This window comes from Streptomyces sp. NPDC002076 (assembly GCF_053593835.1).
In genome coordinates this window covers 363,388-419,365 of record NZ_JBSFDI010000004.1, presented here as the reverse complement: position 1 = coordinate 419,365, position 55,978 = coordinate 363,388, and the positions used below count along the sequence as shown (strand labels likewise).

Annotated in this window: 56 protein-coding genes and 1 pseudogene (2 of these 57 running past the window's edge); 27 read left to right on the top strand and 30 right to left on the bottom strand. The window is 71.3% G+C overall.

From position 1 onward, the window contains the following. The 4 genes in view from cobJ to cobC are tightly spaced (at most 5 nt apart) and all read left to right on the top strand, a layout consistent with a single transcriptional unit that may run on beyond the window. Positions 1-949, top strand: partial view of a precorrin-3B C(17)-methyltransferase gene (gene cobJ, locus ACWCQS_RS11620; protein WP_451004238.1) — the 3' portion only. The gene continues 746 nt to the left of window position 1, outside the view; the window shows 949 of its 1,695 coding nt (coding positions 747-1,695); its start codon lies off the left edge, out of view; it ends in the stop codon at positions 947-949. 5 nt (positions 950-954) lie between these two features. Next, entirely contained in the window at positions 955-1,542 is a 588-nt protein-coding gene (locus ACWCQS_RS11615) for a precorrin-8X methylmutase (RefSeq protein ID WP_451004311.1), read from the top strand. Continuing rightward, positions 1,539-2,477, top strand: a complete 939-nt coding sequence (locus ACWCQS_RS11610) for a sirohydrochlorin chelatase (RefSeq protein ID WP_451004237.1) — start codon at positions 1,539-1,541, stop codon at positions 2,475-2,477. The genes ACWCQS_RS11615 and ACWCQS_RS11610 overlap by 4 nt, the downstream gene beginning before the upstream one ends. Further along, positions 2,467-3,528: an Rv2231c family pyridoxal phosphate-dependent protein CobC gene (cobC, locus tag ACWCQS_RS11605; protein ID WP_451004236.1), complete on the top strand. Its 1,062-nt coding sequence runs from the start codon at positions 2,467-2,469 to the stop codon at positions 3,526-3,528. The genes ACWCQS_RS11610 and cobC overlap by 11 nt, the downstream gene beginning before the upstream one ends. A 46-nt stretch (positions 3,529-3,574) precedes the next feature. On the opposite strand, the gene ACWCQS_RS11600 is transcribed toward cobC, so the two are convergent. The 6 genes from ACWCQS_RS11600 to ACWCQS_RS11575 form a co-directional block, all read right to left on the bottom strand. Beyond that, a complete protein-coding gene (locus ACWCQS_RS11600) occupies positions 3,575-3,778 on the bottom strand; it encodes an MmyB family transcriptional regulator (RefSeq protein WP_451004235.1) in 204 nt (67 codons plus the stop codon). A gap of 198 nt (positions 3,779-3,976) precedes the next feature. After that, positions 3,977-4,879 carry an SCO1860 family LAETG-anchored protein gene (locus ACWCQS_RS11595; protein ID WP_451004234.1) on the bottom strand — a complete coding sequence of 301 codons (903 nt, stop codon included), beginning with the start codon at positions 4,877-4,879 and terminating at the stop codon, positions 3,977-3,979. A gap of 168 nt (positions 4,880-5,047) precedes the next feature. Continuing rightward, on the bottom strand, positions 5,048-6,139 hold the full coding sequence (locus tag ACWCQS_RS11590; protein WP_451004233.1) for an amidohydrolase family protein: 1,092 nt from the start codon (positions 6,137-6,139) through the stop codon (positions 5,048-5,050). A gap of 18 nt (positions 6,140-6,157) precedes the next feature. Beyond that, a complete protein-coding gene (locus ACWCQS_RS11585) occupies positions 6,158-6,952 on the bottom strand; it encodes an amino acid ABC transporter ATP-binding protein (protein ID WP_451004232.1) in 795 nt (264 codons plus the stop codon). Then, positions 6,949-7,782, bottom strand: a complete 834-nt coding sequence (locus ACWCQS_RS11580; RefSeq protein WP_451004231.1) for an amino acid ABC transporter permease — start codon at positions 7,780-7,782, stop codon at positions 6,949-6,951. Before ACWCQS_RS11580 ends, ACWCQS_RS11585 begins: the two co-directional genes overlap by 4 nt. Continuing rightward, the gene (locus ACWCQS_RS11575) at positions 7,779-8,624 is read right to left on the bottom strand and encodes a basic amino acid ABC transporter substrate-binding protein (RefSeq protein WP_451004230.1); all 846 of its coding nucleotides are present in this window, start codon (positions 8,622-8,624) and stop codon (positions 7,779-7,781) included. The genes ACWCQS_RS11580 and ACWCQS_RS11575 overlap by 4 nt, the downstream gene beginning before the upstream one ends. A 121-nt stretch (positions 8,625-8,745) precedes the next feature. Between ACWCQS_RS11575 and ACWCQS_RS11570 the strand changes: the two are divergent. The 6 genes and pseudogenes from ACWCQS_RS11570 to thpD all read left to right on the top strand — a co-directional run. Further along, positions 8,746-9,324, top strand: a pseudogene (locus ACWCQS_RS11570) (aminotransferase class V-fold PLP-dependent enzyme); the annotation flags it as partial. A gap of 14 nt (positions 9,325-9,338) precedes the next feature. Further along, a complete protein-coding gene (locus tag ACWCQS_RS11565) occupies positions 9,339-9,815 on the top strand; it encodes a DinB family protein (protein WP_451004229.1) in 477 nt (158 codons plus the stop codon). Between the two features lie 255 nt (positions 9,816-10,070). Beyond that, positions 10,071-10,589: a diaminobutyrate acetyltransferase gene (gene ectA / locus ACWCQS_RS11560; protein ID WP_451004228.1), complete on the top strand. Its 519-nt coding sequence runs from the start codon at positions 10,071-10,073 to the stop codon at positions 10,587-10,589. Positions 10,590-10,602: 13 nt separating this feature from the next. Further along, a complete protein-coding gene (gene ectB, locus ACWCQS_RS11555; protein WP_450984904.1) occupies positions 10,603-11,874 on the top strand; it encodes a diaminobutyrate--2-oxoglutarate transaminase in 1,272 nt (423 codons plus the stop codon). 34 nt (positions 11,875-11,908) lie between these two features. Then, on the top strand, positions 11,909-12,313 hold the full coding sequence (locus ACWCQS_RS11550; protein ID WP_451004227.1) for an ectoine synthase: 405 nt from the start codon (positions 11,909-11,911) through the stop codon (positions 12,311-12,313). Between the two features lie 6 nt (positions 12,314-12,319). Then, entirely contained in the window at positions 12,320-13,213 is an 894-nt protein-coding gene (thpD, locus tag ACWCQS_RS11545; protein WP_450984903.1) for an ectoine hydroxylase, read from the top strand. A 229-nt stretch (positions 13,214-13,442) separates the two neighbouring features. On the opposite strand, the gene ACWCQS_RS11540 is transcribed toward thpD, so the two are convergent. From ACWCQS_RS11540 to ACWCQS_RS11520, 5 genes are all read right to left on the bottom strand, one after another. Further along, a complete protein-coding gene (locus tag ACWCQS_RS11540; RefSeq protein ID WP_451004226.1) occupies positions 13,443-14,504 on the bottom strand; it encodes an aminotransferase class V-fold PLP-dependent enzyme in 1,062 nt (353 codons plus the stop codon). Positions 14,505-14,599: 95 nt separating this feature from the next. Then, positions 14,600-15,328: a DsbA family oxidoreductase gene (locus ACWCQS_RS11535; protein ID WP_451004225.1), complete on the bottom strand. Its 729-nt coding sequence runs from the start codon at positions 15,326-15,328 to the stop codon at positions 14,600-14,602. A gap of 75 nt (positions 15,329-15,403) precedes the next feature. After that, positions 15,404-15,907: an N-acetyltransferase family protein gene (locus tag ACWCQS_RS11530; RefSeq protein ID WP_451004224.1), complete on the bottom strand. Its 504-nt coding sequence runs from the start codon at positions 15,905-15,907 to the stop codon at positions 15,404-15,406. Between the two features lie 62 nt (positions 15,908-15,969). Beyond that, on the bottom strand, positions 15,970-16,578 hold the full coding sequence (locus ACWCQS_RS11525) for a DUF1349 domain-containing protein (protein WP_451004223.1): 609 nt from the start codon (positions 16,576-16,578) through the stop codon (positions 15,970-15,972). Between the two features lie 192 nt (positions 16,579-16,770). Next, entirely contained in the window at positions 16,771-18,300 is a 1,530-nt protein-coding gene (locus ACWCQS_RS11520; RefSeq protein WP_451004222.1) for an aldehyde dehydrogenase (NADP(+)), read from the bottom strand. A 131-nt stretch (positions 18,301-18,431) separates the two neighbouring features. On the opposite strand from ACWCQS_RS11520, the gene ACWCQS_RS11515 reads away from it, so the two are divergent. The 6 genes from ACWCQS_RS11515 to ACWCQS_RS11490 all read left to right on the top strand — a co-directional run bounded on the left by ACWCQS_RS11515 (position 18,432) and on the right by ACWCQS_RS11490 (position 24,164). Beyond that, positions 18,432-19,202, top strand: coding sequence for an IclR family transcriptional regulator (locus ACWCQS_RS11515; RefSeq protein WP_365722126.1), 771 nt, complete (start codon positions 18,432-18,434; stop codon positions 19,200-19,202). 50 nt (positions 19,203-19,252) lie between these two features. Next, on the top strand, positions 19,253-19,723 hold the full coding sequence (locus tag ACWCQS_RS11510) for a GNAT family N-acetyltransferase (RefSeq protein WP_451004221.1): 471 nt from the start codon (positions 19,253-19,255) through the stop codon (positions 19,721-19,723). A 78-nt stretch (positions 19,724-19,801) separates the two neighbouring features. After that, the gene (locus ACWCQS_RS11505) at positions 19,802-20,740 is read left to right on the top strand and encodes a hypothetical protein (RefSeq protein WP_451004220.1); all 939 of its coding nucleotides are present in this window, start codon (positions 19,802-19,804) and stop codon (positions 20,738-20,740) included. Further along, a complete protein-coding gene (locus ACWCQS_RS11500; protein WP_451004219.1) occupies positions 20,737-21,978 on the top strand; it encodes a sensor histidine kinase in 1,242 nt (413 codons plus the stop codon). The genes ACWCQS_RS11505 and ACWCQS_RS11500 overlap by 4 nt, the downstream gene beginning before the upstream one ends. A gap of 17 nt (positions 21,979-21,995) precedes the next feature. Beyond that, positions 21,996-22,655 (top strand): response regulator, encoded by a 660-nt coding sequence (locus ACWCQS_RS11495; RefSeq protein ID WP_451004218.1) that lies wholly within the window; start codon positions 21,996-21,998, stop codon positions 22,653-22,655. A 54-nt stretch (positions 22,656-22,709) separates the two neighbouring features. After that, positions 22,710-24,164: a peptidoglycan D,D-transpeptidase FtsI family protein gene (locus ACWCQS_RS11490; protein ID WP_451004217.1), complete on the top strand. Its 1,455-nt coding sequence runs from the start codon at positions 22,710-22,712 to the stop codon at positions 24,162-24,164. 22 nt (positions 24,165-24,186) lie between these two features. Here the strand turns inward: ACWCQS_RS11490 and ACWCQS_RS11485 are convergent, their stop codons facing one another. Then, positions 24,187-25,584, bottom strand: coding sequence for an NCS2 family permease (locus ACWCQS_RS11485; RefSeq protein ID WP_451004216.1), 1,398 nt, complete (start codon positions 25,582-25,584; stop codon positions 24,187-24,189). A 233-nt stretch (positions 25,585-25,817) separates the two neighbouring features. Between ACWCQS_RS11485 and ACWCQS_RS11480 the strand changes: the two genes are divergently transcribed. Then, positions 25,818-26,138 carry a hypothetical protein gene (locus tag ACWCQS_RS11480; protein ID WP_451004215.1) on the top strand — a complete coding sequence of 107 codons (321 nt, stop codon included), beginning with the start codon at positions 25,818-25,820 and terminating at the stop codon, positions 26,136-26,138. Between the two features lie 123 nt (positions 26,139-26,261). Here ACWCQS_RS11480 and ACWCQS_RS11475 read toward each other — a convergent pair whose 3' ends face one another. Continuing rightward, positions 26,262-27,059 (bottom strand): HAD family acid phosphatase, encoded by a 798-nt coding sequence (locus ACWCQS_RS11475; protein ID WP_451004214.1) that lies wholly within the window; start codon positions 27,057-27,059, stop codon positions 26,262-26,264. Between the two features lie 137 nt (positions 27,060-27,196). Between ACWCQS_RS11475 and ACWCQS_RS11470 the strand changes: the two genes are divergently transcribed. Further along, the gene (locus tag ACWCQS_RS11470; RefSeq protein WP_451004213.1) at positions 27,197-27,499 is read left to right on the top strand and encodes a hypothetical protein; all 303 of its coding nucleotides are present in this window, start codon (positions 27,197-27,199) and stop codon (positions 27,497-27,499) included. Here the strand turns inward: ACWCQS_RS11470 and ACWCQS_RS11465 are convergent, their stop codons facing one another. From ACWCQS_RS11465 to ACWCQS_RS11430, 8 genes are all read right to left on the bottom strand, one after another. Next, positions 27,500-28,645 carry a right-handed parallel beta-helix repeat-containing protein gene (locus tag ACWCQS_RS11465; protein ID WP_451004212.1) on the bottom strand — a complete coding sequence of 382 codons (1,146 nt, stop codon included), beginning with the start codon at positions 28,643-28,645 and terminating at the stop codon, positions 27,500-27,502. 87 nt (positions 28,646-28,732) lie between these two features. Then, positions 28,733-30,466, bottom strand: coding sequence for an L-arabinonate dehydratase (gene araD, locus ACWCQS_RS11460; RefSeq protein ID WP_451004211.1), 1,734 nt, complete (start codon positions 30,464-30,466; stop codon positions 28,733-28,735). After that, positions 30,463-31,374, bottom strand: a complete 912-nt coding sequence (locus tag ACWCQS_RS11455) for a dihydrodipicolinate synthase family protein (RefSeq protein WP_451004210.1) — start codon at positions 31,372-31,374, stop codon at positions 30,463-30,465. Before ACWCQS_RS11455 ends, araD begins: the two co-directional genes overlap by 4 nt. Then, positions 31,371-32,018 (bottom strand): GntR family transcriptional regulator, encoded by a 648-nt coding sequence (locus ACWCQS_RS11450; protein ID WP_451004209.1) that lies wholly within the window; start codon positions 32,016-32,018, stop codon positions 31,371-31,373. The genes ACWCQS_RS11455 and ACWCQS_RS11450 overlap by 4 nt, the downstream gene beginning before the upstream one ends. A gap of 120 nt (positions 32,019-32,138) precedes the next feature. Then, positions 32,139-32,891, bottom strand: a complete 753-nt coding sequence (locus ACWCQS_RS11445) for an MBL fold metallo-hydrolase (protein ID WP_451004208.1) — start codon at positions 32,889-32,891, stop codon at positions 32,139-32,141. Between the two features lie 81 nt (positions 32,892-32,972). Continuing rightward, positions 32,973-33,347 (bottom strand): hypothetical protein, encoded by a 375-nt coding sequence (locus ACWCQS_RS11440; RefSeq protein WP_451004207.1) that lies wholly within the window; start codon positions 33,345-33,347, stop codon positions 32,973-32,975. A gap of 175 nt (positions 33,348-33,522) precedes the next feature. Further along, complete coding sequence (locus ACWCQS_RS11435) at positions 33,523-34,104, bottom strand: TIGR03086 family metal-binding protein (protein WP_451004206.1); 582 nt, start codon at positions 34,102-34,104, stop codon at positions 33,523-33,525. A gap of 3 nt (positions 34,105-34,107) precedes the next feature. After that, entirely contained in the window at positions 34,108-34,554 is a 447-nt protein-coding gene (locus ACWCQS_RS11430) for a DUF6010 family protein (protein WP_451004205.1), read from the bottom strand. A 143-nt stretch (positions 34,555-34,697) separates the two neighbouring features. Between ACWCQS_RS11430 and ACWCQS_RS11425 the strand changes: the two genes are divergently transcribed. Beyond that, the gene (locus ACWCQS_RS11425; protein ID WP_451004204.1) at positions 34,698-35,927 is read left to right on the top strand and encodes an MFS transporter; all 1,230 of its coding nucleotides are present in this window, start codon (positions 34,698-34,700) and stop codon (positions 35,925-35,927) included. On the opposite strand, the gene ACWCQS_RS11420 is transcribed toward ACWCQS_RS11425, so the two are convergent. After that, positions 35,864-37,027 carry a hypothetical protein gene (locus tag ACWCQS_RS11420; protein WP_451004203.1) on the bottom strand — a complete coding sequence of 388 codons (1,164 nt, stop codon included), beginning with the start codon at positions 37,025-37,027 and terminating at the stop codon, positions 35,864-35,866. The two genes, ACWCQS_RS11425 and ACWCQS_RS11420, sit on opposite strands and share 64 nt — an antisense overlap. 31 nt (positions 37,028-37,058) lie before the next feature. Beyond that, on the bottom strand, positions 37,059-38,000 hold the full coding sequence (locus ACWCQS_RS11415; RefSeq protein ID WP_451004202.1) for a 5-dehydro-4-deoxyglucarate dehydratase: 942 nt from the start codon (positions 37,998-38,000) through the stop codon (positions 37,059-37,061). A 213-nt stretch (positions 38,001-38,213) separates the two neighbouring features. Between ACWCQS_RS11415 and ACWCQS_RS11410 the strand changes: the two genes are divergently transcribed. From ACWCQS_RS11410 to ACWCQS_RS11380, 7 genes are all read left to right on the top strand, one after another. Then, positions 38,214-39,023, top strand: coding sequence for an NAD-dependent epimerase/dehydratase family protein (locus tag ACWCQS_RS11410; protein ID WP_451004201.1), 810 nt, complete (start codon positions 38,214-38,216; stop codon positions 39,021-39,023). Positions 39,024-40,029: 1,006 nt separating this feature from the next. Continuing rightward, a complete protein-coding gene (locus ACWCQS_RS11405; RefSeq protein WP_450984876.1) occupies positions 40,030-40,800 on the top strand; it encodes a DeoR/GlpR family DNA-binding transcription regulator in 771 nt (256 codons plus the stop codon). A 76-nt stretch (positions 40,801-40,876) separates the two neighbouring features. Further along, on the top strand, positions 40,877-42,241 hold the full coding sequence (locus ACWCQS_RS11400) for an ABC transporter substrate-binding protein (RefSeq protein WP_451004200.1): 1,365 nt from the start codon (positions 40,877-40,879) through the stop codon (positions 42,239-42,241). Beyond that, positions 42,238-43,173, top strand: coding sequence for a carbohydrate ABC transporter permease (locus ACWCQS_RS11395; protein ID WP_451004199.1), 936 nt, complete (start codon positions 42,238-42,240; stop codon positions 43,171-43,173). Before ACWCQS_RS11400 ends, ACWCQS_RS11395 begins: the two co-directional genes overlap by 4 nt. Beyond that, positions 43,170-43,997: a carbohydrate ABC transporter permease gene (locus ACWCQS_RS11390; RefSeq protein ID WP_451004198.1), complete on the top strand. Its 828-nt coding sequence runs from the start codon at positions 43,170-43,172 to the stop codon at positions 43,995-43,997. The genes ACWCQS_RS11395 and ACWCQS_RS11390 overlap by 4 nt, the downstream gene beginning before the upstream one ends. Continuing rightward, positions 43,994-44,983, top strand: a complete 990-nt coding sequence (locus ACWCQS_RS11385) for a zinc-dependent alcohol dehydrogenase family protein (protein WP_451004197.1) — start codon at positions 43,994-43,996, stop codon at positions 44,981-44,983. The genes ACWCQS_RS11390 and ACWCQS_RS11385 overlap by 4 nt, the downstream gene beginning before the upstream one ends. Before the next feature lie 70 nt (positions 44,984-45,053). Beyond that, positions 45,054-46,235, top strand: a complete 1,182-nt coding sequence (locus tag ACWCQS_RS11380) for a TerD family protein (protein WP_451004196.1) — start codon at positions 45,054-45,056, stop codon at positions 46,233-46,235. A gap of 81 nt (positions 46,236-46,316) precedes the next feature. Here the strand turns inward: ACWCQS_RS11380 and ACWCQS_RS11375 are convergent, their stop codons facing one another. From ACWCQS_RS11375 to ACWCQS_RS11355, 5 genes are all read right to left on the bottom strand, one after another. Further along, on the bottom strand, positions 46,317-46,883 hold the full coding sequence (locus ACWCQS_RS11375; protein ID WP_451004195.1) for a TetR/AcrR family transcriptional regulator: 567 nt from the start codon (positions 46,881-46,883) through the stop codon (positions 46,317-46,319). A gap of 61 nt (positions 46,884-46,944) precedes the next feature. Next, positions 46,945-47,508, bottom strand: coding sequence for a 2'-5' RNA ligase family protein (locus ACWCQS_RS11370; protein WP_451004194.1), 564 nt, complete (start codon positions 47,506-47,508; stop codon positions 46,945-46,947). A gap of 175 nt (positions 47,509-47,683) precedes the next feature. After that, a complete protein-coding gene (locus tag ACWCQS_RS11365) occupies positions 47,684-49,267 on the bottom strand; it encodes a TROVE domain-containing protein (protein WP_451004193.1) in 1,584 nt (527 codons plus the stop codon). A 359-nt stretch (positions 49,268-49,626) separates the two neighbouring features. After that, positions 49,627-51,075 (bottom strand): alkaline phosphatase PhoX, encoded by a 1,449-nt coding sequence (locus ACWCQS_RS11360; RefSeq protein ID WP_451004192.1) that lies wholly within the window; start codon positions 51,073-51,075, stop codon positions 49,627-49,629. Between the two features lie 184 nt (positions 51,076-51,259). Then, the gene (locus ACWCQS_RS11355) at positions 51,260-52,687 is read right to left on the bottom strand and encodes a hypothetical protein (protein ID WP_451004191.1); all 1,428 of its coding nucleotides are present in this window, start codon (positions 52,685-52,687) and stop codon (positions 51,260-51,262) included. 266 nt (positions 52,688-52,953) lie between these two features. Here ACWCQS_RS11355 and ACWCQS_RS11350 point away from each other — a divergent pair, with 266 nt between their 5' ends. Then, positions 52,954-54,780, top strand: coding sequence for an endonuclease/exonuclease/phosphatase family protein (locus ACWCQS_RS11350; protein ID WP_451004190.1), 1,827 nt, complete (start codon positions 52,954-52,956; stop codon positions 54,778-54,780). Positions 54,781-54,868: 88 nt separating this feature from the next. Here ACWCQS_RS11350 and ACWCQS_RS11345 read toward each other — a convergent pair whose 3' ends face one another. Then, the gene (locus tag ACWCQS_RS11345; protein WP_451004189.1) at positions 54,869-55,393 is read right to left on the bottom strand and encodes a DUF3618 domain-containing protein; all 525 of its coding nucleotides are present in this window, start codon (positions 55,391-55,393) and stop codon (positions 54,869-54,871) included. Positions 55,394-55,699: 306 nt separating this feature from the next. Then, a protein-coding gene (locus ACWCQS_RS11340) for a hypothetical protein (RefSeq protein WP_451004188.1) crosses the window boundary here: on the bottom strand, positions 55,700-55,978 show its 3' end. The gene runs 420 nt beyond the window's last position; 279 of the gene's 699 nt are visible here — the last part of the coding sequence; the start codon falls outside the window, past its right edge — the gene reads right to left on this strand; its stop codon occupies positions 55,700-55,702.

Genomic DNA, 55,978 nt, shown 5'->3' with positions numbered 1-55,978 from the left:
GCTGGTGACGTACTCCGCCGAGGAGCTGGCCGCCGTCGAGGTGCCCAATCCGTCGGACGCGCCGCTCACGGCCGTCGGCACGCCGTCGGTGGCGGAGGCGGCGGCTCTGGTGCGCGGCGGCGAACTCCTCGTGCCCAAGAGGAAGTCACAGGGCCGGCCTGCCATGGCGACCTGTGCCGTCGTACGGCGTCCGGGGCGCGGGCGGCTCGCGGTGGTCGGGCTCGGGCCCGGCGCCCGGGACCTGCTGACCCCGCGCGCGGCGGCCGAGTTGCGCCGGGCCTCGGTGCTGGTCGGGCTCGACCAGTACGTGGACCAGATCCGCGACCTGCTGCGGCCCGGCACCCGGGTGCTGGAGTCGGGGCTCGGCGCCGAGGAGGAGCGGGCACGCACGGCGGTCGCTCAGGCCCGCCAGGGGCATGCGGTCGCGCTGATCGGCAGCGGCGACGCGGGCGTGTACGCCATGGCGTCCCCGGCGCTCGCCGAGGCCTCGGACGACATCGACGTGATCGGCGTGCCCGGGGTGACGGCCGCGCTGGCCGCCGGGGCGGTCCTGGGCGCGCCGCTGGGCCACGACCACGTGTCCATCAGCCTGTCCGACCTGCACACGCCGTGGGAGGTCATCGAGCGGCGGGTACGGGCGGCGGCCGAGGCGGACATCGTCGTCACCTTCTACAACCCGCGCTCCCGGGGCCGCGACTGGCAGCTGCCGAAGGCACTCGCGATCCTCGCCGGGCACCGGGAGCCGACGACGCCGGTGGGTGTCGTGCGCAACGCGTCCCGGCCGGACGAGTCGAGCCGGGTCACGACCCTCGCCGAACTGGATCCGGCGTCGGTCGACATGATGACGGTCGTCACCGTGGGCAACACGGCCACCCGGATCATCGCGGGACGCATGGTGACCCCGCGCGGCTACCGCTGGCAGGAACGCAACCAGGAGGGCGCCCAGTGAACCCTGTGGCCCGTGTGGTCCACCCCATCGAGCAGGAGTCCTTCCGCCGGCTGCGCGCCCGCCTGGACACCTCGCACTTCCCGCCGCTCACCCGGGCCGTGGTGGAGCGGGTCATCCACTCCGCCGCCGACCCGGAGTACGCGACCGATCTCGTCATGGCCGAGGACGACCTGGTCAGGGCGCACGCGGCGCTGCACGCCGGGGCGCCGGTCGTCGTGGACGTGGAGATGGTCGCGGCCGGCATCACCCGCCGGGAGACGGTCTGCCGGCTGAAGGAGGCCGAGTCCGGCCCCGGGCTGACCCGTTCGGCCCATGCCGTCCGGCTCGCCTACGAGCAGGTCGGACCCGGCGCCCTGTGGGTGATCGGCTGCGCGCCGACCGCCCTGGAGGAGCTGCTCGCCCTGGACGCCTCCCCCGCGCTCGTCATCGGCCTGCCCGTCGGGTTCGTCGGCGCGGCCGAGTCCAAGGCCGCGCTGCGCGCGAGCGGGCTGCCCGCCGTGAGCAACGTGTCCGAGAAGGGCGGGTCGGCGGTCGCCGCCGCCGCGCTCAACGCCCTGCTGTACCACCCCGTTTCGCCTGAGGAGACCTCGTGACCACCCCGCCCGCCCTGCTCATCGCCGGACACGGCACCCGTGACGACGCCGGAGCCGAGGCGTTCCGCGACTTCGTGCGGCAGTTGCAGCTCCGCTCCGACATGCCCGTCGCGGGCGGCTTCATCGAGCTGTCCGCGCCGCCGCTGGGCGAGGTCGTCGCCGGACTGGTGGCGCGGGGCGTACGGCGGTTCGCCACCGTGCCGCTGATGCTGGTGTCCGCCGGGCACGCCAAGGGCGACATCCCGGCCGCGCTGGCCCGCGAGAAGGAACGGCACCCGGGCATCTCGTACACCTACGGCCGTCCGCTGGGCCCGCACCCGGCGCTGCTGAGCGTGCTGGAGCGGCGGCTGGACGAGGCGCTGGGCTCCGCCGGGAGGAGCCCCGAGGACCGGGCCGATGTGACCGTGCTGCTGGTGGGGCGCGGCTCCACCGACCCCGACGCCAACGCCGAGGTGTACAAGGCGGCGCGGCTGCTGTGGGAGGGGCGCGGGTACGCCGGGGTGGAGACGGCGTTCGTGTCGCTGGCGGCGCCGGACGTGCCGAGCGGGCTGGACCGGTGCGCGGCGCTGGGGGCACGGCGGATCGTCGTACTCCCCTACTTCCTGTTCACCGGGATCCTGCCGGACCGGGTGCGGCAGCAGACCGAGGGGTGGGCGGCCGCGCACCCGGAGACCGAGGTGCGGTCGGCCGATGTCATCGGGCCCGAGCCGGAGCTGCTGGACCTGGTGACGGAGCGGTACGAGGAGGCCGTCAAGGGCGATCTGCGCATGAACTGCGACTCGTGCGTGTACCGGATCGCGCTGCCGGGCTTCGAGGACAAGGTGGGGCTGCCACAGCAGCCGCACTTCCACCCGGACGACGACGGCCACCACGGCTCCGGGCACGGTCACGGGCATCACCATCACGGGGGGCACTCGCACAGCCATGCGCACTGAGGGGACTGGGTCCGGGCACGATCTGCGGCATCACGGGGACGCCGAAGTGCGGGACGACGGGGCCGCGTTGACCGACCTCGCCGTCAACGTCCGCGCGGACACGCCCCCGCCGTGGTTGCGGGAGGAGATCGCCGGCTCGCTGTCGTCGCTCGCGGCCTATCCGGACGGGCGGGCCACGCGGGCGGCGGTGGCGGCGCGGCACGGGCTGCCGGTGGAGCGGGTGCTGCTGACGGCGGGCGCGGCCGAGGCGTTCGTGCTGCTCGCCCGCGCACTGAAGGTACGGCGACCGGTCGTGGTGCATCCGCAGTTCACCGAGCCGGAGGCGGCCCTCCGGGACGCGGGGCACAGCGTGGACCGGGTGCTGCTGCGGGCGGAGGACGGGTTCCGGCTGGATCCGGCGGCGGTGCCGGAGGAGGCGGACCTGGTGGTCATCGGGAATCCGACCAACCCGACGTCGGTGCTGCATCCGGCGGAGGCGATCGCCCGACTCGCCCGGCCCGGGCGGGTGCTGGTGGTCGACGAGGCGTTCATGGACGCGGTGCCGGGTGAGCGGGAGGCGCTGGCCGGGCGGACCGATGTGCCGGGACTGGTCGTGCTGCGCAGTCTGACCAAGACCTGGGGGCTGGCCGGGCTGCGGATCGGGTATGTGCTGGCTCCTGTGGAGATCATCGCCGAACTGGAGCGGGCTCAGCCGTTGTGGCCGGTGTCCACGCCCGCGCTGGCCGCCGCTCGGGCGTGTGTGACGCCGCGGGCGCTGGCGGAGGCGGGGCACGCGGCGCATCGCATCGCCGCGGACCGGGTCCATCTGCTGGCCGGGCTGTCGGAGTTCGCCTCCCTGGGAGTACGGGTGGTGGGGCCTGCGGAGGGGCCGTTCGTGCTGGTCCGTATGCCGGGGGCCGCGGCGGTACGACACCGGTTGCGTGAGCTTGGCTATGCGGTGCGGCGGGGGGACACGTTTCCGGGGCTCGGTGCGGAATGGGTGCGGGTGGCTGTGCGGGACCGGGTCACGGTGAGCGGGTTTCTGTCGGCGCTGTCCGTCGCGCTGCGGTAGCCGGGGCTCCGCCTCGCCCACCCTCCCCCACGGCCGGAAGGTCCTGTCACGAGATCGCCCTGAGCCTGCGCCTCGGATGTGCGCGGAGTCCGGTGAGGGCCTCGGCCGTCTCCTCGTCCGCCGGCAGGAACACCACGAGTTGCTGGGCGTCCGCCGGGGCATCCAGGGTTTCGCGGGTGAGGCGGAGCTCCGGTCCTGTCGGATGGTTCAGGCGGAGCACCCCGCGGCGCGGCACCGCATGGCGGTTCATGCGGCGTCCGGCCCCGCCGAGCCGGGACGTCCGCCCGCCCGCTGGACGAGCAGGCCCCGGGCTACGCCAAGACCCTGCTCGACCAGCTGGCCTGGTGGGCGGCCACGCTCCGCTCGGGCCGGGAGGCCGCTCCCTACCCGGCGTGACGGCCGAGCCCCCCGCCGCACGGCCGAGCGGGGAGCGGCACGGGCAGGTGGCTCAGCCCTTGCGGCGCCGGGCCACCGTCACCGCTCCCCCGCCGAGCAGCACCAGCGCCAGCGCGCCGCCCGCGATGTACGGGGTCGCGGAGCTGCCGCCGGTCTCCGCGAGGTCCTGTCGGGCTCCCTGGGGCTTCACGTCGGCGGCAGGGTCGTGGCTCGGCACCGGGTGCCCGCTCGGCGGGACCGTCGGGGACTCGCAGGTGGCCTTCGCCAGGGTGACCGTGCCCTCGACGTCGGCCACGTTCAGCTTCAAGGGGTTGACGGAGACCTTGAGTTCGAGGGCGGTGGCGGCGGCCGTGCGGGTCGTGGTGCGCCGCTGGGCGAGGTCGAGGCGGACCTCGCCGACGCCGGGCACCTTGACCTCGCTCGGGCCGCCGGCGGTGAGGGTGACGCGCTTGCCGAGGACGGTGACGGAGCCGAGGACGTTCGCGTCGGCGACGGGCGCCCTGCCCGCCTCGCAGGTCGCCCTGGCGGTGACCGTGCCGACCTCGATCAGGGACAGCAGGGGCAGGCCGGGGACGTGCAGCTTGGCGTCGACGAGCCGGACCGAGCCCTCGGCGTGCCGGGCGGTCACGGTGGCCTTCGCCGAGGCGACGTCCGCGCCGAGGACCGCGAACGGCCTGCCCTCGGCCACGCCGTCGAGCCGGGCGGACAGCGCGGTCCGGTCGGCGCTCTGCGGTGCCTGGACCTCGTTGAGGGAGACGGCGAGCGGCACGTCGACGGTCTTGTTGAGCAGGGACACGTCGAGCCCGGTGCGCAGGACGACGGCGGAGGCGCGTCCGTGGTCACCGGTCGCGTGCGCGGCGCCCGCGCCGAGGACCGCGGGCGCCGCCGCGAGGGCGGTGACCGTCGCCGCGGCGGCGAGTCGGCGTGCGGGCATGCGGAAGTTGTTGCTGTTCAAGTCGGTGGGACCCCCAGTGGGAACATGCTTGGGACCCGTCAACCTTGTACGCACTGTGGGTGAACGGTCAGCAATCCTGGGTCACTTCACCCAAACGTGGATTTGCCGCACGTCGATTCGAATCAGCGGGCACAGGTGTTCCCGACGGTCCCTTGCGCCCCTGCGCGCCTACTCGATCACGATCCCGTTCAGCACCACCCGGCGCGGCGCCGCCAGCACCCGTACGTCCGCGCGCGGGTCGGCCTCGTACACCACGAGGTCGGCCGGTGCGCCCTCCACGAGGTTCGGGGCGGCGAGAAAGGCGCGGGCGCCCCAGCACGCCGCCGAGACGGCGTCCACCGCGGGGATGCCTGCGGTGACGAGTTCCGCCACCTCCGCGGCGACCAGTCCGTGGGCCAGCGAGCCGCCGGCGTCCGTGCCGGCGTAGACCTGGATCCCGGCGTCGTAGGCGTTGCGGACGGTGTCGTAGCGGCGCTCGTGCAGCCGGCGCATGTGTGCCGACCAGCGCGGGAACTTCTTCTCGCCGCCGTCCGCGAGCCGCGGGAACGTGGCGATGTTCACGAGGGTGGGGACGATCGCGACCTCCCGCTCGGCGAAGAGCGGGATCAGGTCGTCCGTGAGACCGGTGGCGTGCTCGACGCAGTCGATGCCCGCCTCGACCAGGTCGCGCAGGGAGCTCTCCGCGAAGCAGTGCGCGGTGACGCGGGCGCCGAGCCGGTGTGCCTCGGCGATGGCCGCCTCGATCGCCTCGCGCGGCCAGCAGGGGGCGAGGTCGCCGAGGTCGCGGTCGAGCCAGTCGCCGACCAGCTTCACCCAGCCGTCGCCGCGCTCGGCCTCCTGGGCGACGTAGGCGACCAGGTCGTCCGGCTCGATCTCCCACGCGTAGTTGCGGATGTAGCGACGGGTGCGGGCGATGTGCCGGCCGGCCCGTTTGATCTTCGGCAGGTCCTCGCGGTCGTCGATCCAGCGTGTGTCGGACGGCGAACCGGCGTCCCGGATCAGCAGGGTGCCGGCATCGCGGTCGGTGAGCGCCTGCTTCTCGGCAGTGCCCGCGTCGACCGGGCCGTCCGGGCCGAGGCCCACATGGCAGTGCGCGTCGGCCAGGCCTGGCAGCGCCCAGCCCTCGACGGTACGGACGTCCCGGGCCCCGGCGGGGCGGTCGTAGGTCACCCGGCCCCCGACCACCCACAGCTCGTCGCGGACGTCCTCGGGTCCGACGAGCACCCGCCCCTTCACGTGCAGCACCGCGCCATCGCTCATGCTCTGCACCTTAACGACCTACGGCTGGTCCTCACCCACCTGGTCGGAGGTCTCCTCCTCGACCTCTGCCATCGCCGGGTCCAGGAGCCGGGACAGGAAGTGGCGGGTGCGTTCGTGCTGCGGGTCGCCGATGACCTGGTCGGGGGTGCCGTCCTCGACGATCACGCCGCCGTCCATGAAGACGACCCGGTCGGCGACCTCGCGGGCGAAGCTCATCTCGTGGGTGACGACCATCATCGTCATGCCCTCGCGGGCGAGCATGCGCATGACGGCGAGGACGTCGCCGACCAGTTCCGGGTCGAGGGCGGACGTCGGCTCGTCGAAGAGCATGACCTCCGGGCCCATCGCCAGCGCCCGGGCGATCGCCACGCGCTGCTGCTGGCCGCCGGAGAGGGAGGAGGGGTAGGCCTCCGCCTTCTCGGCCAGGCCGACCCGGGCGAGGTTCTCGGCGGCGATCTTCGCGGCCGTCGCCTTGTCCCGCCTGAGGACCCTGCGCTGGGGCAGCGTGAGGTTCTCGGTGACGCTGAGGTGCGGGAAGAGGTTGAACTGCTGGAAGACCATGCCGATGCGGCGGCGTACGGCGTCGATGTCGACGTCCGGGTCGGTGAGTTCGATGCCGCCGACGAAGACCTGGCCCTTGGTGGGCTCCTCCAGCAGGTTCACACAGCGCAGGAGGGTCGACTTGCCGGAGCCGGAGGGGCCGATGACGCAGACGACCTCGCCCCGGCCGATCTCCAGGTCGACGCCGCGCAGGACGTGATTGTCGCCGAAGGACTTGTGCAGGTCCTGGACGCGGATCTCGGGGCGGGTCACTTGATCTCCTTCTGGGCCTTGGCCTCCAGACGGCGGGCGACGAAGCCGAGCGGGATGGTGACCAGCAGATAGCACAGGCCCGCGACCAGGATCGGCGTGGAGTTGGCGGTGGTGCTCGCCAGGTCCCGGCCGTACTTGGACAGTTCGCGCTCCTCCAGGGTCACGCCCAGCAGCAGCACCAGGGAGGAGTCCTTGAAGAGCATGATCAGCTCGTTGGTGAGCGGCGGGAGGATGATCCGGAACGCCTGCGGGATGATGATGGAGATCATGGCCTTCGCGGGCGAGAAGCCCAGCGAACGCGCCGCCTCCATCTGCCCCTTGGGCACCGCCTGGATGCCGGCGCGGAACGTCTCCGCCATGTAGGCGGCACCGATGAGTCCGAGGCCGAGCGCGCCCTTGCCGTAGGTGCCGCCGGGGATCTCCGTGCCCGGGAAGGCCAGCGGGACGGCCACCGCGATGAAGACGAAGATCAGCAGGGCGGGCAAGCCGCGGAAGATCTCGATGTAGATGCCGGCCACCCAGCGGTACGGCCCCACGGAGGACAGCCGCATCAGCGCGATGACCAGGCCGAGCACCAGTCCGAGGACGAAGCCGGACACCGTGTACAGGACGGTGTTCTTCAGCGCCAGCGTGATGACGTCCGGCCACATCTGCTTCGCGATGCCGCCCTGCGCGAACTGGTTCTGCAGCCGGCCCCAGTCCGCCGTGACCGCGATGGCGATCACGGCGGCGACGAAGACGGCGTACTGGATGCCGCGCGACAGCCGGCGCTTCTGGCGTCGCGTCAGCCCCTGCTTCTTCGGCTGGAGTTGTACGTCCGCGTCGGTCATGAGGCGGCGGGAGAGGCCACGGAGGCGCTGTACGGGCCGATCCACTGCTCGTAGAGCTTCTTGTAGGTGCCGTCGGCCTTGGCGTCCTTCAGGGCCTTGTTGATGGCCTCGCGCAGCGCCGTGTTGCCCTTCTTGACCGTGAAGCCGTACTGCTCGCCGGTCTTGAGGTTGTCGACGACCTTGAACTTGTCCGCGTTGGCCTTGTCCTTCAGCCAGCCCTGGACGACCGGGTAGTCGATGACGACGGCCTGGACCTGGCCGGTGCGCAGGCCGTTGAGGACCGCGTCGGAGGACTCGAAGGAGATCGGGTCGTAGCCCTTGCCCTTGACGTAGTCCTCGCCGGTGGTCTGCGCCTGGGCCCCGAGCTTCTTGCCCTTGGCCTTGACGTCGGCGAGCGAGGTGATGCCGCTGTTCTTGGCGACGAGCACGGCCTGGGTGGCCTCGAAGTACGGGTCGGAGAAGTCGACGTTCTTCTTGCGCTCGGGCGTGATCGTCATGCCGGCGGCGGCCAGGTCGCACTGGCCGGAGTTCAGGAAGGCGCCGGTCTTGAAGTTCTCGAACGGCGTGTCGACGATCTGCTGCTTGACGCCGAGGTTCTTGGCGACGAGGTCGATGAGGGAGACGTCGAAGCCCTGCACCTTGCCGTTGATCTCCGACTGGAACGGCGGGTACGGCAGGTGGGTGCAGGTGGTCAGCTGACCGGCCTTGACGACGTGGACGCCCTTGACGGTGGCACCGCCGCTCCCCCCGCTCGAGGAGCAGCCGGCCACGACGAGGACCAGCCCGGCGGTCGCGGTGGTGGCAGCCAGGAGGCGGGTCCGGCGTCCGAGGAGCGATTTCATGGGGGAATCTTCTCTGTGGGGGAACTGTGGGTTCCGATTATAAGGAAGAGTTTGAGTCTCTCAAACCAAACCGATGGTCAGGGGGTCGTTGGACCTAAGATCGGTGGAGTTGTCCCCCACGTTGACGCCGAGAACGAAGAGAGAACCACCGCCCCCCTTCCTCGACCTGCCTCCGCTGACCGCCGAGCGCTTCGCCGCGATCGAGGACGGGGCCGCCCGGCTGCTGGACACCCGGCAGGACGTGCCGATCACCCAGGGCGAGGCGCTGCTGCCGCTGGAGGGTGCGATCCGCGCGGCGGCCGGTCCGGGCACGGTGGCGCTGAACGTGATCACGGGCCCCTACGGGCAGACCTTCGGGAACTGGCTGCGGGACGCGGGTGCGACGGTGTACGACCTCTCCGTTCCCTTCCACACGGCGGTCACCGCAGACCGGATCCGGGAGGCGTTCGCCGCGCACCCGGAGATCGACTTCGTGTCGCTGGTACACGCGGAGGCGGCGACCGGGAGCACCAACCCGGTCGCGGAGATCGGCGAGGCGGTACGGGAGCAGGGTGCGCTGTTCTACCTGGACGCGGTCGCCTCCGTGGGCACGGAGCCGGTGCTGCCGGACGCGTGGGGTGTGGACCTGTGTGTGATCGGTGCGCAGAAGGCCATGGGCGGTCCGGCGGGTATGTCGGCGATCTCGGTGAGCGAGCGGGCCGGCCCGTCCCCCCGATGACCGGGTCCGAGCGCGCCATGCTGGAGGGCTGGCTGGACTTTCACCGGGCCACGCTGGAGCTGAAGTGCCGGGGGCTGGACGACGCGCAGGTGCGGCAGGCCTCCGCCGAGCCTTCGTCGTTGACGCTGCTCGGGCTCGTGCAGCACCTCGCCGAAGTCGAACGGAACTGGTTCCAGCGGGTGCTGGCCGGGCTGGACGTGCCGCCGGTGTTCGAGGAGGAGACGGGGTACGCCCTCGCTCCGGGGCGTGGGCTGGAGGCGGCCCTGGGCGTGTGGCGGCGGGAGATCGCGCGCGGCTGGGAGCTGCTCGCCGAGTGGGACCTGGCGGACACCGGGCGGATCGTCGACGAGCCGATGCCGGGCGTCGAGGTCAGTGTGCGCTGGGTGCTGATCCACCTCATCGAGGAGTACGCCCGGCACAACGGGCATGCCGACATTCTGCGTGAACGAATCGACGGGGTCACCGGAGCCTGAATTCAATTTAGTTTCACAATTCCCGCCACTTTTCCGGGTGGCAGCTTCCCGTCTTCTTCTGCCCGCTTTTTGCAAGACTAAACAGGGAAGTTTCCTGGCGATTTTTTGACGGTTTCCATCGTGTGACGCACTCCACAATGTGGTAACTTTGTCCCGATTTGATGCGGGGCAATTCCGGCATTTCACCATGCCCTCTCTGCGGCACAGCAACCTCGGCCGTGCATTTCCTAATTCACCTCGCTAAATTCGTGCCGCATGACTGCCGCACCCGCAGACCTGCTCATCGACCAGCCGGCGGTGACTGACGGAGCCGCGCTCTGGCGTCTCGCCAAGGACTCGAAAACCCTCGACCTGAACTCGTCGTACAGCTATCTGCTGTGGTGCCGGGACTTCGCCGGCACCTCGGCGGTGGCGCGCGGTGCGGACGGGGAACCGGTCGGTTTCGTCACCGGCTATGTGCGGCCGGAGCGCCCCCGCACCCTGCTCGTCTGGCAGGTGGCCGTCGACCCCGGCCACCGGGGCCTCGGCATCGCGGCCGCACTGCTGGACGGGCTGACCGCGCGCCTGGTCGCCGAGCACGGCGTCACCGAGGTGGAGACCACCATCACCCCGGGCAACACCGCCTCCGAGCGGCTGTTCACCTCGTTCGCCGCCCGGCACGGCGCGCGCCTGGAGCGTGCGGTGCTGTTCCCCGCCGAGCTCTTCCCGGACGGCCCGCACGACCCCGAAGTCCTCTACCGCATCGGCCCGTTGACCGACATCACCGCCCACTGAGGAGCGATTCACCGTGACCATCACCCAGCCCGACCTCAGCGTCTTCGAGACACTCGAGTCCGAGGTGCGCAGCTACTGCCGCGGCTGGCCCACGGTCTTCGACCGCGCGCAGGGCAGCCGGATGTTCGACGAGGACGGTCATGCCTACCTCGACTTCTTCGCCGGTGCCGGCTCACTCAACTACGGCCACAACAACCCCGTGCTCAAACGGGCGTTGATCGACTATCTGTCCCGGGACGGGGTGACCCACGGACTGGACATGTCGACCACGGCCAAGCGGTCCTTCCTGCAGACCTTCCAGGATCTGGTGCTGCGCCCGCGCGATCTGCCGTACAAGGTCATGTTCCCGGGGCCGACCGGCACCAACGCCGTGGAGTCGGCGCTGAAGCTGGCCCGCAAGGTGAAGTCGCGCGAGGCGATCGTGTCGTTCACCAACGCCTTCCACGGGATGTCGCTGGGCTCGCTCGCGGTGACCGGCAACGCCTTCAAGCGGGCCGGCGCGGGCATTCCGCTGGTGCACGGCACGCCGATGCCGTTCGACAACTACTTCGACGGCACGGTCCCGGACTTCCTGTGGTTCGAGCGGCTGCTGGAGGACCAGGGCTCCGGGCTCAACAAGCCCGCCGCGGTGATCGTGGAGACCGTGCAGGGCGAGGGCGGCATCAACGTGGCCCGGCCCGAATGGCTGCGCGCGCTGAAGGAGTTGTGCGAGCGGCAGGACATGCTGCTGATCGTCGACGACATCCAGATGGGGTGCGGGCGGACTGGTGCCTTCTTCTCGTTCGAGGAGGCGGGCATCACGCCCGACATCGTCACCGTCTCCAAGTCCATCAGCGGCTACGGGCTGCCGATGTCGCTGTGCCTGTTCAAGCCCGAGCTGGACGTCTGGGAGCCGGGCGAGCACAACGGCACCTTCCGGGGCAACAACCCCGCTTTCGTCACCGCCACCGCGGCGCTGGAGGCGTACTGGACCGACGGCTCGGCCATGGAGAAGCAGACCCGCGCCCGTGGCGAGCAGGTCGAGCAGGCACTGATCGCCATCACCGAGGAGAACCTCGCCGATGTGAAGGAGTACCGCGGGCGCGGGCTGGTGTGGGGCATGGAGTTCCACGACAAGGACCGGGCCTCGCGGATCGCGCGGCGGGCCTTCGAGCTCGGGCTGCTCATCGAGACGTCCGGCCCGGAGGGCGAGGTCGTCAAGCTGCTGCCCGCCCTCACCATCACCCCCGACGAACTGGACGAGGGGCTGAGCATCCTGGCCCGCGCCGTCCGCGAGACCGTCTGACCCACCCTCTGATCAACCGAGAGAGAACACCACCGTGATCGTCCGATCGTTCAAGGACATCGAAGGCACCGACCGGCACGTCAGGTCGAAGTCCGGCACCTGGGAGAGCAAGCGGATCGTCCTCGCCAAGGAGCGGGTCGGCTTCTCCCTGCACGAGACCATTCTGTACGCCGGCACCGAGACGTCGATGTGGTACGCCAACCACATCGAGGCCGTCGTCTGCACCCAGGGCGAGGCCGAACTCACCGACCACGAGGCCGGGACGACGTACACCATCACGCCCGGCACCATGTACCTCCTCGACGGGCACGAGCGGCACACGCTGCGCGTCAAGGAGGACTTCCACTGCATCTGCGTGTTCAATCCGCCGGTGACCGGACGGGAGGACCACGACGAGAACGGTGTCTACCCGCTGCTCACCGAGCCCGAGGAGGTGTGAGAACCCATGACCACTGCCCCCGTGAAGGATCTCTACCCGACCCGTGGCGCCACCGAGGTGACCGTCCCGCGTCAGGACCCGGTCGTCTGGGGCTCCCCGGACACCCCCGGCCCGATCGCCGCAGCCGAGCTGCAGGGGTACGAGCGTGACGGCTTCCTCGCCATCGACCAGCTGATCACCCCGGACGAGGTCGAGGTCTACAAGCGCGAGCTGGACCGGCTGGTCACCGACCCGGCGATCCGCGCCGACGAGCGCTCCATCGTGGAGCCGAAGTCCAAGGAGATCCGCTCGGTCTTCGAGGTGCACAGGATCAGCGAGGTGTTCGCGAACCTGGTGCGCGACCCGCGCGTGGTCGGGCGCGCCCGGCAGATCCTCGGCTCGGACGTGTACGTCCACCAGTCCCGGATCAACGTCAAGCCCGGCTTCGGCGCAAGCGGCTTCTACTGGCACTCGGACTTCGAGACCTGGCACGCCGAGGACGGGCTGCCGAACATGCGCACGGTGTCCGTCTCGATCGCCCTGACCGAGAACTTCGACACCAACGGCGGCCTGATGATCATGCCGGGCTCGCACCGGACGTTCCTGGGCTGCGCCGGCGCCACGCCCGAGGACAACTACAAGAAGTCGCTGCAGATGCAGGACGCGGGCACGCCCTCGGACGAGGCGCTGACCGCGCTGGCCGGCGAGCACGGCATCCGGCTGTTCACCGGCAAGGCCGGCTCGGCGACCTGGTTCGACTGCAACTGCATGCACGGTTCGGGCGACAACATCACCCCGTTCCCGCGCAGCAACGTGTTCATCGTGTTCAACAGCGTGGACAACGCGGCCGTCGAGCCGTTCGCGGCTCCGGTACGGCGGCCCACGTTCATCGGAGCAAGGGATTTCACTCCCGTCCGGTGAGCGGAGATCGGCCGGGGGTCCGGGGGTTGTCCCCCGGAGAATGCAGCATCGGAGCAAGGGATTTCACTCCCGTCCGGTGAGCGGAGATCGGGCGGGGGTCGGGGGGTTGTCCCCTGGAGAATGCAGCATCGGGGCGCGGGACTTCACGCCGGTGAAGCAGTCGCCGGACGTACGGCTCCGGGCCGGGGCCTCCTCGTGTGGGACGGGGGGCTCCGGCCCGGTCATGCCGTCAGCCGGACAGCACGTCCAGCAGGCGGTCCACGTCCGCTTCCGTGTTGTAGAGGTGGAAGGACGCCCGCAGACTGCCGGCGCGGTTGGAGACCTCGATGCCCGCGCGGCTCAACTCCGGCTGGCGCGCGCCCAGTCCGGGCACGGAGACGATGGCCGACCCCGGGGCGGGCAGCGGTTCGTGGCCGAGCGAGGCGAGTCCGGTGCGGAACCGGTCGGCCAGCGCCAGGTCGTGCGCCTGTACGGCGGCCACGCCCAGCTCCTCGATCAGGGCCAGCGACCGCGCCACCCCGGTGTAGGTGAACAGGGCCGGGCTGACGTCGAACCGCCGTGCGGAGTGGGCGAGTTCGGTCACCGGGCCGTAGCAGCTGCTCCACGGTTCCTCGGCCGCGACCCAGCCCGCCAGCAGCGGGGACAGCCCGCCGAAGTCCTCGGGGACGACGAGGAAGGCCGCCCCGTGCGGGCCCAGCAGCCACTTGAAGGTCGTCGCGACGGTGAAGTCGTGGGCGTCGGCATCCATCGGCAGCCAGCCGGCGGCCTGGGAGAAGTCGACGTAGGTGCGCGCACCGTGCGCCCGGGCGGCCTCGCGCAGGGCGGGCAGGTCGGCGATCCGGCCGTCGGCGGACTGGGCGGCGCTGACCGCGACCAGGGCGGTGCCCGGGCGGACCGACTCGGCGAGCCGTTCCAGCGGCACCGCGCGCACCTTGAGGTCGCCGCGCGCGTGGAACGGGTTCAGCACGGAGGTGAAGTCGTCCTCGGCGGTGAGCACTTCGGCGCCCGCGGGCAGCGAGGCGGCGATCAGGCCGGTCTGGGCGGAGACCGAGGGGCCCGCCGCCACCCGGGTGACCGGCACTCCGGCCAGCCGGGCGAACGCGGCCCGGGCGACCTCGACGTCGTCGAACAGCGGATCCAGCGGCCGGCCCTCGGCCCGGATGGCCACCGCCTCGTGCAGCGCGGCGACCGTGCGGGCCGGGAGCAGGCCGCTGCTCGCGGTGTTCAGGTAGGTGTTCTTCGGGGCGAACTCGGCGCGGACGAGGCTGTCGAACGTCTCCCTGTTCTTCATGGGTCCACTCTGCGGCTCCGTGAAGTCCCCGTCCATTGCGAATTTTTTCGTGGATCCCCTCAGGACTTCTTATACGTCCGCCCCGACCTGCGGTTTCAGCCCTGCTGCGGCACCGCGCACCCGTCCGGCCCACAGGCTGCCCCGTCCCCCCGGTCTCCCTGCTCGACCAGCTTCAGCGGGGAGCGCTCCCCCCAGGCCTGGCTGAGTGCCTGGGTGAAGACCTCGGCGGGCTGGGCGCCGGAGACGCCGTACTTCCGGTCCAGGACGAAGAAGGGCACGCCGGTCGCGCCGAGCTCGGCGGCCTCCCGCTCGTCGGCACGGACCTCGTCGGCGTAGCGGGACGGGTCGGCAAGCACCTCGCGGACGGCCTCGGCGTCGAGACCGGACTCCACGGCCAGCTCGACGAGCCGCTCGTCGCCCTCGGTGAAGACGGACCGCTCCTCGGCGAAGTTCGCCCGGTACAGGATCTGGATCAGCTCGTCCTGCCTGCCCTGCTCCTTGGCGAAGTGCAGCAGACGGTGCATGTCGAAGGTGTTCCCGTGGTCGCGGCCCCGGGTGCGGTAGTCCAGGCCCTCGGCGGCGGCCTGGGTGCCGAGGTTGTCCTCGCCCGCCTGGGCCTGGGCCTCGCTCATGCCGTACTTCCTGGTCAGCATGGTGATCACCGGCTGGACGTCGCCCTTGGCGCGGCCCGGGTCCAGCTCGAAGGAGCGGTGCACGACCTCGACGTCCTCACGGTGCGGGAAGGCAGCGAGCGCCTTCTCGAAGCGGGCCTTGCCCACATAGCACCAGGGGCAGGCGATGTCGCTCCAGATCTCGACGCGCATGTCTTCGGCTCTCTCCAGGTCGTACGGGCGCGGAGGCTCTCTCCCGCCGGTACGTGAACGTTCAAGCAGCCCGGTTCATTCCCGGGGCACGGAGAGGCGCAGGAAGAGGTGGTGGTCGCCCTCGGCCGGCGGGTTCTCCGGGTCCGGGACCCAGCCCTGGCGGGCGTAGAAGGCCTGGGCGCGCCGGTTGTCGACGTGCACGTCGAGTACGGCCGTGCGCTTGCCGTCCGCCCGCCACTCCTCCACGCAGGCCGCGTGCAGGGCCGTACCGATGCCGGAGCGCCAGCGGCCGGGGTCGACGTGGAACTGGAACAGCTTGACCGTGTCGGCGGGGGAGCCGTCCGGGGTGCGGAAGGAGGCGATGCCGATGATCGCTCCCTCTTCCACCACGCACAGCACATGACCGTCGGGCCGCTCGACGGCGCCGCGCCAGGCGGCGGTCCAGTCGATGCCGTCGTCCGGGGGGCCGTCCGGGTAGTACGTCGCGCGGGCCCGGTGGTGCAGCGCGGCGATCTTCTCCGCCTCGGCGGGCAGAGCGGTACGGATGACGCGGGTCCCTGTCACACGGTCGCTGATCATGCAACTGAGGACGCGGCCGTCCGCTGCCCGGTTCCGAGACCCACCGCACGTGAGCGGGCCGTTCAGGTGCCGTCGCGCAGGTCGCTCGGCCAGGAGTTCCTGAACTCCAGGTGGTCGTACGTCACCACGCAGCCCTCCCCCAGCGGCGACTGGGTCATGAAGCCGACCAGCGCGTCACCGGTCTCCTTCTCGTCGCCGAGGGTGAACAGCCGGACGAAGGTCCAGCGCGCGCCGTCCCGGGAGGCGTGGAAGGCGAAGGCGCGCCCGGTCCTGCTGACCCGAAGCCACACCGAACTCCCTTCCACAGTGAAGGAGTTGGCGTCGTCGGAGTGTCCCCGGGTGACCACCGTGCAGACGGTGGGCACGTCGGTGGAGTACTCCAGGCAGAGCTTGGCCCAGGCCCGCTCGCCCACATGGACGTAGAGCACGCCCGCGTCGAAGGACGCGTTGAACCCGACCGTGACCCGCGCGATCAACTGGAAGTCGCCTTCCGGCGCGCCCAGCAGCCGGGGCGCGTCGGAGGCGGGGTCCAGGGCTTCCCCGGTGGGGGTGACGAACCGGTCCTGCCGGGGGCCGGCCCAGCCGGTGAGCACGCCGTCCTCGTACGACCAGTGCCCGTCGGGGCCGTATGTGCGCAGCAGGAAGGGGAGTTCGGGGAGTTCCACGTCCATGGTCCGATTGTCTCAGGTGTCCCGACGGAGGTTCGAAGGCCCGGGTCCGCGCCAGGCCCTGTCGTCGAACTCCCGCCGTCCGCCCGGAGGGCGGGCCTCGCGCCCGCCGCGGAGCGGCTGATGTATGCAGTAGGTGCGTGCTCTGGGGGTCCCCCCGGCCGAAGGCTGGGGGAGGGAGTTCGACGACAGGGCCTAGCGCTCCAGGACCCCGTTGAACCGCCGGGGCAGCCCCAGCGGGTTCTCGTCCCGCAGCTCGGCCGGCAGCAGGGCCGACGGCGCGTTCTGGTAGGCGACCGGCCGCAGCCACCGCTCGATGGCCGTACCGCCCACGGAGGTGGAGGTGGAGGTCGTCGCGGGGTAGGGCCCGCCGTGATGCTGGGCCGGCGCCACCGCGACCCCCGTCGGCCATGCGTTGACCACCACGCGCCCGGCCAGCGGGGTCAGCTCGGCGAGGAGCTCCGCACCGCGCCCCTGACCGGCCGCCTCCTCGGCGGACAGCTGCACCGTCGCCGTCAGGTTGCCCGGCAGACGGGACAGCACCGCCGCCGCCTCCGCCTCGTCCTCGTAGCGGACCACCACGGTGACCGGCCCGAAGCACTCCTCCAGCAGCCGGTCGTAGGCCCCCTCCTCGGCCAGCCTGCTCGCCGGCACCGTGAGGAACCCGGCGCTGACCGTGTGCTCGCCGCCCGCGCCCGGGGTGACCGGGGAGTCCACCTCGGGGAGCTGGGCGCGCTCGGCCACCCCGGCGATGAAGTTGTCCCGCATCCGGTGGTCGAGCAGCACGCCGGCCTCGGTGTTGCTCACCGCGGCGGTCAGGGCCTTGACCAGGCCGTCGCCCGCCGCGCCGGACGGCACGAGCACCAGGCCGGGCTTGACGCAGAACTGCCCGACCCCCAGCGTCATCGACCCGGCGAGCCCGGTGCCGATCTCCTCGGCGCGCTCGGCCGCGGCGGCCTCGGTCACCAGGACCGGGTTCAGCGAGCCCAGCTCACCGTGGAACGGGATCGGCACGGGCCGGGCGGCGGCCGTGTCGAAGAGGGCGCGCCCGCCCCGTACCGAACCGGTGAAGCCGGCCGCGGTGACCAGGGGGTGCTTGATCAGTTCGACGCCCGCCTCGAAGCCGTGCACCAGGCCGATGGCGCCCTCGGGGATGCCGTGCTCGGCGGCGGCCCGGCGCAGCGCCTTGGCGACCAGCTCGGACAGAGCCGGGTGGTCGGGGTGGGCCTTGACCACGACCGGGCAGCCCGCGGCGAGCGCGCTCGCGGTGTCGCCGCCGGCGACGGAGAAGGCGAAGGGGAAGTTGGAGGCGGAGTAGACGGCGACGACGCCGAGCGGCACCTTGTAGCGGCGCAGGTCCGGGACGGGCGGGGTCGCCGTGTCGTCGGGGTGGTTGATGACGACGTCGAGGAAGGCGCCCTCGTCCACGATGTCAGCGAAGGCCCGCAGCTGGTAGCCGGTACGGGCGAGTTCGCCGGTCAGCCGGACCGGGCCGAGCGCGGTCTCGGCGTCGGCGGTCTCGACCAGGCCTTCCCTGGCCGCGTCCAGACCCGCGGCGGCCGAGCGCAGGAAGGCGGAGCGCACCCCACGGTCGGCGAGGGCGCCGCGCGCGGCGTGGGCCGCGCGGACCGCCGTGTCCACCTCCTGTGCTGTGGCCTCCACCGCAACCTGTTCACGCTGCTTCCCGGTACGCGGGTCGACACTCCAGACTGGTGCTGCTGCCACCGCGGGTCCCTCCAGTAAGGCCGCAAGAACTAGGGTCACCCATCAGCCGCGTTCGATATACTGAACACTGTCTCTGATGATGAATGTGCTGCTCGGAGACTATTTCCCGGCGATTGAAGGGGTCAAGGGCGATGTCGGCTGGCGAGACAGGCGGGGCCCAGGTCAAGTCCGCGGTGCGGACCGTTGAATTGCTCGAGTACTTCGCCGGCAAGCCCGGCATGCACTCCCTCGCGGCCGTGCAGGAGGCCGTGGGTTACCCCAAGTCCAGCCTGTACATGCTGCTGCGCACGCTCGTGGAGCTGGGCTGGGTGGAGACCGACGCGACGGGCACGCGGTACGGCATCGGGGTGCGAGCGCTGCTGGTCGGCACGTCGTACATCGACGGCGACGAGGTGGTGGCCGCCGCCCGGCCGACCCTGGACCGGCTCTCCGACGACACCACGGAGACCATCCACCTGGCGCGGCTCGACGGCACCAACGTCGTCTATCTGGCCACCCGCCAGTCCCAGCACTATCTGCGCCCCTTCACCCGGGTCGGACGCCGGCTGCCGGCCCACTCCACCTCCCTCGGCAAGGCGATCCTCGCCACGTACACCGACGAACAGGTACGCAAGCTCCTGCCGGAGACCCTGCCCGCGCTCACCGAGAACACCATCACCGACCGGGAGAAGCTCATCGAGGAGCTGCACCAGGTGCGCGAGCAGGGCTTCGCGGTCGACCGCGAGGAGAACACCCTCGGCCTGCGCTGCTTCGGCGTGGCGATCCCCTACCGCACCCCGGCCCGGGACGCCATCAGCTGCTCGGTGCCGGTGGCCCGGCTGACCCCCGCCCACGAGCAGATGATCAGGGACGCGCTGTTCGACGCCCGCGACCGGCTGACGCTGGCGACCCGCAGGCTCTGAGGCGCACGGGTCGTGGGCTTGGTGCCCGGGCCGTCGTAGGCTCGGGCACCATGGAGATCGCGCTGCGGGCCGTCGAGGACAGTGACCTGCCGGTGTTCCACCGGCAGATGACCGACCCGGAGGCCGTCCGGATGGCCGCGTTCGGACCGGAGAACCCGTACGACCCGGAGGCCTTCGCGGCCTACTGGCAGCGCGTGCGCGACTCCGCCCACGTGCTGCGCACGGTCCTGGCCGACGGCGAGGTGGCCGGTAACGCGGCGGTCTACGGAGTGGCCGGCGAGCGCGAGGTGACGTACTGGATCGACCGCGCCTACTGGCGCCGGGGTGTGGCGACGGCCGCGCTGCGGGCCCTGCTCGCCGAGGTGCCCGAACGGCCGCTGTACGCGCGGGCGGCGGCCGACAACACGGCGTCGCTGCGCGTGCTGGAGAAGTGCGGCTTCCGCGAGACGGCCCGGGCCCAGGGGTACGCGAACGGGCGCGGGAAGGAGATCGAGGAGGTTGTGCTCGTCCTCCAGGGCTGAGCGCCTCCCCCATGCGGCGGAGACGGATCGTCGGGCCGCAGGAGGTGAACACCCCGGATCGCGCGGGAGCGTTGAGCCATGACGATCTCAACGGCCCCTGTCCCCACGGGCGTCTCCGCCCGGCGGCGCTCGCTCCGGCTTGTCGCCATTGCCGCCTGCCTGCCCTATCTGTCCCTCAAGCTCGCCTGGATCGCCGGGAGCCACCTCGGCATCCCGGACGGCAGCCCGCTGCTGAAGCACCGGCTGCCCCTGGCGCTCGCCAACGGTCTCACCGTGCTGATGGACGCGGCCGTCGTCGTCCTGGCCCTGCTGCTGACCCGGCCGTGGGGGCGGCGCGTGCCCGCCTGGCTGCTCGCGGTGCCCATGTGGCTCGCCATGGGACTCCTCGCGCCCATCATGGTGGGCTTCCCGCTGCAACTCGTCCTGCACGGCGGCGCAGGCGGCCACGGCGACGACAAACCGTTCCTGGCCGACTGGGTCTTCGGGGTGGTGTACGGCGGGTTCATCGTGCAGGGGCTGGCGCTGGGCGCGCTGTTCACGGAGTACGCCCGCGAGCGCTGGGGGCATCTGTGGCGGGGGCGGATGCGGGAGCTGCCGGCCGGGGGCGCGGGGCGGGCTCAGCGGCTGACGGCCGTGGCGGCGGCGCTGCTGGCGCTTTTCCCGGGCGCGGTGCGGTTGCTGCGCGGCTGCGGGGCGATCGGGCTCGACGGCCATGGGGACCGGTCCATGGAGTTCGTGTACGTCCTCTTCCTCGCCGCCGCCGTCATCGGTGCCTGGCAGCTCGCCCTCCGCCGGGGCGGTGCGCTGCCCGTCGCCGTACCGCTCGCGGCGGCCTGGATCGGCTCGGGTGCGGTGGCCTGCTGGGGCGCATGGATGTCGCTGGCGGTGCTGGTGACGGGCGATGTGCCGACCCCGCTGACCGGCCTCACCTACGCTGGACAGGTGATCACCGGCCTGCTCGTGACGAGCGTCATCACCCGGTTCCTCAGGCACCGGGCGGGCAAGGCGCCCCAGTGACGAGGGCGTTGCGGCTGCTCCTCGGCGGGCGGGCGCGGCGGCGCTGGATCCATCTGATCCTCGGCGGCGCGCTCGCCATGCCGTACGTCCTCGTCGGCTCGGTGATCGTCGGGCCGTTCACCGGCGTGGACGATGTCTTCCAGTCCCTGCCGCTCCAACTCGGCTCGTTCGCCGTCGGGTTGCCGATCGCGGCGGTCACGTCGCTGTTCCCGCTGACCCGGCCGCTGGAGTCGGCCGCGGTGCGGGCCCTGTGCGGGGTCGACGCCGCCTCTCTCGCCCACGGCCCGGCCCGGACGCGCGCCGAACGGGCCCGTACGGCCGTCTGGTTCACGCTGCACCTGGGCTTCGGCGGGATCATCGCCGGGATGTCGCTGGCCGTGCCGCCCTTCGCGGTGGTGCTGATCGTCCTGCCGCTGTTCGCCGGGCTGCGCCACTCCCCGCTCGCCCTGCCCGAAGTCCTCGGCCACGCCTGGGCGTTGGCGCTCTCCCCGGTCGCGGGCCTGGCCACGCTGCTCGCGCTCGCCGGCTGCGCCGCCGGCTGCGGGGCCCTGCTGTCCCGCTGGGCGCCCACGCTGCTCGGGCCCACCCCCGAGGACCGGCTGGCCGCCGCCGAGGCCCGCGCCGCCGACCTCGCCGTACGCAACCGGCTCGCGCGCGAGCTGCACGACTCCGTCGGGCACGCCCTGAGCGCCGTCACCCTCCAGGCGAGCGCGGCCCGCCGGCTCCTCGACACCGACCCGGAGTTCGTCCGCCAGGCGCTCGCCGCCATCGAGGAGACCACCCGGCGCACGGTCGGCGAACTCGACGCCGTACTCGGCGTGCTGCGGGACGGGGACGCGCCGGGCACCGCGCCCGCGCCGACCCTGGAGAGCGACCTGGACGGGCTGCTGCGCCGCACCCGGGCCGCCGGGCAGCCCGTGACGGCCACCCTCGGCACGGATCCCGCCGCACTGCCGCAGCTGGTCTCCCGCGAGGCGTACCGGATCGTGCAGGAGGGCCTGAGCAACGCGCTGAAACACGCCGGCACAGCGGTCGCCGTCCGGATCGCCACCGCCGCCGGGCACCTGGAGATCACCGTCGAGAACCCGCTGGGCGCCGGCCCGGCTCCCCGCCCCGGCGGCGGCCACGGGCTGCGCGGCATCGCCGACCGGGTGCGGCTGCTCGGCGGCACGGTGCGGGCGGGCCCCTCGGGAGACACCTGGCGGCTGTCCGTACGGCTGCCGTTGAAGGCCACATGACCGCTGAAAGGACTCGTATGCCCCAGTCCGCGATCCGGATCGTCCTCGCCGACGACGAGCGCATGGTCCGCACCGCCCTGCGTGCCATCCTCTCCGTCGAGCCCGATGTGGAGGTGGTCGGTGAGGCGGCGACCGGTGCCGAGGCCGTGTCCGTCGTCCGGGAGCTGCGGCCCGATGTCGTCCTCATGGACGTCCGCATGCCGGAGATCGACGGCATCCGGGCCACCGAGCAGATCCTCGCCACGCTCGACGAGCCGCCCCGGGTCGTGGTCGTCACCACCTTCGAGAACGACTCCTACGTGTACGACGCGCTGCGCGCCGGAGCTTGTGGGTTCCTGCTCAAGCGGGCGGACGCCGACGCCCTGGTGCAGGCGGTACGGCTGGTCGCGCGCACCGACAGCCTGCTGTTCCCGTCGGCCGTCCGGGCCCTCGCGGCCGAGCACGCCCGTACGGCGCCCGCACCGCCGGCGTGGGTGAGCAAGCTCACCGGACGCGAGAGCGAGGTGCTGCGGCACCTGGCCGCCGGACTGACCAACGCCGAGATCGCCCGGCGCATGGACGTCGGCCCCGCCACCGTGAAGTCGCACGTCGCGGCGGTGCTGGCGAAGACGGGTGCCCGGGACCGCACCCAGGCGGTGATCGCCGCGTACGAGGCCGGTTTCCTGAGCACAGGATGAGAAAACGGAGCGTACGGGAACGATCGGCCCCGTCCCGATCGTCTTCGGAGCGGGATGAACAAGACGATCAGGCGGGCGTCCGTCTTCGCGCTGCTGCTCGTGCTCGCTCTGCTGGTCAGGGCGACCTGGGTGCAGTTCTACGACGGCAAGGCCCTCGCGGACGACAACGACAACCGGCGGAACGCGATCCGGACGTACTCGCAGCCGCTCGGGAACATCATCGTGGCCGGAAACGCGATCACCGGCTCCACCCGGACCAAGGGGAGCGACCTCGTATACAAGCGGACGTACGCGGACGGCAGGCTCTACTCGGCGGTGACGGGCTACGCCTCGCAGGCCTATGCCCCCACCCAGCTGGAGGGCGTCTACAAGGACCTGCTCAACGGCACGGACAACCGGCTGAAGAACGTGCTGGACACGCTCACCGGCAAGCGCGCCGACCCGGGCAACGTGCTCACCACGATCGACCCGGACGTGCAGAAGGCGGCCTACCGCGCGCTCGGCGACACGAAGGGCGGCGCGGTCGCGATCGACCCGAAGACCGGCAAGATCCTCGCGGCGGTGTCCACGCCGTCGTACGACCCCGCCTCGCTCACCGACGCCAACACGGCCGGCACCGCCTGGAAGCAGCTCAACGCCGACAAGGACAAGCCGCTCACCAACCGGGCGCTGCGCCAGCCGCTGCCGCCGGGCTCGACCTTCAAGCTGGTCGTGGCGGCGGCCGCATTGGAGGACGGGCTGTACAAGAACGTGGACGAACCGACCGACAGCCCCGACCCGTACGTCCTGCCCGGCACGGTGCGTCCGCTGACCAACGAGAACAAGTCGGCGCCGTGCAAGAACGCCTCCATCCGCGTCGCCCTGCAGTACTCCTGCAACAACGTCTTCGGCCACATGGCCGTCCAGCTCGGCCAGGACAAGGTGCGGTCCATGGCCGAGAAGTTCGGCTTCAACGACGACAAGCAGGACGTGCCGGTGCGGGCCTACACCAGCGTGTACCCCTCCGGCATGGACCAGGCGCAGACCGGGCTGTCCGGCATCGGCCAGTTCGACGTCACCGCGACCCCGCTGCAGATGGCCATGGTGTCCGCGGCCATAGCCAACGGCGGCAAGCTGGTCTCGCCGCATATGGTGTCGCAGATCACCGACAGTGGCGGTGAGGTGTTGCAGAACTACGACGACAGCGCGGACAGCAAGCAGATCGTCAGCTCCTCCACCGCCGAGCAGCTCCAGTCGGCGATGGAGACGGTGGTCAAGGACGGCACCGGCACGAACGCCCTGATCGACGGCGCCACGGTCGGCGGCAAGACCGGCACCGCCCAGCACGGCGAGAACAACAGCAAGACGCCGTACGCCTGGTTCACGTCCTTCGCCAAGTCCGACACCAACGGCAAGGAAGTGGCTGTCGCCGTGATGGTGGAGCAGTCGGACGCGGCTCGGTCGGAAGTGAGCGGCAACGGTCTGGCGGCGCCGGTGGCGAAGGCGATGATGCAGGCGGCGTTGAAGTGAGGCTCCCCGTGAGGAGCATGCCTCACTTCACCCCGAGAACCTGCTCGATCGGATCGATCGCGAAGTACACGAGGAACAGCGCCGACACGGCCCACAACAGCCAGTTGACCTCCCGTGCCTTCCCCAGCACCGTCTTGATGACGACGTAGGACACGAAGCCCGCGCCGATCCCGTCGGTGATGGAGTACGTGAACGGCATCGCCGCGATGGTGAGGAACGCCGGGATGGCGATCTCGTACCGGTCCCAGTCGATGTGCTTGACGTGGGTCATCATCAGGAAGCCCACCGCGATCAGCGCGGGCGCCGCCGCCTGGAGCGGGACGATGGTGAGCAGCGGGGTGAGGAAGAGAGCAAGGCCGAACAGGCCGCCGGTGACGAGGTTGGCGAGGCCGGTGCGGGCGCCCTCGCCGACGCCGGCCGCGGACTCGATGTAGGCGGTGTTGGAGGAGGCGGAGCCGATGCCGCCGACGGCGGCCGCGGCGCCGTCGATGAACAGCACCCGGCCGATGCCGGGCACCTGCCCCTTCTCGTCCAGCAGTCCGGCCTCCGCGCTGATGCCGACGATCGTGCCCATGGCGTCGAAGAAGTCGGACAGGATCAGGGTGAAGACCAGCAGGACGGCGGTGAGGGCGCCGGCCTTGGCGAAGCCGCCGAACAGGCTGAAGTGACCGATGAGCCCGAAGTCCGGTGCGGCCACGATCTTGTCGGGGACCTTGGGCGTGGTCAGGCCCCAGCTCTTGATGTCGGCGACGGCGTTGACGATGATCGCGACGACGGTCATCGTCACGATGCTGATGAGGATCGCACCCTTCACCTTCCGGGCGAGCAGGGCGATGGTCAGCAGCACACCGAGGCAGAAGACGAGCACGGGCCAGCCGGTCAGGCGTCCGACGGCGCCCAGTTGCACGGGCACGGTGGTGTGCGCGGCGTCCGGGATGCGGCTGACGAACCCGGCGTCCACGAGGCCGATGAAGGCGATGAACAGACCGATGCCGACGCCGATGGCCTGCTTCAGCTGCTGCGGGATCGCGTTCATGATGGCCTCCCGCAGTCCGGTGAGGACCAGCAGACAGATGATCAGGCCCTCCAGGACCACCAGGCCCATCGCGTCCGGCCAGCTCATCAGCGGGGCCAGTTGGAAGGCGACGACGGCGTTGAGGCCGAGGCCGGCGGCGATGGCGAGCGGGAGGTTGCCGCCGACCCCCATGACGATGGTCATCACACACGCCACCAGCGCGGTGGCGGTGACGAGTTGGCCGGTGTCGAGCGTGTGCCCGAACTTGTCCTTGGCGCTGCCCAGGATGATCGGATTCAGGACAAGGATGTAGGCCATGGTGAAGAACGTGGCGAAGCCGCCGCGTATCTCCCGGCTGAGCGTGGATCCCCGCTCGGAGATCCTGAAGTACCGGTCCACTGACATGGTCCCACTCCTCGTCATCTGATGATCGGCTTGCGGATGCTGGCTGGATTGTTCCCCTGTTCAACCTGTTTCAGGTTTTCCCTGTGTTACGGAATCTGGTTCGGTGGACCATACGTTGTCCGACCCCCCGTATACATTCCGCCCATCCGGTGCCGGGCCCGGAAACCGCGCGCCCGTCCCGCACCCCGGGCGCCACGCCGTCCCGTACACCGACGGCCTCCCAGCGACCGCCCGTGGCGCACGGCGAGCAGGACGGTCCCCTGTGGTCGGACGGCTCGGTGGACCCGCACAGCAACGACTTCTGGGCGCAGAGCGATCTGGCCCTGAAGACGTCGAAGCAGCTCTCCTCGCTCACGGTGGTGTTGAAGGTCGCACAGACCGGCGGGGTGTCCTCGACGGGCGCGTGGCGCTCGCTGCCGGAAGGCGACTTCACGCAGACGGTCGAGGAGCGGGCCGGGCTCATCGTCTACACGTGGCGGCTCAAGGAGGGCCGCACGGTGCCCGCGGGGCAGTGGGTGTTCGCGGGGCGGGAGTGCTTACACGGTGACCGGTGACTTCACCGCGCATGGCGGCTCGGGCGGTGACTCGTGAGTCGCGGTTGCCGGCCCCGCCACGGCACGGTGCTGCCGGTGACGGGGGCCGGGTACGAGCGGCTGCTCAGGACGTACGGCTGACGCTCAGCCGACGAAGTACGTCGGGTTCGGCAGCTTGTACGTGCGGTCGGCGTAGCCGCCGTCGAGGTCCGAGTACTGGTCGCCGAAGTTGGCGATGATCTCGTACCCCAGGTCGTCCTCGATGTGCTTGCGCGTCCCGGACTTGTACTGCACGGTCGTGCAGTTCCAGGCGGTCGGGGTGGCGCAGTCGCTCAGGTAGGCCGGCGGGTTGGCCTTGTCCTTGAGGAACATGTGGTCGGCGTCCAGGTTCACATCGGCGCCGACCTTCTTCAGGTTCGCGACCGCGGCGGCGCGCTGGGCCTCGCTCAGACCGGAGTTGTAGAAGACCTCGACGCCCTTGGACTCGGCGTACTGCACCAGCTCGGGGCTGCCGAAGACGGCCGGGCGGTCGGCGCGGTTCACGTAGTCGTTCCACGTGGTGGGGTTGTACGTGTAGTTGTAGCGCTTCTCGTAGTCGAGGCTGAGCAGCAGCGTGTCGTCGATGTCGAACATGACGGCCGGCTTCTCGCCGTGGCGGCGCGCCTTGCGGGCCGCCTTGTCGATGTAGCGCTTGGCGTCGGCGTCGATGCCGGCCAGGTCCTGGGCGTACGGGCTGTCCGGGGACGCCTGATAGACGCCGTTGCTGTCGGCGTGGGTGCCGTAGTAGGTGTCGATGTCCTTCACCAACTGCCCGATGTTGTAGGGCTCGTGGGTGGAGTTCGCCGTCGACTGACCGGCGGTGGCCACGCCCGCGCCGTACAACGCGACACCGGCGAGCGCGCAGGCGGCACCGGCGGCGACGACTCTGTGGGACTTCCGCATGGATTCTCCGGATCTGGTGGATGAGAGTGATGTACCAGGTCGGAGAATGTCTACGCGCATAACACCCCAGCTTGCGAGGCCTGTTATCCGATCGATAGGTTCAATTGTCGCGGACACGCCGGAAGGACATCACGCACATGCAGGACTTCGCCGCAGGGGCCCACGGACCGTCACCGGTGGTTCTCGTCGTCTTCGCCGTGGGCGGCGTGACCGCCCTGTGGTGCGGGGTGAACTGGGCTTTCGACGTACGCGGCATCACCACGCGCAGGTCCGAGCGGATTCGGCGCAGGAATGAGGAGACGTGGGCGGCCATGGGGCGGCTCGGTGGGTCGCCCACGCTCTTCGCGTCTGCCGGTTATCTGCGGTTCCTGGGTGCGCTGATGGCGCTCGGCGGCTCAGTCATGCTGCTTGCCGCGTACGCGCTGTGGCACCTGAACTGATCAGTTCATCGTCGCGCCGATCGTCGTGCTCCCCGTCGTCAGGAAGGTCGTGGCCGGCAGGGAGCCGTCGGACTTGCGGGCGTCGTACACCGTCGTGGCGTCGGTGGAGATGAAGGAGGGGGTGCTGATGCCGGAGTCCCAGTTGCTGCCGGCCGAAACGACCGACGACCCCTTGCTGACCAGGCCGCTGCCGTTGCCGACCGCAAGGTTCTTGCCGAGCCTCGCGGATCTCGTCGCGAAGTAGTAGTCCCACTTGGCGTTCGCGTACGCGGTGGTGCGGTTGATGGCGATCGACCCGGTGTTGGAGTTCTCCGTGACACCGTTCCCGGCGTTGTCCCAGGCAGCCGAGTTGTTGACGACATGGGCGACCGTCACCCCGTTGCCGCCGAGCTTGAACCCGTTGCCGTTGCCCTCGAAGGCGCTGTCGCCCCAGCGGTTCTTGCCGTTGCCGAAGGACCAGGTTTGCTCGATGGTCACCGGTGAGGAGAGGGACCACAGGTCCATGCCGTCGTCCGAGTTGCTGAAGAGCCGGGCGCCGGTGACCAGGTTGCCGGTGCCCGAGCCGAACTCGATGGCCACCCCGTGGGCGTTCTGCCCGTGTGTGGCGGCGTCGTAGTTGCCGTAACTGTCCGGGTTCTTCACGGTGTTGTTCACCGTGCCGTCCCCGGTGAGCGTGAAGCCGGAGTCCCCGCCGTCGATGGTCCTGATGTTGTTCCAGTACGTCCCGGTGCTGGACTGGCAGACGACCGCGCTGTCCTGGGAGTTCTGGAAGGTGAGGTCGGAGACGTTCCAGTAGTCCGCCGTCAGCTTGAAGCTCCACGAGCCGGACGGGAGCGAGGAGCCGTCGATCCTGACCGTTTCCGAGCCGTACGCCGTGAGCGTGATCGGGGACGAGGAGGTGCCGTCGGCCGTGGACTGGAGGGTGGCCGTCGGGAGGAGATCGCGGGGCCGGATGACGGAGAGGACGGCATCGAGCCGCCCGTCGTCGGCGAAGCTCTTCGAACTCCGCCCGTTCACGGCGCGGTTGTCGACCTTCAGCTCCTTGCGCAGGAAGAAGGGCAACGCCATTCCCCACCCGGTCTCCGGGGCTTCGTCGGCGTATTTCTGCGCGGCGGTCGAATCACCGGCGAGGGCAGCGGACGTCACCTGTCTCGGGGTGAGGGACATCACTCGCAGAGGAAGCGCTTGCTACGTACCCATGGGTGAAGCGCTTCACCTCTCTCGATGCGTGGGTCAGCCGGCGTACGGGTCCGGCACCTGGCCCGGCCGGGCCAGGAACTCGAAGTCGCAGCCGGTGTCGGCCTGGGTGATCTGGCCGTTGTAGAGGACGCCGTAGCCGCGCTCGTAACGGGCGGGCGGCGGCGTCCACGCGGCGCGCCTGCGCTCCAGCTCCGCGTCGTCCACGTGGAGACGGAGGCTGCGGGCCTCGACGTCCAGGGTGATGAGGTCCCCGGTCCGTACCAGCGCCAGCGGGCCGCCGATGTACGACTCCGGAGCCACGTGCAGCACGCAGGCGCCGTAACTCGTGCCGCTCATCCGGGCGTCGGAGATCCGGACCATGTCCCGCACGCCCTGCTTGAGCAGGTGGTCGGGGATGGGGAGCATGCCGTACTCGGGCATGCCCGGGCCGCCCTTGGGGCCGGCGCCCCGCAGCACCAGCACGCTGTCGGCGGTGATGCCGAGCGCGGGGTCGTTGATGGTGCGCTGCATGGTCTTGTAGTCGTCGAAGACGACCGCAGGGCCGGTGTGCTCGAGCAGGTGGGGCTCGGCCGCGATGTGCTTGATCACCGCGCCGTCCGGGCAGAGGTTGCCGCGCAGGACCGCGACCCCGCCCTCGCTCGCGACCGGGTTGTCGCGGGGGCGGATGACGTCGTCGTGGTGCACCTGGGCGCCCTGCAACTGCTCGCGCAGGGAGTCGTACGACACCGTCGGCCGGTCCAGGTGGAGCAGGTCGGTGATGCGGGAGAGGAAGCCGGGCAGGCCGCCCGCGAAGTGGAAGTCCTCCATCAGGTACTTCCGGCCGCCGGGGCGGACGTTGGCGAGGACGGGCACGGTCCGGGCGATGCGGTCGAAGTCGTCGAGGGTGAGCTTGACCCCGGCCCGGCCCGCCATGGCGATCAGATGGATCACGGCGTTGGTAGAGCCGCCGAGCCCGAGCACCGTCGTGACCGCGTCCTCGAACGCCTCACGCGTGAGGATCCGCGACAGCCTCCGGTCGCTGCGTACCAGCTCCACGGCCGTCATCCCGGCCCTCGCGGCCATCCGCTCGTGTCCGGAGTCGACGGCGGGAATGCTCGACGCGCCCGGGACGGTCACGCCGAGGGCCTCGGCGGCGGCGGTCAGCGTGGACGCCGTACCCATGGTCATGCAGTGCCCCGGGGAGCGCGCGAGTCCGCTCTCCAGCTCGGTCATCTCGCAGTCGCCGACCAGGCCGGCCCGCTTGTCGTCCCAGTACTTCCACATGTCCGTACCGGACCCGAGCACCTCGCCCCGCCAGTGCCCCGGCAGCATGGGCCCGGCGGGCACGAAGACGGCGGGCAGATCGGCGCTGGCCGCACCCATCAGCAGCGCGGGCGTGGACTTGTCGCACCCGCCCATCAGCACGGCCCCGTCGACCGGGTAGGAGCGCAGCAGTTCCTCGGTCTCCATCGCCAGCAGGTTCCGGTACAGCATCGGCGTCGGCTTCTGGAAGGTCTCGCTCAGCGTCGAGACCGGGAACTCCAGCGGAAACCCGCCGGCCTGCCACACCCCCCGCTTCACCGCCTGGGCGCGGTCCCGCAGATGCGCATGGCACGGGTTGATGTCCGACCACGTGTTGAGCACGGCGATCACGGGCTTGCCCAGATGCTCCTCGGGCAGATACCCGAGCTGCCGGGTCCGGGCCCGATGACTGAACGACCGCAGTCCGTCGGTTCCGTACCACTGATGGCTTCTCAGTTCCTCGGGCTTGCTGCGGGGCGCGTTCACATGGACCACCCCTCGGCGATGGCGGCGACCTCGACGCGCTCGTCCTCGGGCAGCGGCCTGCTCGGCGGGCGGACGTCGCGGCGGCACAGGCCGAGCGCGGCGAGGGCTTCCTTGACGACCGTGACGTTGTTGGCGGAGCCGTGGGCGGCGCGGAGTTCCTCGAAGCGGCGGATCTGCTCCCAGATCTTCATGGCGGCCGGATAGTCGCCGGATCGAAGCGCTTCCATCATGTTCAGCGAAACGGACGGGGCGACGTTCACGAGCCCGGAGGTGAAGCCGGTGGCGCCCGCCGAGAAGTAGGAGGGGGCGTACGGCTCGGCGAGGCCGGCGACCCAGACGAACCGGTCGAGGCCCGCGTCCCGGGCGAAGGCGGCGAACTTGGCGGCGTCCGGGACGGCGTACTTCACGCCGATGACGTTCGGGCAGTGGTCGGCGAGTTCGGCGAGCCGGGCGCCGGGCAACTGCGCGTTGCGGATGTACGGCACCACGCCCAGCTCGGGCACGGCCTCGGCGATGGCCCGGTGGTAGTCGACCCAGCCGGCCGCGGAGACATACGGGTGGACGGGCTGGTGGACCATGACCATCCCGGCTCCGAGGTCGCGGGCGTGGCGGGCGGAGGCGACGGCGGTGGGCAGGTCGTGGCCGACGCCGACGAGGACCGCGGCGCGGTCGCCGGTCTCCTCGACGATCGACTCGGTGACCAGGCGGCGCTCTTTGGGGGTGAGGGCGTAGAACTCGCCGGTGTTGCCGTTCGGGGTGAGGGTGCGGATCCCGCCGTCGAGCAGGCGACGCAGCAGGGCCCGGTGGGCGCCGGTGTCGACGGAGCCGTCCGCGGCGAAGGGCGTCACCGGGATGGCCACCACGTCGGCCAGGGCCGCCCGTTGGGTCTCGAACGCCACGCTGCTCATGAATGACCTTCCTCTGAGGGGAACGCGCGCCGGACGAAGGAGGCGATGTGGGCGTGCAGGGCGACGGCCGCGCCGTCGGCGTCGCCGTCCAGCGCGATCCGGAGGATCTCCCGGTGCTCGGCGGCCTCCCGCTCCCAGGAGGGGTCGGCGGCCCAGGCGACGGCGGAGACCAGTGCGGCCTGGTCGCGGACCTCGTCCAGCATCCGGCCGAGCAGCGGATTGCCGCACGGCAGGTAGAGGGCGCGGTGGAACTCCCGGTTGGCGAGCGACCGTTCGGCGCCGTCGTGGGCGGCGTCGGCCCGGTTCAGCGCGTCGCGCGCGGCGTCCAGGCAGGCACCTCGCCGGACGGCTCTGCGCAGTGCCTCCGGCTCCAGCAGCAGCCGCACGTCGTAGACCTCGCGCGCCATGTCCGCGTCCACCATGCGCACCGTGACGCCCTTGTACTGGCTCATCACGACGAGTCCGGTCCCGGCGAGCGTCTTCAGCGCCTCCCGCACCGGGGTCTTCGACACCCCGTACTGCGCGGCCAGCTCCGTCTCGACGAGGGCCTGACCGGGCGTCAGCTGCCCGGTCAGGATGCGGTGTTTGATCGCGTCCAGCACGTACTGCGTGCGGGACGGGATCGGGGTGGGCACAGAGGTCATGCGACCCTCTCGGATCTCACATATCGCGTCTCATATATGACGTACGAAGTACGACGCGTTGAAGGTAGGAGGGGTGCCGTGTTTCGTCAATGCCTTTGACAAAGAAGGTGGGTGGCGGCCTCAGACGGTGCGGGTGTCGCCCTCGATGGCGGTGTGCGTGGGCCGGCCGGAGACCGCGGCGGCGCGGGCGGTGGCTTCCTCGCGGGTGAGCGTGGGTCCGACATGGGTGACGAGCAGTTCGCGCACCCGGGCCTCGAGGGCGATCCGGCCCGCGTCCTCCGGCGTCAGATGGACCTGTTCGCTGTCGCGACGTTCACCGATGTCCGCCTCGCACAGGAACAGGTCGGCCCGGGCGGCGAGTTCACCGAGTGCGGCACAGGGCCCGCTGTCCCCGGAGTAGGCGAGCACGCTCCCCTGGCACTCGGCGCGCAGCCCGTACGCCTCGGTGTCGTGGGCGACGGCGCGTGCGGTGAGGCGGAGGTTCCAGTGCCGCACGTCATGGCCGTCGTACAGGGCCCGGAAGTCGAAGACGCCCTTGAGGAAGTCGACGTCCGCCCGCCCGAGGAACCCGGCCAGCCGGCGGGCGCAGTCCTGGGGGGCGTACACCGGGATCGGCACGGCCGGGGTCATCCCGCCGAAGGCGAACGCGTAGGCGGCCGGTAGCAGATCGGCGCTGTGGTCGGCGTGCAGATGGGAGATCCAGATCGCGGTCAGCCGCGCGGGGTCCGTGTGCCGCTGCAACGCGGCGAACGTACCGGGCCCCGCGTCCACCCACACCTCGGCACCCCCGCCGGACAGCAGATAACCGGAACAGGGCCGGTCCGGGCCGGGGTGCGGCGAGGCGGTACCGAGGACGGTGAGCGTGAGTGGCATGGGGGGAGAGTACGACGGCGGGTGCGCCTGCCCCGGCTCACCTGGACAAGTGGAACCCGGCCTTCTCGTGGAGGTGCTCCCTTACGGGGCGGGCAGCGTGAACACGAGGTACAGCACCGTGAGGGGCGGTATCAGCGCGAAGGCCGCCGTCCAGGCCCGCGCCACCGACCAGCGGCGCCTCCAGGGCAGCACCCAGGCCATGAGCAGGGCCACGGCGGAGAGCGGGCCGCCGTAGGAGATCAGGCCGAAGATCCAGGACAGGGACGTGTTCAACGCGGCCGAGCAGTCGTCGGGGCCGCAGCTGTCCGTGGCCATGGCGGACAGCCCGCCGAAGAGGAGGGCCGCCGGGCCGAGCACCACCATCAGGGCGGTCGCGATCGTCGGCGCCACCCAGCCCCTGGGGTCACGCGCGTCCCCGTCCACCGGGCCCGGAACCGTCGCGAAGTGCTGTGTCATGCGCTCAGTGAACCGGCGGGGGGATGCCCGGCACACCGGCGCAGGTACTCACGCCGCACCGGACCACGTACTCAGTGCCCGACAGGAGGTCAGGCGCCCGGTACGGAGGCGTACTGGGCGACCTGATCCATTTCCGCGACGATGCGATGACCGATGTTTCTTCGAGGTGTTTCCGTTACGGACGCCACCCCGGGTCCCGGCCGCTCAGCCCCACCACCCGGTCCAGCACGGGCACCTCCGCCGGCACCGGGACGACCGGACCGAAGATGCCGCCGCCACGGCTCGGGTCCTCGGCGGCCGCGAGCAGGAAGCCGTGGGCCGAGTCCAGGGCCGCGGGGTCGGGAGCATAGTCCCGGCCGACGGCGCGGGCCAGGTCCCAGCCGTGGACGACCAGTTCGTCGGCGACGACGGCGCCCGCGACCTCGCCCGGCAGGTTCACCCCGCCCGCGCGGGTCATGCCGGTCCAGGCCGCCGGATCGCGCCAGGCGTCGGCCAGTTCGTCCAGGACCTTGGGCAGTTCCTCGCGCCAGCCGGCGCCGATGTCCGGCACCGCGGCGTTCGGCCTGGTGTCCGTCGTCGTACCGAGGTCCTTGCGGGCCGCGTCACGGAAGGCGATGGACAGGTACAGCACGTGGCCCAGCAGATTCCGCACCGCCAGCTCGGGACACGGGGTGCGGGCCGACAGCTGCTCGTCGGTCACGGACTCGGCGAGCCGCGCCACGACCAGGGTCTGGGGGCCGAGGTCGATCATGGTCATGCCTCACTCCTTCACGGGTGCACTCCTCCTACGAAGGACTGACCGGCCGGCCCGCGAAAACTCATCGGTGCCGCGCAGCCACTCCCACGGCGAGCGCCCGCCGCCCAGGCACCACACCGCGATCACCGGGTCGCACAGCGCGCAGCCGAATGAGGAGTCGTGGGCGAACGGGATGATCGGGTGTCCCTTGAGGTGGTGCACGACGTCCCAGGCCGTGTGCAGCAGCCAGCCGACGCCGATCCAGAGCCAGGAGTCGAGGCCCTTGTAGGCGACGTAGGTGGTGACCGCGGTGAAGGCGAACTCCCAGCCGCCGAGGCCGCCGCCGCTGAGGTAGGCGGCGCCCGCGCCGGCCACCATGACCGCGTTCAGTCGGCGCCGGTGGCGCCGTGGGACGAGGGACATCAGCAGGACGTAGCCGAGACCGATCAGGATCGGGGCGATGTAACGCATGGCGCCGACAGTAGGTTCGGGCGGGCGGGCGCCCCAGGGGCATTACCGACAGGTTCCGACGGATTGCCGCCGTCTGCCGGACCTCCGGGATAAGGCACCTCACCGATACGCGCGGGCCCTCCTTAGACCCACGATGGGCAGGCATGACGACTTCCTGGACCCTGCTCCGCGTGCTGCGGGACCGCAACGCGGGGCTGTATCTGGCGGCCGTGGTGGTGTCGGGCTTCGGCAACTCCGCGCTGTTTCTGGCCTCGGGTGTGTGGGTGAAGGACCTGACCGGGTCCGACGGCCTGGCCGCGCTGTGCATGCTCGCCATGTGGGCCCCCACCGTGGCCGGCCCGCCGCTCGGCACGATCGCCGACCGCGTGCCACGCAAGCCTCTGCTGGTGGCCCTGAACGCGGGCCTGGCGGCCCTGCTGCTCACCCTGTGCACCGTGGACTCACCGGGCGGCCTGTGGCTGCTCTTCACCGTCCTGCTGGTCTACGGCGCCGCCGAGGTCGTGCATGACGCGGCCGAGTCGGCCCTGGTGACCGCGGCGATCGGCCCGGAGCGCCTCGGCGACTTCAACGGGCTGCGCATGGCCGTCACCGAGGGCATGAAGCTCGTCGCCCCGCTGACGGGGGCAGGCCTGTACACGGCCTTCGGCGGACCGGCCGTCGCCTGCCTGGACGCGGGCACCTTCGCGGTCGCCGCCGGGCTGTACGCCCTGCTGCGGGTGCGCGAGCAACGGCCCGCCCGGTCCGGCGGCCGGCGCGCGCAGACCGCGGAGGGCGTCCGGCACCTGTGGGGTCACCCGGAGCTGCGCCCGCTGGTCCGGGCGGGCGGTACGACGATGCTCCTCACCGCCCTGTGCAGCACGACGCTGTACGCCGTCGTCGACCGGCTCGGCCACTCCCCCGCCTACACGGGCGTGCTGTACGCCGTCCAGGGCGCCGGTTCGGTGACGGCCGGGCTCGTCTCGGGCGCCGCGCTGCGGCGGCTCGGCGCGCGCCGGTTCGCGGCGGCGGGCATCGCGCTGACGGCCCTCGCGGTGGCCGCGCGTGCCGTGCCGTCGGACCCGGTGGCCCTCGCGTCCTCGGCGGCGGCCGGTCTCGGCCTGCCGTGCGTGCTCGTCGCGGTCTTCACCGCCGTGCAGCGGGAGACACCCGGCTCCCTGCTCGGCCGGGTGACGGCCACCGCCGGGACCCTGGTCTTCACCCCCAACGCCGTGGGACTGGCCGTCGGCGCGGCGCTGGTCGAACTCACCTCCCCCGTACTGCTGTTGCCGCTGTACGGCCTCGCACTGCTCGGAACGGCCGCCTCCCTGACTCAGCGTGCCGACAGCGCCTCGCGCACCGCGGCGAGGTCCGCATCCGACGCCAACCCCGCGTGATAGAGCCGCAGTTCGGACGCACCCCGCGCACGCACGCGTGCCGCATCCGCCGCGAGCGTGCCGGGACTGCCGCCCATCCCGGACACGACGGTGAAGTTGGCGGCCAGCACCGCCCGGTCCCGGGCCGCTTCGGCGAAGGGCGACAGCAGGGCCGTACCGCCGGTGCAGGGGACCACCACGCCGTCGGCGGCGGCGAGGACGAGGGCGGGGTCGACGCCGGCGTTGGCGCCGCAGTGGTAGGAGACCGGGTCGGCGTGCAGCAGGACCTGGAAGCCGGCCGGGGCGGCGGCGCGTACGGCGGCGACGGCCTCCTCCTGGAGCGTGCCGGCGACCTCGTCGCGCCACGCGCGCGTGCGGGCGGCCTTCTCCTCGCCGAGCAGCTTCTCGACCGTCGGCCAGCCCTCGTCGCCGGCCGCGCCCCGCCACAGCGGCTCCAGCGCGGCCCGCACGGAGGCGGCCAACTCCTCGGAGTCGAGGCCATGTTCGGCGTACCCGGTGCGGCAGGACGGGCAGAAGCACAGGGACATCAGGTACTGGCCGGCCTCGCCGAGACCCACCCCGGAGATCTTGTCGTGGGCGTGCAGATGCTGGAGCCCGTACCAGCCGAGGGACTCCAGCTCGGTGCCGTGCGCGCCGGGGCGCACCGCGGCCTCGGCGGCCAGATCGAGCAGGTACGCGCGTGTGGCGGGCTGGGCGATGCAGGGCGCCCACGGATAGTGGTCGCCGTAGGCATTGACCACCGAGGTGTCCGGATGCTCCGCGCCCAGGCGGGAGTTGTGGGCGAGGACGACCCAGGTGTGCACCTCCAGGCCCGCCGCGGTCAGCGCCGCCGCCGCCTCGCCGTAGGCGTCGCCGGGGGCCCAGCGGCCGGCGGGGTACGGCCTGATGCCGCGGCCCGCCCAGCGGTCGCCCGGAGGGTAGAGCACGGCCGCGTACTCGGCGGTGACGATGCGGTGGCGGGGGTGGCGGGGGGTCAGGGCGCGGGTGGAGTGGTAGGCGGCGGCGAGGGTCACCTGCTCCACGCCGAGTCCTGCGATGCGCGCGGGGGCCTCGGGGTCCCCGACCACGTCCCACGGGTAGACGAACGCCGACGCCTTCACACACCCTCCTTCGAGCCGCACCCACGCTCGTTCACGCGTCGTCCTCCAGCAGCGCGTAGCCCCGCTCGATCAGCTGGGCGAGCTGTTTGACATGGTCCTCCGCCGGCTCGTGCAGCGGGGGCCGGACCTCGCCGACGTCCAGGCCGCGCAGCCGTACGCCCGCCTTGACGAGCGAGACGGCGTAGCCCGGGCCCTGGGCGCGCAGTTCCACGAAGGGGCGGTAGAAGCCGTCCAGGAGGCGCCGCAGGGTCGCGGTGTCACCCGCGGTCAGGGCCCGGTGGTAGGCGAGGGCGATCTCGGGGGCGAAGCAGAAGACGGCCGAGGAGTACAGGGTGACGCCGAGGGCGTGGTAGGCGAGCTGGGTCTGCTCGGCGGTGGGCAGGCCGTTGAAGTACAGGAAGTCGCCCGGGACTTCGGTGCGTACGGCACTGATGATCCGCTGCATCAGGTCGAGGTCGCCGAGGCCGTCCTTGAGGCCGATGATCCCGTCGGTGCGGGCGAGCTCCACCACCGTCCGCGGGGTGAAGACGGCGTTGTCGCGCTGGTAGACGACGACCGGCAGGGCGGTGGCCGCGGCGACCTCCCGGTAGTGCCGCAGCAGGCCCTCCTGGCCGGCGAGGACGAGGTAGGGCGGCATGGCGAGGAGGCCGTCGGCGCCCGCCTGCTCGGCGAGACGGGCGTAGCGGACGGCGAGCGCGGTGCCGTAGCCGGCGCCCGCGACGACCGGGACGCGCCCCTCGGTCGCCTCCACGGCCGCCCGGACGCACGCCTCGAACTCCTCCGGCAGCAGCGCGTGGAACTCCCCGGTGCCGCAGCAGGCGAACACGGCGGCGGCACCGGCTGCGACGCCCCGGCGGACGTGGGTGCGGTAGACGTCGAGGTCCAGCGAGCCGTCGGGGCCGCAGGCCGTGACGGGGAAGAAGAGCGGTCCGCTCGGTTCGTCGAGCCGTGCGGTGAGAGGGGCTGGCGTCACGGGCTCTCCCTTGCGACACACCGGTGCATGTTTCTGATCCATGTCTATATTTCTGAACGCGACCACGCTACGGGCCCTTCTTGCGGCAGGTCAAGCAGGCAAACTCGCAACACCCGGAGCGAATTCACCGACATCACGCGACACTTGACGGTGCACGGCGAAAGTCTCTAGCGTGTCCATGTATGTGAATGCCGGCCACAAGGAGAACCGAGGATGCCCGCTCCCCGCACCGTTCTGCTCACCGGCGCCGCCGGCGGGCTCGGCACCCTGATGCGGTCCCTGCTGCCGGAGTACGGCTACACATTGCGCCTGTTCGACGTGCGCCCCATCGAGGGCGCGCCGGACGCGATCACCGCCGACCTCGGCGACACGGCGGCCCTGCGCGAGGCCGTACGGGGCGTGGACGCGGTCCTGCACCTCGCGGGCATCTCCCTGGAGGCGCCCTTCGAGAAGATCCTGAAGTCCAACATCGAGGGCACCTACAACCTCTACGAGGCAGCCCGCCAGGAGGGCGTGCCCCGCATCGTCTTCGCCTCTTCCAACCACGCCGTCGGCTTCACCCCGGCCCCGCGCCCGGGCGAGCCGCTGATCCCGGTCGACACCCCGCGCCGGCCGGACACCTTCTACGGCCTGTCCAAGTCCTTCGGCGAGGACCTCGCCCAGCTGTACTGGGACAAGCACGGGCTGGAGACCGTGTCCGTGCGCATCGGCTCCTGCTTCCCGGAGCCGACCAGCGTGCGCATGCTCTCGGTGTGGATGAGCCCGGCCGACGGCGCCCGCCTCTTCCACGCGGCCCTGACCGCCGAGGAGGTCGGCCACACCGTCGTCTACGGCTCCTCCGCCAACACCCGGCTGTGGTGGGACCTGACCACGGCGCGGGCGCTCGGCTACGAACCGCGGGACGACTCCGAGCCGTACGCCGAGAAGCTGATCGCGGAGCAGGGCGAGCTGGACCCGGAGAACCCGGCACACAGCCACCTCGGCGGGCACTTCGTGAACGACCCGCCGATCTGGCCGTACTGAACCTGCCGGACGGGGACGTCGCGCCCCGACCGGACACCGTGCCGCCAGACCGCCCGGCACCACGGTGACGGCCTGGCGGCCGCCGCACCGGGGCCTGCCCCCACCGCGTCCCCCGGTGCGCCCCGAGCAACGACGAACCCTGCCGCACCACAGCACCGGGCCGGGCCACCGAGCAGTCGCCTCCCGGCAAGCACCGCCATCCGGACACGGCCCGCAGCGCCCACGCGGCAAGCAGCCCCGACGCATCTCTCCCCGCCACGGCCACCCGGCCAGGGCGCACGGCGACCCCCACCAGCTCGCCCACCCTGAGGCAGGACCACCAGCGCGCAGACGACACCGGCGGCACCCCGGCCGCCGGTGCGCCCGAAGGCGCCGCGGCGGGCATCAGCAGCCCCAGCCAGTACCAGCCGGGCCACCGAGCAGTCGCCTCAAGGCAAACACCGCCAGGCGAAGGCCACCCGGCCCGGGCGCACGGCGGCCCCACCAGCTCGCCCACCCTGAGGGGGACGGCACGCGCGCCAGCGGCACCCCCGACGGCCGCCACCGCCCCGACGACGCGATCTGCCCCGCCGCCGACCACCCGTGCACGCCCACGACGAGCCCCCGCCCCGTCGGCCGCACCTGCGGCGCCCCCGACAGCCGGCATGCCCCGGCAGGTCCCGGCAGCGACGACTGCGCCCCGGCCGCCGTCCAGCTCGGAGCCGCGGCCGACGCCGGAAGTCACGGAAAAGCCCGGCCGAAAGAGCTCCGGCGGCTCGAAACCGGCGTCCAGGCGCGCGGGCGGGCACCGAACGGGCCCGCCCGCCGCCGCATACGGGCATCCGGGATGCCCGCTCCCACCCAGCCGGACACGGCCTCGCAGGTCCGCGCCGGGCAGTGCCCTCGGTGAACGGGCACAAACGGGCAGTATCGGGCCCGCAACAGGCCTGGTCAGTGCCGCACAGCCGCTGTAGAACTTCCCCCATGGGCCCGAACGGGCAGTTCCGCGGGAAGGTGGGTGACGAACATGAGCACAGGGACGGCGGAGGAACGCCAGCGCGAGATCGTGCGGGCCGCGCGCGCCACCGGCTCGGTCGACGTCACCGCGCTCGCCGCCGAGCTGGGCGTGGCCAAGGAGACCATCCGGCGCGATCTGCGCGCGTTGGAGGACCACGGCCTGGTCCGCCGTACGCACGGCGGCGCCTATCCGGTGGAGAGCGCCGGCTTCGAGACCACGCTCGCCTTCCGGGCCACCAGCCATGTGCCCGAGAAGCGCCGGATCGCGGCCGCGGCGGCCGAGCTGCTCGGGGACGCGGAGACGGTCTTCGTGGACGAGGGCTTCACCCCGCAGCTCATCGCCGAGGCCCTGCCCGCCGGCCGGCCGCTGACCGTGGTCACCGCGTCCCTGCCGGTCGCGGGCGCACTGGCGGAGGCCGAGCAGATCCAGGTCCTGCTGCTCGGCGGCCGGGTCCGGGCCGGCACGCTGGCCACCGTCGACCACTGGACGACGAAGATGCTCGCCGGTTTCGTCCTCGACCTCGCCTACATCGGCGCCAACGGCATCTCCCGCGAGCACGGCCTCACCACCCCCGACCCGGCGGTCAGCGAGGTCAAGGCGCAAGCGATACGGGCCGCGCGCCGCACCGTGTTCGCGGGCGTGCACACCAAGTTCGGCGCGGTCAGCTTCTGCCGGTTCGCCGAGGTCGGCGCGCTGGAGGCGATCGTGACCAGCACCCAGCTCCCGGCCGCCGAGGCCCACCGCTACTCGCTGCTGGGCCCGCAGGTCATCCGGGTCTGAAAGTCCAACCCACTCCCCTAGAGGCCCTCCACACCACTAAGTGCCCCTTATCTCCCGATATCTCCAGGAGCGATCCATGCGAACCCAGAGCCGACGGAGGCCGCGAGCCACGCTCGCCATGGCCGCCGCAGGGACGCTGCTCGCCCCGCTGCTCTCCGGCTGCTGGGTCGGTGCGGGCGGGACCGGTGGTGGCAACTCCATCAACGTGCTGATGGTCAACAACCCCCAGATGACCGAACTCCAGAAGCTCGCCCCGCGCTTCACCAAGGAGACCGGCATCAAGGTCAACTTCACGGTCCTGCCCGAGAACGACGTCCGCGACAAGATCAGCCAGGACTTCGCCAACCAGGCGGGCCAGTACGACGTGGCGACCCTGAGCAACTACGAGATACCGATCTACGCCCGCAACGGCTGGCTGCACGAGATGAACTCGTACGTCGCCAGGGACCCGTCGTACGACGAACAGGACGTCCTCGGGCCCATGCGCCAGTCCCTGACCGCCTCCGACGGCAAGCTCTACGGCCAGCCCTTCTACGGCGAGTCGTCCTTCCTGATGTACCGCAAGGACGTGTTCGCGGCGAAGGGCCTGACCATGCCGGCCCACCCGACCTGGCAGCAGGTCGCCGACCTCGCCGCCCAGGTGGACGGCGCGCAGTCCGGCATGAAGGGCATCTGTCTGCGCGGCCTGCCCGGCTGGGGCGAGATGATCGCACCGCTGACCACGGTGGTGAACACCTTCGGCGGCACCTGGTTCGACAAGAACTGGAAGGCCCACCTCGACTCCCCCGAGTTCGAGAAGGCGACGAAGTTCTATGTCGACCTGGTGCGGGGGCACGGCGAGTCCGGTGCCGCCCAGTCCGGCTTCGCCGAGTGCCTCAACGACATGACCCAGGGCAAGGTCGCCATGTGGTACGACGCCACCTCCGCGGCCGGCCTGCTGGAGGCGAAGGGATCCCCCGTCAAGGGCAAGCTCGGCTACGCCCCCGCCCCCGTGGAGAGGACCGCTTCCTCCGGCTGGCTCTACACCTGGGCCTGGGGCATCCAGCAGGCCTCCCGCAATCCGGACAAGGCCTGGAAGTTCGTGTCCTGGGCGTCCGGCAAGGAGTACGAGCGGCTGGTCGGCGAGACCAGCGGCTGGCCGAACGTCCCGGCGGGCAAGCGGGCGTCGACGTACACCAACGCCGACTACCGCGCGTCGGCCGCCGCCTTCCAGGACATGACGAAGCAGGCCATCGAGAACGCCCGCCCGAACGACCCCGGCGTACAGCCGCGCCCCGCGCCCGGCATCCAGTTCGTCGACATCCCCGAGTTCACCGATCTCGGCACCAAGGTCTCCCAGGAGATCAGTGCGGCCATCGCCGGACGCCAGTCCGTCGATTCGGCCCTGAAGAAGTCTCAAGCGCTCGCCGAGAAGATCTCCAAGGAGTACGAGGGACGATGACCGCGACGACAGCACCCCTTGCGACCACGCCGGTACGCGCCACGCGGCCTCCCTCCGCCCGCCTGCGCGCCTGGGCCACCCGAGCCCCCCTCATGCCCGCCCTCGTCTTCATGATCGTGGTGACCCAGCTGCCGTTCGTGGCCACGCTGGTGATCTCCTTCTTCGACTGGAACGCCCTCTATCCCAAGGCCCGCCACTTCACCGGCCTGGACAACTACCGCCAGGTCCTGACCGACGCGGACCTGCGGCACTCGGTCTGGACGACCGTGCTGCTCACGGTGACGGTGGTGCTGGTCAGCCTGGTCCTCGGGCTGGCGCTGGCCCTGCTCCTGGACCGGAGGTTCCGCGGCCGGGGCGTCGTCCGCACCCTGCTGATCGCCCCGTTCCTCGTCGTCCCGGTGGCCGCGGCCCTGCTCTGGAAGCATGTGCTCTACAACCCCGAATACGGCCTGCTCAATGGGTTGTTGCACTATGTGGGCGGCCCACAGCCCGACTGGATCTCCAACACTCCGCTGCTCGCGGTCGAGGCCTCCCTGGTGTGGCAGTGGACGCCGTTCATGATGCTGATCCTGCTCGCCGGGCTGCAGAGCCGTGACCACGAGCAGATCGAGGCCGCGCGGGTGGACGGCGCGAACGACTGGCAGATCTTCCGCCATCTGACGCTCCCGCACCTGCGCCGCTACCTCGAACTCGGCGCCCTGCTGGGCTCGATCTACATCGTCCAGAACTTCGACGCGGTCTTCACGATCACGTCCGGCGGCCTCGGCACCGCCAACCTGCCCTACACCGTCTACCAGAGCTTCTACCAAGCCCACGAGAACGGCCTCGCCTCGGCCGCCGGCGTCCTGGTGGTCATCGGCTCGATCATCATCGCGACCTTCGCCCTGCGCGTGGTGTCGTCCCTGTTCCGCGAGGAGGTGTCCCGCGCATGAACGCCGTGCTCCGCCGTAACGGGCTGGGTCTCGTGGCCTGGCTCGTCGGGATCGTGTTCTTCCTGCCCATCGCCTGGATGGCGCTGACGTCCTTCCACTCCGAGGCGGACGCGGCGACCAACCCGCCGTCCTTCGCCGCCTCGCTGACCCTCGACGGCTACCGCGAGTTCTTCGGGGCGGGCGGCGGCGCGAGCCCCTGGCCGGCGCTGATCAACTCCACCGTGGCGTCCGTGGTCTCGACGATCTGCGTGCTGCTCCTCGCCCTGCCGGCCGCCTACGCGCTGTCCATCCGGCGGGTCCGCAAGTGGACGGACGTCCTGTTCTTCTTCCTCTCCACCAAGATGCTGCCGGTGGTGGCCGGTCTGCTGCCGATCTACCTGTTCGCGAAGAACACCGGCATGCTCGACAACGTCTGGCTCCTGGTCATCCTCTACACCTCCATGAACCTGCCGATCGCGGTGTGGATGATGCAGTCGTTCCTCGCCGAGGTCCCGGTGGCGGTGATCGAGGCGGCGCAGATCGACGGCGCCCGGCTGCCGACCATCCTCGCGCGCGTGGTCGCCCCGATCGCCCTGCCCGGCATCGCCGCCACCGCGCTGATCTGCTTCATCTTCAGCTGGAACGAGCTTCTCTTCGCCCGAGTCCTCACGGGCGTGGTCGCCGAGACCGCCCCCGTCTTCCTGACCGGCTTCATCACCAGCCAGGGCCTGTTCCTGGCCAAGGTGTGCGCCGCGTCGCTCGTCGTCTCCCTGCCGGTGCTCGCCGCGGGGTTCGCCGCCCAGGACAAGCTGGTCCAGGGCCTGTCGTTGGGAGCTGTGAAATGAAGGCCGCCGTCATCGAGTCCGTGGGCCGCGCCGTCGTCACCGAGGTGCCCGACCCGACTCCGGGCCCCCGCGAGGTCGTCGTCGAGGTGGCGGCATGCGGCCTGTGCGGCACGGATCTGCACATCCTCCAGGGCGAGTTCGCGCCCAAGCTGCCGATCGTCCCCGGGCACGAGTTCGCGGGCGAGGTGGTCGGGGTCGGCAGCCGGGTGACCGAGGTGGCGGTCGGCGACCGGGTGGCCGTCGACCCCTCCCTGTACTGCTACGAGTGCCGTTACTGCCGCGACGGCCACAACAACATGTGCGAGCGATGGGGCGCGATCGGCGTGACGACGGCGGGCGGGGCGGCACAGTACGCGGTCGCCCCCGTGGCCAACTGCGTGAAGCTGCCCGAGCACGTGCGCACCGAGGACGCGGCCCTGGTGGAGCCGCTGTCCTGCGCGGTGCGCGGCTACGACGTCCTGCGGTCCCGCCTTGGCGCCCACGTCCTGATCTACGGCTCGGGGACCATGGGCCTGATGATGCTGGAGCTGGCCAAGCGGACCGGCGCGGCGAGCGTCGACGTGGTCGACGTCAACCCGGCCAGGCTGGAGACCGCCCGCAAGCTCGGCGTCTCGGGCGCGGCGGGAAGCGCGGACGAGCTGGACCGCCCGCAGGGCTGGGACGTGGTCGTGGACGCGACCGGCAACGCGGCGGCGATCCAGGACGGCCTGGAGCGGGTGGCGAAGGCGGGCACCTTCCTGCAGTTCGGGGTGGCCGACTACGCGACCCGGGTGACCATCGACCCGTACCGCATCTACAACCAGGAGATCACCATCACCGGTTCCATGGCGGTGCTGCACAGCTTCGAGCGGGCGGCCGAGCTGTTCGCGAACGGGGTGCTGGACCCGCAGGTGTTCATCAGTGACCGGATCCCACTGGCGCGCTACCCGCAGGCGCTGGAGCAGTTCGCGGCCGGGGTGGGACGGAAGATCGTGGTCGTGCCGTAGGCCGTTCGGCGGGTTTCTGCGGGTAAGGGAACGGTAAAGCGGTGTTGTTCGTTCACCCGGCATGACAGCTATGACCCCTGGCTCGAACATCCCTCTCTCGGCCGCGCGCGTGACGGTGGACGTCGCCGCTCCGGTGCGGCTCGACGTGTCGGGCCTGCTGCTCACGGCCGACGGCAAGGTGCGCTCGGACGACGACTTCATCTTCTACAACCAGCCGGCGGGGCCGGGCGTGACATACGCGTCGGGCGGCGGTGCGGCGCCGGACGCGATCACGGTCGACACCGCCGCCGTCCCGCCGGACATCGACAAGATCGTGGTCACGGCCAGCCCGGACGCGGCCGGCCAGACCTTCCAGGGCATCGAGCCGACGGCGACGATCCGCGACGCGGACGGCGGTGCGGTGCTGGCCACGTTCACCCCGCCGCAGCTCGGCGCGGAGACGGCGCTGGTGGTCGTGGAGATTTACCGCCGGGGCGGCGTCTGGAAGGCCCGCGCGGTCGGCCAGGGGTACGCCAACGGTCTGGCCGGCATCGCGACGGACTTCGGGGTGACCGTGGAGGCGCCCGCGGCGGCGGCCCCGCCACAGCCGGCGGCCACCATGCAGACCCCGGTCACCCCGCCCGCCCCGCCGATGTCCGCTCCCCCCGCCCCGCCCTCCCCGGCACCGGGCGCGGGGAAGATCAACCTCGACAAGGGCCGGGTCAGCCTCCAGAAGAACCAGACGGTGTCCCTGATCAAGGGCGGCCGCCCGCTGCTCTCCCAGGTCAAGATGGGGCTGGGCTGGGAGCCGGCGTTCCATGCCGCGGACATCGACCTGGACGCCTCGGTCATCGCCTACGGCCCGCAGCGCAATCACATCGACAGCTGCTACTTCGGCAAGCTGACGATCCTGAACGGCGCGATCAGACACTCCGGTGACAACCTCACCGGTGAGGGCGCGGGCGACGACGAGGTGATCACGGTCGACCTCGGCCGCCTCTCCCAGGAGGTCACCGGCCTGGTCTTCACGGTCAACTCCTTCTCCGGGCAGAAGTTCACCGAGGTCGCCAAGGCCTACTGCCGTCTGCTGGACGCCACGACCGGCGAGGAACTGGTCCGCTTCGACCTCACCCACGCCGAGCCCCAGACGGGCGTGCTGATGGCCAAGCTCATCCGCCAGTTCTCGGGCGAGTGGGACATGACGGCGCTGGGCGACTTCGTGAAGGCCCGGACGGTGAGAAACATGGTGGAGCCGGGGGCGCGAGCCCTGTAGCCCGTCGGGTGCGGGGAGCTGGGGGACCGGAGATCGCCGCTGGAGTGCGGACCGTTGCCGGCCACGAGTTCCTCGCGCCCTTCAGGGCGCCAGCCCCTGCGTCAGCAGCGTCAGATACCGCCGGATCTCCCGGCCCTGCCCTCCCCCCAGTTCCGAGGCCGTCGCCACCCCGTGGGCCAGCCGCAGCAGCTCGATCGGCCGCAGGTCGGCCCGCAGGGCACGCTCCTTCTGAGCCGCCTCCACCAGCCGGCCCGCCGCCCTCTGCACCGTCGTGGCGCACGCCGTCGACGCGGCCGAGCTGCCGTCCGTGACCGCCGAGCCGAGCAGCGCCTTCATCCCGCGCACCTGGATCGTGGCGACGCACAACTCGTGCAGCCACTCCATCAGCGCCTCACCCGGCGGCAGTTCCTTCGCCAGCTCGTCGGCCCGTGCCCCCAGTGCCTCCATCCGGTCCACGTACGCGGCCTCCAGCAGCGCCTGCCGGGTCGGGAAGTGCCGGTAGAGCGTGCCGGAGCCGACGCCCGCCCGCTTGGCGATGTCGTCGAGCGACGCGTTCTCCCCGTGCTCGGCGAACGCTTCGGCCGCGACCTTCAGCAACCGCTCGTAGTTGCGCCGCGCGTCCGCGCGCATGCGCCTGACCTGCGGCATCCAGCAACTCCTCGCACACCGGGGATCGTCTCCACAGCCTAGCGAGACCCGGTTCGCCCGGTCAGTGCCGCTCGGGTGGCTCGTATCCGCCGGTCGCCGGGTCCGGTCCCAGGTGGCGGCGTACCGCGCCGGTGCCCAGGCCGATCGTGGCACGCGTGCGCATGGGGCCGTCCCCGCGGCGGGACAGCACCGTGACCTCGTCCACGCGCGCGTGCAGCACGCCGAGCCGGGCGGCGCATTCGGCGGCGAGGACGCGTGGCACGCGGGTGCGACCGAGCGAGAGGTGCGGGGTGAAGCGCGGAAAGCGGTCCGTGCAGGACGGGAAGGGCTCCGCCAGCACACGCCGGAGCTCCGTCCAGGGCGCGGCACCGGCCGCCGCGGGGTCGAGCCACACAGTGGAGTAGGACCGGTGACGGAAGGAGCGGACCCCGCCGAGGCGGATGTCGAAGGGCTCGCATGCCACAGCCGCCGCGGCCAGCAACGGGAGCGCCGCCGGGAAGTCCTCCTCCGGCACGAAGCCGAAGATCAGGTTCACATGCGGTGGCCAGCGCCGGATCTGCGGGTCGTGCTCGGCACGGATGCCCTGGATTGCAGGCCACAGCCCGGCCGGCGGCAGCCACGCCACGGCACTCCGCGGCGTGGGGTCCGACTCCAGACGACCGGGAGCGGCGGCGGGACGGGGGGCCTCGGACGGGCCGGGCGTCGTAGGACGAGGCGCCGGGGGGCAGGGCACTCTTCCATCATGGCCCCCGCCCCCCGGGCGGGGCGTCCGCACAAGCTACGCCGCGCAGGGCCGGAACTCAGGCAAGCCATGGCCAACGGCTGTCGTGACCACTCTCGATCAGAGAGACCATGCGGAAGGCAGCATCCGAAAGGCCGGCGAATACATGCCGATTCCCGCTTCCCGACGGTCCGTGGCCCGGCCGGTACCCCTCCAGGTTCCAGGTGTAGACGGGCACATGGGCCGGGATCTGGTCGGTCGGGGCGCCGTGCCGGTTCGGGGCGTACTGCTCGTCGGTGACGATCAGCACCCGGTCGTGCTTCCGGTAGTGCCGGCGCACGGCGTCGGTGGTGTCGGTGCCGCCCAGGCTGCCGAAGCGCTCCAGGATCTTCAGCACCGACTCGCCCTTGCGGAACGGCACCCTGTCGCTGGTCGTACCGAACTGGACGAGGTCGGCGTCGGCCGCCCGCAGCGTGAGCGCAGTGCCGAAGATCGCCGCCGCGTCGGCCCGGGTGAGCCCAGAGCGGTCTTGGGACTGCGCCCAGAACATCGAGCCCGACCGGTCGACCAGGACCAGCGTCCGGCCCGGCAGCGCGGGCACGTTGGCCAGCGAGTGGCCGAGCGCCTGCTCCAGCGGGTACGACCAGCGCAGCGACGGTGCGTGCCGGTAGGCGGCGAGGTAGCGGAAGGGGAACTGCCGCGAGCGCGCCACCTGCTCCGGGTCGCTGATCTTCGCCGCCACCCGGGCCGCGACCTCGTCGGACACCCCGGCCTCGTCGAAGTTGCGCAGGTTGCGGAGCAGCGCCATCGCACCCATCGACGGGATCACGGCCTCCCAGGCCGCCTTGTCCATGGGCCCCTGGAGCCAGCCGGCCAGCGCCTCCCAGGTGATCCCGGCCGCCGCGAGCCGCTCGGCACCGCCGGGCGAGGTGACGACCGACCGCCGCTCCGGCACCGGCAGTGCCATCAGCTCGCGGTGCGCGGTGAGCACCGGCAGGGACGGGGGCGGCACGGCGGTGTCGGGGTGGTGCCGGCGGTCGAGCGCGTACTGGAACAGCGCGCCCTGCCACGGCTTGTCCGGGTCCGGTGCCGCGTGCACCAGGTTGAGGATGTCGCCGAAGCGGTAGCCCTTGGACGCGGTGTCGTACTTCAGCAGCGACTTGGCGTGGTACAGCCGCCGTACGGCGTCGGCGACCCCGCGCTTGACGGGCTTGGGGACGGCACGGCCGTACCTCGACGTCCAGTACCCGAGCAGCTCGCCGGGCTCGTCCGGGCGCTGGAGCACGCGGTCCACGACCTGCCGGTTGGCCGGGCCGTCGGTCGCGCCGGCCGTCAGCCGTGCGTGCACGTACTCGGCGGCGCCCACGAGCGAGGCCGTCCGCATGTGCCCCTCACCGCGCAGCCAGCCGAGCAGGCCGGCCGTCCAGTCGGGGTCGCTGACGGCGAGGTCGCGCACGAGCTGGGCGAACCGGTCGTCCCGGTCGGTGCCGGACTCGTAGAAGGTGTTCTGCGTGACGAAGTTGGAGACGGCGAGCAGGAAGAGCTCGGAGCGTGCGTCGCGCTCGTGGCCCCGGCCGCCCTCGTAAGTCCGCAGAGAGCGTCCGGTGGTGGTGACGGGTGAGGTCGGCTGTGCCTTGGCGGCACGCGTGTTGAATCGCGCCATGGTGAATTCCCCCGAATTCATCGCTGTTTCGGAGGGAGGCGCGGCAAATGGAGGGTGTCCGAGGTCGAGAGTCGGCGACGGTCCTTAGTCAGATGCTCTGTCCCTTGAGCTACACCGACCCGAAGTCGGTGACGGGATTCGAACCCGCAACCTTCCGATCCCAATGAAGTATCCGCTGCCTGCGCACCGGACACCCACCATGAGCTGCGCCTCCCGAGATCAAGTCGGCTGCGGCTGTTGTTTCATTCCTGGAAAGGGAAGTAGCCGCTGCCATCGCACCGGGAGGTGCGTGACGTTGTGATCTCACTGTAGGAGGCGCAGCTGTGGACGTGCGAGCGAATTAATCCCCGCTTCCGGCGTTACCGCCGCTGCCGCTTCCAGGGCCCGGTGATGGCGAGCATGATGCCGGGCGTCTGGATGTTGGCGAACAGGGTCTTGCCGTCGGGCGAGAAGGTGACGCCGGTGAACTCGCTGTACTCCGGCGCCGCTTCGGTGCCGATGTTCAGTTCGTTGCGGGCGATCGGGTAGGTGCGGCCGCTCTCGGTGGCGCCGAACAGGTGCTGGACGCCTTCGCCGTCCTCGGCGATGACCAGGCCGCCGTACGGGGAGACGGTGATGTTGTCGGGGCCGTCGAAGGCGCCGTCATTGCCCGGGTCGGGGTTCACGCCGAGCAGCACCTTCAGGGTGAGGGTCCGGCGCCGAGGGTCGTAGAACCAGACCTGGCCGTCGTGCTGGACCGGGCTCTCCGCACGGGCGTAGGAGGAGACGATGTAGGCGCCGCCGTCGCCCCACCACATGCCCTCCAGCTTGCGGGCGCGGGTGATCTGGCCGTCGGTGAACTGCTTGCGGACCGACACGGTCTTCGCATCGCGGTCGGGGACGTCGATCCAGTCGACGCCGTAGACCGTGCCGATCTTCGTGGCGCGGGACAGGTCGTCCACGAACTTGCCGCCGGAGTCGAAGCACTTGAAGGCCTGGAGCACGCCGGCGTCGTCGGCGAGGGCGCGCAGCGCGCCGCGGCCGTGGCGGAAGCCCTCCGGCGGGGTCCAGCGGTACAGCAGGCCGTTGGGGCCGGCCGCGTCCTCGGTCAGGTAGAGGTGGCCGCGCTTGGGGTCGACGACGACGGCCTCGTGGGCGTAGCGGCCCAGCGCCTTGATGGGCTTGGGGTCGCGGTTGGCCCAGCGGTCCTCCGGGTCGACCTCGAAGACATAGCCGTGGTCCTTGGTGAAGCCGTATCTGCCGGCCTTGTCCTCGGTCTCCTCGCAGGTCAGCCAGGTGCCCCAGGGGGTGCTGCCGCCCGCGCAGTTGGTGGCGGTGCCGGCGATACCGACCCACTCGGCGACCTCGCCGCCACGCCGGACCTCGACGACGGTGCAGCCGCCGGCCGCCGCCGGGTCGTAGACGAGCCCCTCGGTCAGCGGCACCGGGTGCGGCCAGTTGGCGCGGGCGCCGGCCAGCTCGTGGTTGTTGACCAGCAGGGTGGTGCCGCGGGGGCCCTCGAAGGTGGCGGTGCCGTCGTGGTTGGACGGGGTGAACTCGCCGGACTCCAGCCTGGTCCTGCCGCTGTAGGTGATGATCTCGTACGAGAAGCCGGCGGGCAGGGCGAGGATGCCGTTCGGGTCGGGGACCAGCGGGCCGTAGCCGACGCCGCGGTGGTCGCCGTGCGCCGACTCCGTCTCGGCGCTGTCGGTGTCCGTCGCAGCGAGGGCGTTCGGCGCCGTGGCGAGCGCGCCGACGCTGCCCGCCAGGGCGACCCCGGCACCGGTGATCGCGGATTTTCTGGCGAAGTCCCTGCGGGTGAACGACATGGTGTGTCTCCTGAGACGGTGGGAGTGCCGTGGAGGGTGGCGGACCTCGGTTCGGCGCACACGCTCCCGCCGCACCTTGAACGGGACTTGAACAACGGACTACCTCAAAGACCCTTGTTCAAGAATCCGTATGCACCACCCCATGACCGACCCAAGTCACGCCATGACCAGCTCAAGGGGTTTTTCAAGCCCCGTGCTGCGACCGCGCCTTGAACGCGGCCTTCCGCGCCTCCTTCGCGACCTTCTTGTCCGGATGCAGCCGCCCCATCGCCTCCAGCACATCGGCCGTGGCCGGGTGCCCCACCCGCCAGGCCGCGGAGAAGAACCCGCTGTGCTGCGCGGCCAGGCCCTCCACCAGCGCCTGAAGCTCCTCGGAGTTGCCCTCGGCCGCCAGCTGCGCGGCCACCGTGTCGATGGTCAGCCAGAACACCAGCTCCTCGGACGGCGCCGGCACACCCGCCGCGCCCCGTTCGCTGAGCCACACCCGGGCCAGCCCGCCCAGTTCCGGATCGTCCAGCACCTCCCGCAGCGCCGGCTCCGCCTCCTCGCCGATCAGCGACAGGGCCTGCTGGCAGCGCAGCCGGCGCAGCGGCGCGCCCGCGTCCGCACCCCGTGCCGCCGCCAGCAACTCCCGTGCGGCATCGAGCGGTTCGCGGCGCGTGAGCCACAGCTCGGTCTCGGCGCGGGCGGCGGACTGCCCGAACCCGGCCGTACCGTCGAGCAGCGCGTCCGCGCCCTTGTCGGCGAGCTCACCGACGGCCGGCGCCTGGAACCCGGCCTCCAGCAGCCGCGCCCGCAGCCCGTACACGCCGAGCGGGGTCAGTCGGACCATGCCGTAGCTCGAGACATCGGTGTCGTCGAGCTGCGCCGCGGGCTCCTCCTCGGCATCGGTCATCAACACCTCGTCCACCGGCTGGTACTCCACGAGCCCGACCGGCTCCAGCGCCCGGAACTGGTCGTCCAGCCGCATCATCGCGTCGGAGACCTGTTCCAGGACGTCGTTGGTGGGCTCGGCCATGCCGTCGGGGAGGATCATGGAGGCGGCCAGGGCGGGCAGCGGGACCGGGCCCTCGCCGGGGCCGTCCTCACTGACCGTCAGCAGATAGAGGTTGCCGAGGACGCCGTCCAGGAACTCCGCCTCGGCCTCGGGGTCCCAGTCGAGTGACGAGAAATCGATCTCGCCGCCCTCGTCCAGGGCATCGACCAGATCGTCCAGGTCGGGGACGCTCGCGTCGGCGACGACGGTCTCCAGCGCGGCGAGCCACACGGCGAGCACATCGGCCGGGGCGCCCCCGGTGAGCAGCTTCAGCTCCTCGCCGGCGCGGACCGTCCCGGTCTCCTCGTCCACGATCTCGACCAGCCCGGCGTCCACGGCGACCCGCCAGGCCTCACTGGCATACGCGGCGGCCTCGTCACCGCTCAGTCCGAGCAGTTCGGCGGCGGCCGGAAGCTGCTCCTCGACCAGTCCGCCGCCGGCGTCCACCCGGGTGTCGGGCCCGGCCCAGCGGGCGAGGCGGGCGGCGCGGGAGAGCAGCGGGGTGGACAGCGCGGCGCGTGCCAGCTCCGCTTCGGGGTGCAGCCGTACGGGCGGCAGGGGGGCGCTGTCTGACATCGGCTGGTTCTCCTCGGACCGTGAAACGGGCTCAGCCGCTCAGCCTAGACGGATATCCACCCATGCCGCCCGGTTCATCTCTCCGTCGACCGCCATACATGGCCGAAACCTTGACAACTCCCGTCGCCAGGCAGGAGATTGACGCGCGTAGAAGTTGGGGGGACAACTGTTCACTCGGCTCTACGCGTGTCACGGAGGGCTACGACCCCCACACGCTCCCGTTCCACCCTCGTCCCGGCGCATCGTCACGTCCCCGGAGGGATCCCTTGCCGAGCAGGTCTTCCGCGCGCCTCGCCGCGCTCACCGTCGCCGCCGTCTGCAGCGCGGCGTCCGCCGTCGTCCTCACCTCTCCCGCGCACGCCGACTCGGTGCGCATCCACGACATTCAGGGCACCACCCGAATATCGCCGTTCGCGGGCCAGAAGGTGACGGATGTGCCGGGCATCGTCACGGCCACGCGGACGTACGGCTCGTCCAGAGGCTTCTGGATCCAGGATCCGAGCCCGGACGACAACCCGGCCACCAGCGAGGGCGTCTTCGTCTTCACCAGCTCCACGCCGAAGGTCTCGGTCGGCGACTCGGTGACGGTGACCGGCACGGTCTCCGAGTACGTCCCGGGCGGCGCCGCCTCCGGCAACCAGTCGGTCACGGAGATCACCAAGCCGACGATCACGACGGTCTCCACCGGCAACGCGGTCCCGGCGCCGGTCGTGATCGACGAGGACTCGGTCCCCGACGAGTACGCGCCGCAGGGCGACACCGCGGCCGGCGGCTCGATCAACGGCCTGACCCTGGACCCCTCGAAGTACGCCCTGGACTACTACGAGTCCCTGGAAGGCATGAACGTCCAGGTCGAGGACACCCGCGTGGTCGGCCGCACCGACCCGTACAGCGAGCTGTGGGTCACGGTGAAGCCGTGGGAGCACCGCAATGTGCGCGGTGGCACGGTCTACGGCTCCTACGACTCGCAGAACACCGGCCGGCTGCAGATCCAGTCGCTGGGCTCGACCGCCGACTTCCCGAAGGCGAACGTCGGCGACACCCTGGACGGCGCCACCACCGGCCCGCTGGACTTCAACCAGTACGGCGGCTACACCCTGGTGGCGAGCAAGCTCGGCACCCTGCAGAGCGGCGGCCTGGAGCGCGAGACCACGCGCAAGCAGTCGGGCCGCGAGCTGGCGGTGGCCACCTACAACGTCGAGAACCTGGACCCGTCGGACAAGACGTTCGACGAGCACGCCGCCGCGATCGTGAACAACCTGCAGTCACCGGACATCGTGTCCCTGGAGGAGATCCAGGACAACAACGGCGCCACGGACGACGGCACCGTCGACGCGAGCGTCACCGTGAACAAGCTGATCGACGCGATCGTCGCGGCGGGTGGCCCGAAGTACGACTGGCGCTCGATCGACCCGGTCAACGACCAGGACGGCGGTGAGCCGGGCGGCAACATCCGCCAGGTGTTCCTGTTCAACCCGGAGCGGGTGTCCTTCGTGGACCGCGCGGGCGGCGACTCCACCACCGCGGTCGGCGTCAGCAAGGAGAACGGCAAGGCCGAGCTGACGGTCTCCCCCGGCCGGATCGACCCGGCGAACGCGGCCTGGAAGGACAGCCGCAAGCCGCTGGTCGGCCAGTTCGTCTTCCGCGGCAAGACCGTCTTCGTGATCGCCAACCACCTGATCTCCAAGGGCGGCGACCAGGGCCTGACCTCGCAGTACCAGCCGCCGACGCGCAGCTCGGAGATCCAGCGCCACGCCCAGGCGACCGAGGTGAACGCGTTCGTCAAGGACATCCTGGCCGTCCAGAAGAACGCGAACGTCATCGCGCTCGGCGACATGAACGACTTCGAGTTCTCCGGGACGGCGAAGATCCTCGAGGGCGACGGCGAGCTGTGGTCGGCGATCAAGTCGCTGCCCAGGAGCGAGCGTTACACCTACGACTACCAGGGCAACGAGCAGGTCCTGGACCAGATCCTGATCAGCCCGGCGATCCGGCGCGGCTGTGACTTCGACTACGACTCCGTGCACATCAACTCGGAGTTCAACGACCAGATCAGCGACCACGACCCGCAGGTGCTGCGCTTCCGCCCGTGAGCGAAGCCGCTCTCAGGGCTGGCTGAACACTCCGTTCAGCCAGCCCTGCCAGGCGGACGACCTGGAATTCCTCGGACCCCTGGGGCGGTCAATGGTGACGCTGCCGGCGCCGGACGACACCGGCCGTCACCGCGGCCGCGCCCAGCACGCCCACGGCGAGGACCGGCCCCGGATGCCGCATGCCCGCGCGCAGCGCGCCGCGCAGGGGCTGCGGGACGGAGTCCTCGACGGCATGGCCGGCGCGTCCGGCCCGGTGCTGGACGGCATGTCCGGCACGACTCGCCCGGCCCTGCGCCGCATGCCCCACCCGCGCGGCCCGGCCCTGCACCACATGCCCCGCCTGAGCGGCCCGGCCCTGCACCACGTGCCCCGCGTGTGCCGCCCGTCCCTGCACCACATGGCCGGCCTGGGCGGCGCTCTCGCGCAGCTGCACGGTCATGGCACCGGCCTTGTCCTTCAGGTCGGCGGCCCGCACCCGGGCCCGGCCCTTCACATCGGCCTTGCCGACCAACTGGGCGACGGTCTCGCCGAGTTGGTGCCTGGTGTGCTCGATCTGCTGCCGCAGCTCGTCGGGCCCCTTGACGCCCGAGCCGTGCGGAATCCTGTGCTTCATCGATGTGTCCTTTCCCTGATCGCGTCGACGAACGGCTCCGCCTTCGCCGCTGTAGCGCTGAGCATGATGCCTCCTGAGGTCGCGCCCGGCGGGGAGGGGACGTGGCGCGGTGTCCGCCCGCAGCGGCCGGCGAAAACGCAGGGCGCCCCTCGAAGGACAGCGCGCCGGACCGAGGACGGACACCACCCGGCGCGGCACCGACTCACAACCCACCGTAGGCGCGACCCCGGCCACGACGCACCCGCACGGGCCGCCGCAGGCATCCGCACCCACGCACCAGACGTCGGGTACCCGGCCCGAAGACCGTCAGTCCCGCTCGACGCCCCCGCCCCCGCTCCCGCGCTCGCCGAGGCGCGCGAGTTGGCTCTGAAACCAGTCGAGTCGCGCCTGCAACAACGCTGCCTCGGCGACGAGTTCAGGCACCCCGGGCTCCACCCCACCCGCCGACTCGGCGGCGGCCCCGATGCCACCACGCCGTGCCACCACCCGCACCCCGTGCCCGGCCAGCCGGGCGAAACCGGCGAGCGAAACCGACGTACGGCCGCGCACACAGCCACCGCAGACGGGAGCGAGGGCCCGCCAGCC

Coding starts and splice junctions, on each gene's coding strand:
- cobC (WP_451004236.1), top strand. CDS start 2,467: ATGCGCACTGAGGGGACTGGGTCCGGGCACGATCTGCGGCATCACGGG.
- ACWCQS_RS11600 (WP_451004235.1), bottom strand. CDS start 3,778: ATGAACCGCCATGCGGTGCCGCGCCGCGGGGTGCTCCGCCTGAACCAT.
- ACWCQS_RS11590 (WP_451004233.1), bottom strand. CDS start 6,139: ATGAGCGATGGCGCGGTGCTGCACGTGAAGGGGCGGGTGCTCGTCGGA.
- ACWCQS_RS11580 (WP_451004231.1), bottom strand. CDS start 7,782: ATGACCGACGCGGACGTACAACTCCAGCCGAAGAAGCAGGGGCTGACG.
- ACWCQS_RS11575 (WP_451004230.1), bottom strand. CDS start 8,624: ATGAAATCGCTCCTCGGACGCCGGACCCGCCTCCTGGCTGCCACCACC.
- ACWCQS_RS11565 (WP_451004229.1), top strand. CDS start 9,339: ATGACCGGGTCCGAGCGCGCCATGCTGGAGGGCTGGCTGGACTTTCAC.
- ectA (WP_451004228.1), top strand. CDS start 10,071: ATGACTGCCGCACCCGCAGACCTGCTCATCGACCAGCCGGCGGTGACT.
- thpD (WP_450984903.1), top strand. CDS start 12,320: ATGACCACTGCCCCCGTGAAGGATCTCTACCCGACCCGTGGCGCCACC.
- ACWCQS_RS11540 (WP_451004226.1), bottom strand. CDS start 14,504: ATGAAGAACAGGGAGACGTTCGACAGCCTCGTCCGCGCCGAGTTCGCC.
- ACWCQS_RS11535 (WP_451004225.1), bottom strand. CDS start 15,328: ATGCGCGTCGAGATCTGGAGCGACATCGCCTGCCCCTGGTGCTATGTG.
- ACWCQS_RS11530 (WP_451004224.1), bottom strand. CDS start 15,907: ATGATCAGCGACCGTGTGACAGGGACCCGCGTCATCCGTACCGCTCTG.
- ACWCQS_RS11525 (WP_451004223.1), bottom strand. CDS start 16,578: ATGGACGTGGAACTCCCCGAACTCCCCTTCCTGCTGCGCACATACGGC.
- ACWCQS_RS11515 (WP_365722126.1), top strand. CDS start 18,432: ATGTCGGCTGGCGAGACAGGCGGGGCCCAGGTCAAGTCCGCGGTGCGG.
- ACWCQS_RS11510 (WP_451004221.1), top strand. CDS start 19,253: ATGGAGATCGCGCTGCGGGCCGTCGAGGACAGTGACCTGCCGGTGTTC.
- ACWCQS_RS11505 (WP_451004220.1), top strand. CDS start 19,802: ATGACGATCTCAACGGCCCCTGTCCCCACGGGCGTCTCCGCCCGGCGG.
- ACWCQS_RS11495 (WP_451004218.1), top strand. CDS start 21,996: ATGCCCCAGTCCGCGATCCGGATCGTCCTCGCCGACGACGAGCGCATG.
- ACWCQS_RS11490 (WP_451004217.1), top strand. CDS start 22,710: ATGAACAAGACGATCAGGCGGGCGTCCGTCTTCGCGCTGCTGCTCGTG.
- ACWCQS_RS11485 (WP_451004216.1), bottom strand. CDS start 25,584: ATGTCAGTGGACCGGTACTTCAGGATCTCCGAGCGGGGATCCACGCTC.
- ACWCQS_RS11475 (WP_451004214.1), bottom strand. CDS start 27,059: ATGCGGAAGTCCCACAGAGTCGTCGCCGCCGGTGCCGCCTGCGCGCTC.
- ACWCQS_RS11470 (WP_451004213.1), top strand. CDS start 27,197: ATGCAGGACTTCGCCGCAGGGGCCCACGGACCGTCACCGGTGGTTCTC.
- ACWCQS_RS11455 (WP_451004210.1), bottom strand. CDS start 31,374: ATGAGCAGCGTGGCGTTCGAGACCCAACGGGCGGCCCTGGCCGACGTG.
- ACWCQS_RS11450 (WP_451004209.1), bottom strand. CDS start 32,018: ATGACCTCTGTGCCCACCCCGATCCCGTCCCGCACGCAGTACGTGCTG.
- ACWCQS_RS11445 (WP_451004208.1), bottom strand. CDS start 32,891: ATGCCACTCACGCTCACCGTCCTCGGTACCGCCTCGCCGCACCCCGGC.
- ACWCQS_RS11440 (WP_451004207.1), bottom strand. CDS start 33,347: ATGACACAGCACTTCGCGACGGTTCCGGGCCCGGTGGACGGGGACGCG.
- ACWCQS_RS11435 (WP_451004206.1), bottom strand. CDS start 34,104: ATGACCATGATCGACCTCGGCCCCCAGACCCTGGTCGTGGCGCGGCTC.
- ACWCQS_RS11430 (WP_451004205.1), bottom strand. CDS start 34,554: ATGCGTTACATCGCCCCGATCCTGATCGGTCTCGGCTACGTCCTGCTG.
- ACWCQS_RS11425 (WP_451004204.1), top strand. CDS start 34,698: ATGACGACTTCCTGGACCCTGCTCCGCGTGCTGCGGGACCGCAACGCG.
- ACWCQS_RS11410 (WP_451004201.1), top strand. CDS start 38,214: ATGCCCGCTCCCCGCACCGTTCTGCTCACCGGCGCCGCCGGCGGGCTC.
- ACWCQS_RS11405 (WP_450984876.1), top strand. CDS start 40,030: ATGAGCACAGGGACGGCGGAGGAACGCCAGCGCGAGATCGTGCGGGCC.
- ACWCQS_RS11400 (WP_451004200.1), top strand. CDS start 40,877: ATGCGAACCCAGAGCCGACGGAGGCCGCGAGCCACGCTCGCCATGGCC.
- ACWCQS_RS11395 (WP_451004199.1), top strand. CDS start 42,238: ATGACCGCGACGACAGCACCCCTTGCGACCACGCCGGTACGCGCCACG.
- ACWCQS_RS11390 (WP_451004198.1), top strand. CDS start 43,170: ATGAACGCCGTGCTCCGCCGTAACGGGCTGGGTCTCGTGGCCTGGCTC.
- ACWCQS_RS11385 (WP_451004197.1), top strand. CDS start 43,994: ATGAAGGCCGCCGTCATCGAGTCCGTGGGCCGCGCCGTCGTCACCGAG.
- ACWCQS_RS11380 (WP_451004196.1), top strand. CDS start 45,054: ATGACCCCTGGCTCGAACATCCCTCTCTCGGCCGCGCGCGTGACGGTG.
- ACWCQS_RS11375 (WP_451004195.1), bottom strand. CDS start 46,883: ATGCCGCAGGTCAGGCGCATGCGCGCGGACGCGCGGCGCAACTACGAG.
- ACWCQS_RS11365 (WP_451004193.1), bottom strand. CDS start 49,267: ATGGCGCGATTCAACACGCGTGCCGCCAAGGCACAGCCGACCTCACCC.
- ACWCQS_RS11360 (WP_451004192.1), bottom strand. CDS start 51,075: ATGTCGTTCACCCGCAGGGACTTCGCCAGAAAATCCGCGATCACCGGT.
- ACWCQS_RS11355 (WP_451004191.1), bottom strand. CDS start 52,687: ATGTCAGACAGCGCCCCCCTGCCGCCCGTACGGCTGCACCCCGAAGCG.
- ACWCQS_RS11345 (WP_451004189.1), bottom strand. CDS start 55,393: ATGAAGCACAGGATTCCGCACGGCTCGGGCGTCAAGGGGCCCGACGAG.